Annotated in this window: 61 protein-coding genes (2 of these 61 only partly in view); 25 read left to right on the top strand and 36 right to left on the bottom strand. The window is 54.3% G+C overall.

Going from position 1 to position 55477, the window contains the following annotated elements; all coding sequences use genetic code 11:
- From urtB to WBJ47_RS06915, 3 genes are all read right to left on the bottom strand, one after another.
- On the bottom strand, positions 1-805 hold the start of the coding sequence (gene urtB, locus WBJ47_RS06925; protein WP_422242857.1) for an urea ABC transporter permease subunit UrtB. Its footprint begins 821 nt before the window's first position; 805 of the gene's 1626 nt are visible here — the first part of the coding sequence; it begins with the start codon at positions 803-805; its stop codon lies beyond the left edge, outside the window.
- Between the two features lie 25 nt (positions 806-830).
- Positions 831-2081 (bottom strand): urea ABC transporter substrate-binding protein, encoded by a 1251-nt coding sequence (gene urtA, locus WBJ47_RS06920; protein WP_422242856.1) that lies wholly within the window; start codon positions 2079-2081, stop codon positions 831-833.
- Between the two features lie 76 nt (positions 2082-2157).
- Positions 2158-2466 (bottom strand): hypothetical protein, encoded by a 309-nt coding sequence (locus WBJ47_RS06915; RefSeq protein ID WP_422242855.1) that lies wholly within the window; start codon positions 2464-2466, stop codon positions 2158-2160.
- A gap of 166 nt (positions 2467-2632) precedes the next feature.
- On the opposite strand from WBJ47_RS06915, the gene WBJ47_RS06910 reads away from it, so the two are divergent.
- On the top strand, positions 2633-3325 hold the full coding sequence (locus WBJ47_RS06910) for a YggS family pyridoxal phosphate-dependent enzyme (RefSeq protein WP_422242979.1): 693 nt from the start codon (positions 2633-2635) through the stop codon (positions 3323-3325).
- Between the two features lie 32 nt (positions 3326-3357).
- Here the strand turns inward: WBJ47_RS06910 and azu are convergent, their stop codons facing one another.
- Together azu and dprA are read right to left on the bottom strand one after the other, a co-directional pair.
- A complete protein-coding gene (azu, locus tag WBJ47_RS06905; protein ID WP_422242854.1) occupies positions 3358-3831 on the bottom strand; it encodes an azurin in 474 nt (157 codons plus the stop codon).
- Between the two features lie 15 nt (positions 3832-3846).
- On the bottom strand, positions 3847-5013 hold the full coding sequence (gene dprA / locus WBJ47_RS06900) for a DNA-processing protein DprA (protein ID WP_422242853.1): 1167 nt from the start codon (positions 5011-5013) through the stop codon (positions 3847-3849).
- A gap of 152 nt (positions 5014-5165) precedes the next feature.
- Here dprA and def point away from each other — a divergent pair, with 152 nt between their 5' ends.
- On the top strand, positions 5166-5678 hold the full coding sequence (gene def, locus WBJ47_RS06895; protein ID WP_422242852.1) for a peptide deformylase: 513 nt from the start codon (positions 5166-5168) through the stop codon (positions 5676-5678).
- Positions 5679-5685: 7 nt separating this feature from the next.
- Positions 5686-5952: a SemiSWEET transporter gene (locus tag WBJ47_RS06890; RefSeq protein WP_422242851.1), complete on the top strand. Its 267-nt coding sequence runs from the start codon at positions 5686-5688 to the stop codon at positions 5950-5952.
- Here the strand turns inward: WBJ47_RS06890 and fmt are convergent.
- Positions 5924-6889 (bottom strand): methionyl-tRNA formyltransferase, encoded by a 966-nt coding sequence (gene fmt, locus WBJ47_RS06885; RefSeq protein ID WP_422242850.1) that lies wholly within the window; start codon positions 6887-6889, stop codon positions 5924-5926. The two genes, WBJ47_RS06890 and fmt, sit on opposite strands and share 29 nt — an antisense overlap.
- Before the next feature lie 4 nt (positions 6890-6893).
- Positions 6894-8216: a 30S ribosomal protein S12 methylthiotransferase RimO gene (gene rimO, locus WBJ47_RS06880; RefSeq protein WP_422242849.1), complete on the bottom strand. Its 1323-nt coding sequence runs from the start codon at positions 8214-8216 to the stop codon at positions 6894-6896.
- Between the two features lie 136 nt (positions 8217-8352).
- Here rimO and rsmB point away from each other — a divergent pair, with 136 nt between their 5' ends.
- Genes rsmB through WBJ47_RS06860 form a run of 4 tightly spaced genes read left to right on the top strand, consistent with a single transcriptional unit; the run spans position 8353 to position 13308 of the window.
- Positions 8353-9681 carry a 16S rRNA (cytosine(967)-C(5))-methyltransferase RsmB gene (rsmB, locus tag WBJ47_RS06875; protein ID WP_422242848.1) on the top strand — a complete coding sequence of 443 codons (1329 nt, stop codon included), beginning with the start codon at positions 8353-8355 and terminating at the stop codon, positions 9679-9681.
- A 59-nt stretch (positions 9682-9740) separates the two neighbouring features.
- Positions 9741-10292 (top strand): DUF4390 domain-containing protein, encoded by a 552-nt coding sequence (locus WBJ47_RS06870; RefSeq protein WP_422242847.1) that lies wholly within the window; start codon positions 9741-9743, stop codon positions 10290-10292.
- Positions 10289-12601 carry an ATP-binding protein gene (locus tag WBJ47_RS06865; protein WP_422242846.1) on the top strand — a complete coding sequence of 771 codons (2313 nt, stop codon included), beginning with the start codon at positions 10289-10291 and terminating at the stop codon, positions 12599-12601. The genes WBJ47_RS06870 and WBJ47_RS06865 overlap by 4 nt, the downstream gene beginning before the upstream one ends.
- A 17-nt stretch (positions 12602-12618) precedes the next feature.
- Entirely contained in the window at positions 12619-13308 is a 690-nt protein-coding gene (locus tag WBJ47_RS06860; RefSeq protein ID WP_422242845.1) for a response regulator, read from the top strand.
- 27 nt (positions 13309-13335) lie between these two features.
- Here WBJ47_RS06860 and WBJ47_RS06855 read toward each other — a convergent pair whose 3' ends face one another.
- Positions 13336-14322, bottom strand: coding sequence for an XdhC family protein (locus WBJ47_RS06855; protein ID WP_422242844.1), 987 nt, complete (start codon positions 14320-14322; stop codon positions 13336-13338).
- A 97-nt stretch (positions 14323-14419) separates the two neighbouring features.
- On the opposite strand from WBJ47_RS06855, the gene WBJ47_RS06850 reads away from it, so the two are divergent.
- Complete coding sequence (locus WBJ47_RS06850; protein ID WP_422242843.1) at positions 14420-15238, top strand: sulfite exporter TauE/SafE family protein; 819 nt, start codon at positions 14420-14422, stop codon at positions 15236-15238.
- Here the strand turns inward: WBJ47_RS06850 and WBJ47_RS06845 are convergent.
- A complete protein-coding gene (locus tag WBJ47_RS06845) occupies positions 15230-16156 on the bottom strand; it encodes a methyltransferase domain-containing protein (RefSeq protein ID WP_422242842.1) in 927 nt (308 codons plus the stop codon). The two genes, WBJ47_RS06850 and WBJ47_RS06845, sit on opposite strands and share 9 nt — an antisense overlap.
- Before the next feature lie 333 nt (positions 16157-16489).
- Between WBJ47_RS06845 and WBJ47_RS06840 the strand changes: the two genes are divergently transcribed.
- Entirely contained in the window at positions 16490-16942 is a 453-nt protein-coding gene (locus WBJ47_RS06840; protein WP_422242841.1) for a ComF family protein, read from the top strand.
- 5 nt (positions 16943-16947) lie between these two features.
- Entirely contained in the window at positions 16948-17418 is a 471-nt protein-coding gene (locus WBJ47_RS06835) for a tRNA (cytidine(34)-2'-O)-methyltransferase (RefSeq protein ID WP_422242840.1), read from the top strand.
- Between the two features lie 27 nt (positions 17419-17445).
- On the opposite strand, the gene WBJ47_RS06830 is transcribed toward WBJ47_RS06835, so the two are convergent.
- The 5 genes from WBJ47_RS06830 to WBJ47_RS06810 all read right to left on the bottom strand — a co-directional run bounded on the left by WBJ47_RS06830 (position 17446) and on the right by WBJ47_RS06810 (position 20893).
- Positions 17446-18423 carry a Bug family tripartite tricarboxylate transporter substrate binding protein gene (locus tag WBJ47_RS06830; protein ID WP_422242978.1) on the bottom strand — a complete coding sequence of 326 codons (978 nt, stop codon included), beginning with the start codon at positions 18421-18423 and terminating at the stop codon, positions 17446-17448.
- Between the two features lie 69 nt (positions 18424-18492).
- Positions 18493-19572 carry an NAD(P)H-dependent glycerol-3-phosphate dehydrogenase gene (locus WBJ47_RS06825; RefSeq protein WP_422242839.1) on the bottom strand — a complete coding sequence of 360 codons (1080 nt, stop codon included), beginning with the start codon at positions 19570-19572 and terminating at the stop codon, positions 18493-18495.
- A 41-nt stretch (positions 19573-19613) separates the two neighbouring features.
- Positions 19614-20123, bottom strand: coding sequence for a protein-export chaperone SecB (gene secB, locus WBJ47_RS06820; protein ID WP_422242838.1), 510 nt, complete (start codon positions 20121-20123; stop codon positions 19614-19616).
- 81 nt (positions 20124-20204) lie between these two features.
- Positions 20205-20462, bottom strand: coding sequence for a glutaredoxin 3 (gene grxC / locus WBJ47_RS06815; RefSeq protein WP_422242837.1), 258 nt, complete (start codon positions 20460-20462; stop codon positions 20205-20207).
- A 20-nt stretch (positions 20463-20482) separates the two neighbouring features.
- Entirely contained in the window at positions 20483-20893 is a 411-nt protein-coding gene (locus tag WBJ47_RS06810) for a rhodanese-like domain-containing protein (RefSeq protein ID WP_422242836.1), read from the bottom strand.
- Positions 20894-21000: 107 nt separating this feature from the next.
- Between WBJ47_RS06810 and gpmA the strand changes: the two genes are divergently transcribed.
- From gpmA to WBJ47_RS06790, 4 genes are all read left to right on the top strand, one after another.
- Positions 21001-21753 (top strand): 2,3-diphosphoglycerate-dependent phosphoglycerate mutase, encoded by a 753-nt coding sequence (gpmA, locus tag WBJ47_RS06805; RefSeq protein ID WP_422242835.1) that lies wholly within the window; start codon positions 21001-21003, stop codon positions 21751-21753.
- 4 nt (positions 21754-21757) lie between these two features.
- A complete protein-coding gene (locus WBJ47_RS06800) occupies positions 21758-23167 on the top strand; it encodes a peptidoglycan DD-metalloendopeptidase family protein (protein WP_424585378.1) in 1410 nt (469 codons plus the stop codon).
- A 93-nt stretch (positions 23168-23260) separates the two neighbouring features.
- Positions 23261-24673 (top strand): S41 family peptidase, encoded by a 1413-nt coding sequence (locus WBJ47_RS06795; protein ID WP_422244635.1) that lies wholly within the window; start codon positions 23261-23263, stop codon positions 24671-24673.
- Positions 24670-25422 carry a HesA/MoeB/ThiF family protein gene (locus WBJ47_RS06790; RefSeq protein WP_422244637.1) on the top strand — a complete coding sequence of 251 codons (753 nt, stop codon included), beginning with the start codon at positions 24670-24672 and terminating at the stop codon, positions 25420-25422. Before WBJ47_RS06795 ends, WBJ47_RS06790 begins: the two co-directional genes overlap by 4 nt.
- On the opposite strand, the gene slmA is transcribed toward WBJ47_RS06790, so the two are convergent.
- The 7 genes from slmA to WBJ47_RS06755 all read right to left on the bottom strand — a co-directional run bounded on the left by slmA (position 25419) and on the right by WBJ47_RS06755 (position 30182).
- Entirely contained in the window at positions 25419-26003 is a 585-nt protein-coding gene (gene slmA, locus WBJ47_RS06785; RefSeq protein ID WP_422244639.1) for a nucleoid occlusion factor SlmA, read from the bottom strand. The genes WBJ47_RS06790 and slmA overlap by 4 nt on opposite strands.
- 55 nt (positions 26004-26058) lie before the next feature.
- Positions 26059-26775, bottom strand: coding sequence for a pyrimidine 5'-nucleotidase (locus WBJ47_RS06780; RefSeq protein WP_422244640.1), 717 nt, complete (start codon positions 26773-26775; stop codon positions 26059-26061).
- A gap of 50 nt (positions 26776-26825) precedes the next feature.
- Complete coding sequence (gene argB, locus WBJ47_RS06775; protein ID WP_422244641.1) at positions 26826-27725, bottom strand: acetylglutamate kinase; 900 nt, start codon at positions 27723-27725, stop codon at positions 26826-26828.
- Positions 27726-27794: 69 nt separating this feature from the next.
- Entirely contained in the window at positions 27795-28286 is a 492-nt protein-coding gene (locus WBJ47_RS06770) for a peroxiredoxin family protein (RefSeq protein ID WP_422244642.1), read from the bottom strand.
- A complete protein-coding gene (locus WBJ47_RS06765) occupies positions 28283-29035 on the bottom strand; it encodes a BON domain-containing protein (RefSeq protein ID WP_422244643.1) in 753 nt (250 codons plus the stop codon). The genes WBJ47_RS06770 and WBJ47_RS06765 overlap by 4 nt, the downstream gene beginning before the upstream one ends.
- The gene (locus WBJ47_RS06760) at positions 29032-29625 is read right to left on the bottom strand and encodes a phosphoheptose isomerase (protein ID WP_422244645.1); all 594 of its coding nucleotides are present in this window, start codon (positions 29623-29625) and stop codon (positions 29032-29034) included. Before WBJ47_RS06760 ends, WBJ47_RS06765 begins: the two co-directional genes overlap by 4 nt.
- 32 nt (positions 29626-29657) lie before the next feature.
- Positions 29658-30182, bottom strand: coding sequence for a YraN family protein (locus WBJ47_RS06755; RefSeq protein WP_422244647.1), 525 nt, complete (start codon positions 30180-30182; stop codon positions 29658-29660).
- 75 nt (positions 30183-30257) lie between these two features.
- Here WBJ47_RS06755 and rsmI point away from each other — a divergent pair, with 75 nt between their 5' ends.
- A complete protein-coding gene (gene rsmI, locus WBJ47_RS06750; protein ID WP_422244705.1) occupies positions 30258-31202 on the top strand; it encodes a 16S rRNA (cytidine(1402)-2'-O)-methyltransferase in 945 nt (314 codons plus the stop codon).
- Positions 31203-31209: 7 nt separating this feature from the next.
- Here rsmI and WBJ47_RS06745 read toward each other — a convergent pair whose 3' ends face one another.
- The 10 genes from WBJ47_RS06745 to WBJ47_RS06700 all read right to left on the bottom strand — a co-directional run bounded on the left by WBJ47_RS06745 (position 31210) and on the right by WBJ47_RS06700 (position 38886).
- Positions 31210-32169 carry a septal ring lytic transglycosylase RlpA family protein gene (locus tag WBJ47_RS06745; RefSeq protein ID WP_422244648.1) on the bottom strand — a complete coding sequence of 320 codons (960 nt, stop codon included), beginning with the start codon at positions 32167-32169 and terminating at the stop codon, positions 31210-31212.
- Positions 32166-33041, bottom strand: a complete 876-nt coding sequence (gene rapZ / locus WBJ47_RS06740) for an RNase adapter RapZ (protein WP_422244649.1) — start codon at positions 33039-33041, stop codon at positions 32166-32168. Before rapZ ends, WBJ47_RS06745 begins: the two co-directional genes overlap by 4 nt.
- A 1-nt stretch (position 33042) precedes the next feature.
- Entirely contained in the window at positions 33043-33969 is a 927-nt protein-coding gene (gene hprK / locus WBJ47_RS06735; RefSeq protein ID WP_422244651.1) for an HPr(Ser) kinase/phosphatase, read from the bottom strand.
- A 42-nt stretch (positions 33970-34011) separates the two neighbouring features.
- Positions 34012-34467: a PTS sugar transporter subunit IIA gene (locus WBJ47_RS06730; RefSeq protein ID WP_422244653.1), complete on the bottom strand. Its 456-nt coding sequence runs from the start codon at positions 34465-34467 to the stop codon at positions 34012-34014.
- Positions 34468-34589: 122 nt separating this feature from the next.
- The gene (gene hpf / locus WBJ47_RS06725; protein WP_422244655.1) at positions 34590-34916 is read right to left on the bottom strand and encodes a ribosome hibernation-promoting factor, HPF/YfiA family; all 327 of its coding nucleotides are present in this window, start codon (positions 34914-34916) and stop codon (positions 34590-34592) included.
- A gap of 214 nt (positions 34917-35130) precedes the next feature.
- Positions 35131-35922, bottom strand: a complete 792-nt coding sequence (gene lptB / locus WBJ47_RS06720; protein WP_422244656.1) for an LPS export ABC transporter ATP-binding protein — start codon at positions 35920-35922, stop codon at positions 35131-35133.
- A gap of 10 nt (positions 35923-35932) precedes the next feature.
- On the bottom strand, positions 35933-36595 hold the full coding sequence (gene lptA, locus WBJ47_RS06715; RefSeq protein WP_422244657.1) for a lipopolysaccharide transport periplasmic protein LptA: 663 nt from the start codon (positions 36593-36595) through the stop codon (positions 35933-35935).
- Entirely contained in the window at positions 36592-37209 is a 618-nt protein-coding gene (gene lptC, locus WBJ47_RS06710; protein ID WP_422244658.1) for an LPS export ABC transporter periplasmic protein LptC, read from the bottom strand. Before lptC ends, lptA begins: the two co-directional genes overlap by 4 nt.
- Positions 37210-37219: 10 nt before the next feature.
- Positions 37220-37819 carry a KdsC family phosphatase gene (locus WBJ47_RS06705; protein WP_422244660.1) on the bottom strand — a complete coding sequence of 200 codons (600 nt, stop codon included), beginning with the start codon at positions 37817-37819 and terminating at the stop codon, positions 37220-37222.
- 11 nt (positions 37820-37830) lie between these two features.
- Positions 37831-38886, bottom strand: a complete 1056-nt coding sequence (locus tag WBJ47_RS06700) for a KpsF/GutQ family sugar-phosphate isomerase (protein WP_422244662.1) — start codon at positions 38884-38886, stop codon at positions 37831-37833.
- Positions 38887-39012: 126 nt separating this feature from the next.
- Here WBJ47_RS06700 and purT point away from each other — a divergent pair, with 126 nt between their 5' ends.
- Both purT and WBJ47_RS06690 read left to right on the top strand, forming a co-directional pair.
- A complete protein-coding gene (gene purT / locus WBJ47_RS06695; RefSeq protein ID WP_422244707.1) occupies positions 39013-40257 on the top strand; it encodes a formate-dependent phosphoribosylglycinamide formyltransferase in 1245 nt (414 codons plus the stop codon).
- Between the two features lie 46 nt (positions 40258-40303).
- On the top strand, positions 40304-40870 hold the full coding sequence (locus tag WBJ47_RS06690) for an adenine phosphoribosyltransferase (protein WP_422244663.1): 567 nt from the start codon (positions 40304-40306) through the stop codon (positions 40868-40870).
- Between the two features lie 25 nt (positions 40871-40895).
- Here the strand turns inward: WBJ47_RS06690 and ilvA are convergent, their stop codons facing one another.
- Positions 40896-42404, bottom strand: coding sequence for a threonine ammonia-lyase, biosynthetic (gene ilvA, locus WBJ47_RS06685; RefSeq protein ID WP_422244665.1), 1509 nt, complete (start codon positions 42402-42404; stop codon positions 40896-40898).
- A 97-nt stretch (positions 42405-42501) separates the two neighbouring features.
- Here ilvA and WBJ47_RS06680 point away from each other — a divergent pair, with 97 nt between their 5' ends.
- Both WBJ47_RS06680 and WBJ47_RS06675 read left to right on the top strand, forming a co-directional pair.
- Positions 42502-43017 (top strand): YqaA family protein, encoded by a 516-nt coding sequence (locus WBJ47_RS06680; RefSeq protein WP_422244708.1) that lies wholly within the window; start codon positions 42502-42504, stop codon positions 43015-43017.
- A 96-nt stretch (positions 43018-43113) separates the two neighbouring features.
- Positions 43114-47052: a DUF3683 domain-containing protein gene (locus WBJ47_RS06675; protein ID WP_422244666.1), complete on the top strand. Its 3939-nt coding sequence runs from the start codon at positions 43114-43116 to the stop codon at positions 47050-47052.
- A gap of 69 nt (positions 47053-47121) precedes the next feature.
- On the opposite strand, the gene WBJ47_RS06670 is transcribed toward WBJ47_RS06675, so the two are convergent.
- From WBJ47_RS06670 to pxpB, 3 genes are read right to left on the bottom strand one after another with little or no spacing between them, the layout of a single operon-like run.
- Positions 47122-47877: a LamB/YcsF family protein gene (locus WBJ47_RS06670; RefSeq protein WP_422244668.1), complete on the bottom strand. Its 756-nt coding sequence runs from the start codon at positions 47875-47877 to the stop codon at positions 47122-47124.
- Positions 47878-47888: 11 nt separating this feature from the next.
- Entirely contained in the window at positions 47889-48896 is a 1008-nt protein-coding gene (locus WBJ47_RS06665; RefSeq protein WP_422244669.1) for a biotin-dependent carboxyltransferase family protein, read from the bottom strand.
- Positions 48893-49612 (bottom strand): 5-oxoprolinase subunit PxpB, encoded by a 720-nt coding sequence (pxpB, locus tag WBJ47_RS06660; RefSeq protein WP_422244670.1) that lies wholly within the window; start codon positions 49610-49612, stop codon positions 48893-48895. Before pxpB ends, WBJ47_RS06665 begins: the two co-directional genes overlap by 4 nt.
- A gap of 125 nt (positions 49613-49737) precedes the next feature.
- Between pxpB and ubiE the strand changes: the two genes are divergently transcribed.
- From ubiE to rfaE2, 6 genes are all read left to right on the top strand, one after another.
- A complete protein-coding gene (ubiE, locus tag WBJ47_RS06655; RefSeq protein ID WP_422244671.1) occupies positions 49738-50478 on the top strand; it encodes a bifunctional demethylmenaquinone methyltransferase/2-methoxy-6-polyprenyl-1,4-benzoquinol methylase UbiE in 741 nt (246 codons plus the stop codon).
- 110 nt (positions 50479-50588) lie between these two features.
- Positions 50589-51563, top strand: a complete 975-nt coding sequence (locus WBJ47_RS06650; RefSeq protein WP_422244673.1) for a Tim44 domain-containing protein — start codon at positions 50589-50591, stop codon at positions 51561-51563.
- 111 nt (positions 51564-51674) lie between these two features.
- Entirely contained in the window at positions 51675-52337 is a 663-nt protein-coding gene (locus WBJ47_RS06645; RefSeq protein WP_422244675.1) for a ubiquinone biosynthesis accessory factor UbiJ, read from the top strand.
- Positions 52334-53887 (top strand): ubiquinone biosynthesis regulatory protein kinase UbiB, encoded by a 1554-nt coding sequence (ubiB, locus tag WBJ47_RS06640; RefSeq protein WP_422244677.1) that lies wholly within the window; start codon positions 52334-52336, stop codon positions 53885-53887. The genes WBJ47_RS06645 and ubiB overlap by 4 nt, the downstream gene beginning before the upstream one ends.
- An 80-nt stretch (positions 53888-53967) precedes the next feature.
- Positions 53968-54837: a ferritin-like domain-containing protein gene (locus WBJ47_RS06635; RefSeq protein ID WP_422244710.1), complete on the top strand. Its 870-nt coding sequence runs from the start codon at positions 53968-53970 to the stop codon at positions 54835-54837.
- Between the two features lie 12 nt (positions 54838-54849).
- Entirely contained in the window at positions 54850-55338 is a 489-nt protein-coding gene (gene rfaE2 / locus WBJ47_RS06630; RefSeq protein WP_422244711.1) for a D-glycero-beta-D-manno-heptose 1-phosphate adenylyltransferase, read from the top strand.
- Between the two features lie 21 nt (positions 55339-55359).
- On the opposite strand, the gene WBJ47_RS06625 is transcribed toward rfaE2, so the two are convergent.
- Positions 55360-55477: the final stretch of a protein-L-isoaspartate O-methyltransferase family protein gene (locus WBJ47_RS06625; RefSeq protein WP_422244679.1), read on the bottom strand. Its footprint extends 563 nt past the window's final position; the window shows 118 of its 681 coding nt (coding positions 564-681); its start codon lies beyond the right edge, outside the window; the stop codon is at positions 55360-55362.

Here is a 55477-nt window from a genome sequence, read left to right as displayed (position 1 = left end):
TGATCGCGAGTCCCAGTGCTGCCAGCAACAAAACACTCCCTAGGCTAACGCCAAAAAAAATGTTTCCGACCCAACTCACGAGCGTCTGGTGTTGCTCGATTTGAGCCAGTGCTTTTTTAGCGGCGGTTCGGACTGAATCGTCAGATTCATTAAATTGACCAGCACTATTTGCAGTCACGAGCCCAAGCAGCGCAGGTTTGAAGGCAGCATTTTTGCTGTCACCTAATGCCATGACGGCATTGCGGCGAACGGAGGGCTCAGGGCTCTTTAACGCGGCACTGGCTAGCGCGACTTCAAGGGCGCGTTTAATCGCAGGATCTTTTTCAAGATTGAGCGCACGCTCAATGACGGATGCGCGCGAAGGATCCGCTTCCTTTTGAAGCCTTTGCGCGGCTGCGAGTCGGATATTCGGATGCGGGGAAAATAATTCTGAACTGGCGAGCGCGGATTGCAAGGCGCGCCTTAAGCGATTGTTGAGCGTTAGAGGTTGTGCATCGCTTGGTGGCGCGATGATTTCTCCAGTTGCGGGGTTGAGCGCTTGCTCGCGATTGCGAGCAAGCAACACTGTTCCGTCAGAGGTAATCAGAACGTTGCCGTCCCCCAGAGCAGCCAACACTGCGGCTGCGCCAGGAGTCGAGAGAAGTCCCAGTGCTGTAATGGCTTTGGATCGGTCTTCGTTGCTGTCGCTTGCTAAGCCGTTTAGTACTTGCCGATCGACCACGTCTGCGGCAAAGCTCAATTGCAGCGGTAATACTAGCAAAACAGCCAGCAACCATCTTTTCCAAGAGGGATAAGTCAAAGACATAGTGGGACATTCTCATGTTGTTAAATTAAAGCCCTTGTTTTCCTTCATTACCTGCGATGTATGGACTCCAAGGTTGCGCGCGGATTGGTCCCTTGCTTTTCCAGACCACGCTGAACTGTCCATTTGCCTGAATTTCGCCGATGTAGACGGGCTTATGCAGGTGATGATTGGTTTTGTCCATTTCGATCGTGTAGCCATCTGGTGCGGCAAATTTTTGACCTGCCATGGCCGCGATCACCTTGTCTGTATCGAGGGATTTCGCTTGCTCGACGGCTTGCTTCCACATGTGAATACCGATGTAGGTGGCTTCCATGGGGTCATTGGTCACAGCCGTGGCATTGTTAGGCAGGTTCTTCGACTTTGCATAGGCTTTCCATTTCGCCACAAATTCTGCATTGACTGGATTTTTGAGGGACTCAAAATAATTCCAAGCCGCGAGGTGACCGACGAGTGGTTTGGTATCCACACCCCGCAGTTCCTCTTCGCCCACAGAGAAAGCAACCACTGGCACGTCTGTCGCCTTCAGGCCTGCATTGCCAAGTTCTTTATAAAACGGTACGTTTGAATCACCGTTGATTGTTGAGACAACGGCTGTTTTCCCACCGGCTGAAAACTTCTTGATATTGGCCACGATCGTTTGATAATCAGAGTGGCCGAAAGGCGTGTATATCTCCTCAATGTCGCTGTCTTTGACACCTTTTGATTTCAAAAAGGCGCGCAAAATTTTATTGGTGGTGCGGGGGTAGACATAGTCCGTACCAAGCAGAACAAAGCGCTTGGCACCGCCGCCGTCCTCACTCATTAAATATTCGACAGCAGGGATGGCTTGCTGGTTTGGTGCTGCACCTGTGTAAAACACATTTTTCTCGAGTTCTTCACCTTCGTATTGAACGGGGTAGAACAAGAGACTGTTGAGCTCTTTAAATACAGGCAGTACAGACTTGCGTGACACAGAGGTCCAGCAACCGAACACCACCGATACTTTATTTTGTGCAATCAGCTCTCGGGCTTTTTCAGCGAAGAGTGGCCAGTTTGACGCGGGGTCCACAATAACGGGCTCGAGCTTCTTGCCCATGACTCCGCCTTTTGCGTTGATTTCTTCGATCGTCATCAGCGCAACATCTTTAAGCGATGTCTCTGAAATCGCCATGGTTCCTGACAACGAATGCAAAATTCCGACCTTGATTGTGTCTTGCGCAAAAGCGGCTGGCATCCAGCCCGTCATGGCTAAGAGGCTTGCTGCGGTAAGCTGTTTCAGTGCGAGTCTGCGTTGCATCTTTAAACTCCTGGTTCTGTTCGTGCCGGGGTTGTCGGCGAGGTGGGAGAACTGCATATCGTCCAAAGGCTGGCAGCTATGCATATGCTTTTAAAGCAAGAGTCGTGCCAAGTTGGCATTTCATTACGGTTTTATGTATGAGTAATGGCGCTTTGGTGGCGATGACTGTAGATAAGCGCATCAGGACGAGCCGAATAAAACACCCCTCATGTGCAAAATCGGCTCCGTCTGTCTGAGACCCGCCAGGGTCGAGTTCGGAGCCGATGCACAGGAGGGGTGTTTTGTGAGGGAAGTGGGCAACGCCCACCCGTCCAACGCGCTTGTCTACAGTCATCGCCACCAAAGCTGTACAAGCCAGATGCGACGATGTAAGCCAATGAGGCATGAATGCCCCTATTTGGCGCATTGGCAATAAAATCGTGCACACTATTCAATGGCGTAACATAAGCGCACCAAGATCAGCACATCAAGATCCACTCCCCAGAAAGCCAAGCCGCATGAACACAGATCACTCCCAGCCGACAGGCTTGAACGACCCGGACACCATCGCGATGTCAGCGCGCATCGGACGCATCCAGCAACGCATGGCCGAAGCATGCGCACGGGTGGGGCGCGATCCAAGCGAGGTCACGCTGCTGCCTGTCAGTAAAACTTTCGACGATCAGGCGATCCGACGCGCGGTTAGCCTTGGATACAACAGGTTTGGAGAAAACCGTACGCAAGAGATTGGACAAAAAGCTCCACTCTTGGCAGATTGCGATATTCAGTGGGTCGTGATTGGTCAGCTTCAAACGAATAAAGCGAAAGAAGTCGCCCGCCTTGCCCATGAGTTGCAGTCTTTAGATCGAATGGAGCTGGCTGAAGCGCTAGACCGTCGACTTCAGCTTGAAGGTCGCTCCATTGATGTGTTGGTTCAGGTCAAAACCTCGCCAGAGGAAACCAAGGCTGGACTCGATCCTGACGAACTCATTCCATTTTTGCGACAACTCAGTGGTTTTCAGACCATGCGAGTGCGCGGCTTGATGACGATGGCGATTTTGTCTGAAGATCAAAGCGCGGTTCGCCGTTGTTTCGCGCAATTGCGGACCTTGCGAGATCAGGCTCGGCAAGAGGGCATTGTCGGAATAGAGCTGGACCGTTTGTCGATGGGCATGAGTGGCGACTTTGAGCTCGCCATCGAAGAAGGCTCAACAGAAATCCGCGTAGGCTCTGCGATTTTTGGCGCAAGAGATTACCCAGCCTAATGCCGAGTGCCCCATGCGTGGATGCTCACACATTACTTGAGAGTGATCACACCACGCATCACAGGAGAATGTCCGGCGAAAGTGCAGACAAAGCCGTAGCGCTCGCCCGGCACCAGTTTTTCCATGTCAAACGTGACGGACGTTGACTCTCCGCCACCCACTACACCCGTGTGCGCGAGGACTCGGGTATCTTTCGGATCGACATAATTGTGATCAGCTCCTGCGAGCATCCCTGTACGCGCGACGCCGTCTAAATCACTGAGCTTTGCTAATACCCAGTTGTGCCCCATGGCCAGTTTGGGTAGACGGCCTGTATGTTTAAGCGTCACCATGAATGTTTTACATGCAAGCGGAATCTCGATTTTTTCTGGCGTAAAACGAAGTGCATCATCACTTTCAATCGTGGCCGCACAGTTTTGCGCAGAGGCAAGACCGCCTGCCAGACAAAGCGCACTGGCGATTACAGCGTTTCGCCATATTTTCGACTGAAGAAAAAAAGTATGCATAGGATGGATCACTTTTTAGGACCGTCGGCGGGTTCGAACAATCCGACCATTGGGTCGGCGCTCAATGTCGCCATTTAACTCAAGAGAGAGCAGCTCACACTGCAAGATCGCAGGCAACAAATTTGTGCGCTGTTGCAGCGTGTCCTCTGAAACAGGATCGTAGCCGATTGCGTCCCAGACAGGTGAGCACGGTTCAGCTTTCGCTGCGGCGTCCCCAGTCAACACAGTTGTGGATGTTGCTTGTGTGGCATGTTCAGCGAAGTTCAAGGCGGGCACATGCGCTGCGCCGAGCTCGTCCAAGATGTCCTCGGCGCGCTCGACCAGCTTGGCGCCCTCTTGAATGAGGGCGTGTGGTCCGCGCGAAAGGGGCGAGACAATCGATCCCGGAATCGCAAACACCTCTCGATTCATTTCGACAGCCAGTTTGGCTGTGAGTAGCGAGCCACTTTTAAGTGCGGCTTCGACCACCAGTACACCATGTGAAAGTCCCGCCACAATCCGATTGCGACGCGGAAAGTGATGCGGACGTGCTGGGGTACCGAGAGGAAATTCCGTGAGAAGCAAGCCGCGCGCGTTAAGAATCCGGCGCGCGAGCTCGGCATGATGGCGCGGATAGACTATATCGGCTCCTGTGCCGAGTACCGCGATGGTGCCGCCGCTTGTCGGACCTGCTTGGAGGGCACCGCGGTGAGCGGCAGCATCAACTCCCTGCGCCAAGCCGCTGATGACGCACCAGCCACGGCGGGCAAGTGTGCAGGCAAAATCGCTCGCATGTTCAAGGCCGTCCGCGGTGGCATTGCGTGCGCCGACGATGGCGAGTGCAGGCTGTTGTAGTCGGTCGAGATCGCCCTTTGCGTATAGCACTGTGGGCGCATCGGCAGTGTGCCGCAGTTGTGCTGGGTATTGAGCCTGATCGGGGGTCAAAATAAACTGGTCTGGTTCGAGTGCCCACTGAAGTGCTAGGTGAATTTGACGCGTAACCGCTTCGCCTCTGGCTGCGAGCAAGCCTTCGCAGATCGCTTTTGGAACGTGCGCGGCGAGTTGTTGAGGCGAACATTGCTCAACCGCTTGTGGGCAAGAAAAGTGGCTCAGTAGACGTTGCGCTGAAATGGGGCCAAGTCCAGGGGTCATGCTCAAGCGTAGCCAAGCGGTGAGCATTTCGGTCGAAAGTGTGTGAGGCATGCACCGAGTCTGACATAGGCATCGCGCTGTAAAGGGATAAAAGAGTCTCAGAAATACCCCTTAAAACATGCGGAATCATGCGGATTGCATCGAATTATTGGCGTTATTAATTTAAAATCATCATAAGTTGTGTAAATACATGGTCTTTCACTATGGCTCTGCTGAACATTCTGAACTATCCCGATAAGCGCTTGCATACGGTAGCGAAACCTGTGCGCGTGGTGGATGAGCGCATCCGCAAACTTGTCGCTGATATGACTGAAACGATGTACGAGGCTCCTGGTGTTGGCTTGGCTGCTACCCAAGTCGACGTGCACGAACGCGTAGTGGTCATCGATGTCAGCGAAGATAAAAGTGATTTGCGTGTACTGATTAATCCCGAAGTCTTGAGCGCCAGCGAAGAAAAGAAAACCTACGAAGAAGGTTGTCTATCGGTGCCCGGTGTCTATGACGAAGTGGATCGTCCTGCCAAAATCCGCGTGCGTGCACTCAATCTGCAGGGTGAGCCTTATGAATTCGAGGCCGACGGACTCTTGGCTGTATGTGTCCAGCATGAGTTGGATCACTTGAACGGCAAGGTCTTTGTGCAGCATCTGTCGCTGTTGAAGCAGACACGCTTGAAAGCCAAGCTGCGTAAAGAGCAGCGCGAACTGGAGCGGGTATAACCCTCACATGCACACTGAGACTCTCGGTTACATTGCCGCATTTTTGACGACAGCCGCCTTTTTTCCGCAAACGATCAAAACCATTAAGTCTCGCGATACAGCGTCGATTTCTTTAGCCATGTACGTGATGTTCACAACGGGCATTGCATTATGGCTAGGCTACGCATTTTTGATCGAATCAATGCCAATGATCATTGCCAACATCATCACCTTTGTCTTGTCTTCGACAATTTTGGTGTTAAAGCTTAGCGAGAAGTCGCCGACCAACCGGTAATAAATATTGAAGCTGGCTGGCGTTTGCCGCCTGGTCGCTGCAATTCCAATAAGCGCAGTATCCCTTGTCCTGTGGCGATATCAATACCATCGGCACTGATATTCAATACCTGTGCGAAACCGTCATTGCCCTTAGAGGCCGATGTTGCGTGGTCGGTTAAGGCAATGGCATTCCAAACTTTGACTGGTTCAGCAATGCCAGGCAATCTAACCGTAGCGCCTGGCGCGGGATTAAACGCTCGGATGCGACGCGCCAGCAGTTCTGCGGGTGCTTGTAAATCTAAAGCAGCTTCGGCTTTGTCGAGCTTGGAGGCATATGTCACGCCTGCCTCTGGTTGGGCTGTGGCGGTGAGTGTGCCGGAGGGCAGTTCTCGTAACGCTTGCACAATCAGACGCGCCCCTTGCTCTGCAAGCTTGTCGTGAAGGCTGGACGCATTGTCATGCGCCACGATATCTAAGGGCTCGACTAGCAACATCGCGCCAGTGTCGAGACCCTCGTCCATTTGCATAATGGTGACGCCCGTTTGTAGGTCACCGGCCTCAATCGAACGCTGAATCGGAGCAGCGCCGCGCCAGCGCGGCAACAGGCTCGCATGGATATTGAGGCAGCCATATCGAGGCGTTTGTAATACCCAGGTCGGTAGAATCAAGCCGAAGGCGGCTACCACCAGCACGTCAAGTTGCGCCTGTTGTAGGGCCAGTTGCGCTGCTTGCGCATCCTCGGGATATTTGCCGTCCAGGCGCAGACTGCGTGGCTGCAAAACAGGAATGTCGTGTTCGAGCGCGAGTTGCTTGACTGCGCTTGGGGTCAGCTTGAGTCCACGTCCTGAGGGACGATCTGGCTGTGTGAGAACGAGCGGCACTGTAAACCCTGCGTTCAAAATGGCGTGCAAGGCCAGTTTGGAAAATTCAGGTGTTCCAGCAAAGCCGACACGCATCACATCAAGATCCAATCTTTTCTGCCCAGAGATCGTATTCGTCTGAGTCCGTCACGCGTGCGCGAATGAGATCGCCTGGCTTGAGAGGGGTATCGCTTTCAACGTACACGCAGCCGTCAATTTCAGGGGCGTCCGCGCTAGAGCGTCCAACGGCGCCGTCTTCGTCGACTTCGTCAATCAACACATCGATTTCGCGGCCAACGCGTTTGGCCAGACGCTCGGTCGAAATGGCTTGTTGATGCGCCATAAAGCGATCCCAACGCTCTTGTTTAACCTCGTCCGGGACTGCGCCCTCAAGCGCATTGGCCGGAGCGCCTTCAACAGGGGAGTACTGGAAGCAGCCCACGCGATCGAGTTGTGCTTCTGACATCCAGTCCAGCAAGTATTGGAAGTCGCTTTCGGTTTCGCCTGGAAAACCCACAATAAAGGTTGAGCGCAAGGTGATGTCAGGACACTGCTCTCGCCATTTGTGAATACGCGCCATGGTTTTGTCTTCAAAGGCGGGACGTTTCATCGCCTTGAGAATACGTGGGCTGGCATGTTGGAAGGGGATGTCCAAATAAGGCAGGATCTTGCCTTCGGCCATCAGCGGGATGACCTCGTCGACGTGCGGATACGGATATACGTAGTGCAGGCGAACCCAGATGTCGAGCTCAGACAAGGCGGAGCACAGCTCGGTCATGCGTGTTTTGACAGGGCGTCCGTTCCAGAAGCCACTGCGATATTTGACGTCGACACCGTAGGCGCTCGTGTCTTGCGAGATGACGAGCAGCTCTTTGACGCCGGCTTTGGCCAGACGCTGCGCCTCATCCAGCACATCACCGACAGGGCGGCTGACTAAGTCGCCACGCATGGAAGGAATAATGCAGAAGCTGCAGCGGTGGTTACAGCCCTCCGAGATTTTTAAGTATGCGTAATGGCGAGGCGTGAGTTTGATGCCTTGTGGGGGCACCAGATCCAGAAAGGGATCATGTGAAGCATTGGGCGGCGCAGCTTCGTGGACGGCGCGCACAACCTGTTCGTATTGTTGGGGGCCAGTCACTGCCAGTACGCTTGGGTGTACGGCTCGGATGACAGACTCTTCGACGCCCATGCAGCCCGTCACAATGACGCGACCATTTTCCGCGATGGCTTCACCGATTGCGTCGAGCGATTCGGCTTTGGCGCTGTCAATAAAACCACAGGTGTTGACCACGACCACATCGGCGTTGTTGTAGTCGGGAACGATTTGATAGCCCTCCGTCCGCAACTGCGTGAGGATACGTTCTGAGTCCACAAGTGCTTTGGGACAACCGAGACTGACAAAACCGACTTTGGGCGAAGACATAATGAGTGACCTAGCGAGTCGTAACCCGCGTTGAACAGGCGGTGATTTTACCTTGCGTGGCGGCGAAAACCGGCTTTATGACAGATGTTGTGATGCGCCCATCAAACAGACCCTCTAAAGACCCTACAATTGAGGGATGAATCCAGTCACTCCTGCCTTATCTCATTCTTTGCTGGCTGCAGCCAGTTCCGTTGCCGCCGTAGAGTCCGGTCAGTCTCTGACCGAGGCGCTCGCCGACGTTCACCCAGATTTACGGCCTGCCGCACAAGCACTTGCTTTTTATGCCATGCGTCACTGGGGCATGGCCAAAGCCTTACGGCGCACACTCGTTGAGCGCGAGCCGCCTAGCGCGACCATGTATGCCTTGATCGGTTTGAGCTTGCTGCTTTTGGACGCTTCCATTCGTGCCCAAGAAGAGACGCCTGCCGAAGGCACGCCAATTTATGGCGCGCACACGCTGGTTGATCAGGCGGTTCAGGCGACGCAATGGCACCGCTCGACCGCTTCGTTTAAAGGCCTGGTTAATGCGGTATTGAGACGATTTCAGCGCGAGCGTGCCGACATTTTGGCGAAAGTCGCTAATGATCTGGAGGCCAAGTGGAATCACCCTAAATGGTGGATAGAGAGCTTACAAAAAACGTATCCTCAGGACTGGCAGGCGCTGTTAGTGGCGGCCAACACGCATCCGCCGTTGACGCTGCGTGTCAACGTGCGTGCGACAACTCGTGAGGCTGTGCTCCAAGCCTTTTCGGAACAAGGCATTCAAGCGACAGCTTTTGGCGAAGCCGGACTGGTCTTGCAGGTGCCTAGGCCGATTACGTCCTTGCCAGGCTATGCACAGGGCTGGTGGTCTGTGCAGGATGCGGGGGCTCAGCTCGCAGCCCCTATGCTGGACGTCAAAGACGGTATGCAAGTGTTGGATGCATGTGCAGCACCAGGGGGTAAGACCGCCCATTTGCTGGAGTTGGCAAAGGTTGACTTAACGGCGCTTGACGTTGATGCGGTGCGTCTTGAGCGTGTGCATCAAAATCTCAAACGCTTGGGCTTAATGCGGCGCGGGATTCGTCTGGTCGCCGAGAGTGCGATCAAAACCCATGTGTGGTGGGATGGCAAACCGTTCGATGCTGTTTTGGCTGATTTGCCCTGTACGGCGTCTGGAATTGTGAGCCGACACCCTGATATCCGATGGTTACGTCGAGCCCAAGACGTTCAACAGACTGCGAAGCTCGCCAGAGAAATTTTGGATTCGCTCTGGAGTGTGGTCGCGCCTGGTGGCAAACTATTGATGGTGACTTGCTCGATTTTTCCCGAAGAAGGTGAAAAACAAGCGCAAGCGTTTGCTGCGCGTCATGCGCAAGCCGAGAGATTGAGTGCGCCGGGACAGCTCTTGCCGCATTTGCCTGATGCGGAGCATCCTGCTGGCTATGATGGTTTCTTTTATGCGTTGTTTACTCGAAAAGCTTAGGCATTGAACAGATGACTGCTGAAATGAGGTGTTTGACTGTTCTAAGGTGGGCGTGCGCGATGCTGACCTTGGTAGGTTGCACGCTTTTTTTGCCAGTGGCTGCAGGGGCGGAGGCGCAGATCAAACGCATCGAGCCTCTGATTGGCGAGGGACACCTCACCATGGATTTAGATGTCAATCTCAAACTCAGCCCTATCGTGATTGATGCGGCTGAACGCGGCGTGCCGCTTTATTTCACCTTGGATGTGAAAATTACTTCGCCGCGCTGGTGGTGGTGGGATCGACCGATTGTCGAGACATCATTGACTCGACGCATGTCTTACAACACGCTGACTCAGCAGTGGCGCGTTGCGACGGGTGATTTGTTTTTGCCAGTCTCCTCACTTCAGGAGGCAGTGGCGGTGTTGGAAAAAGTCCGAGGTTGGCCAGTGGCCCCTCTCGATCGCTTCGATCCGAACACCCAATACAATGGTTTGGTGCGCATTCGACTGGATACCTCGCACTTGGCGAGACCGTTGCAGCTTGATGCCCGCAATCGCGGAGCGTGGTCTTTAACGAGTCCTTGGACACCTTTTGACTTTTCTGTACGAAAGGGGGGGGGCGCTCAATGAATCCTCTCATGCGACTGGTCTCGGGTATCGGGATTGCGAGCGCAGTCGTGTTATTCATTTTGTTAGCGTGGTCGACGGGTAATGCGTCCCTCTTGGCTCAATATCAGACATTGCTGCTCTGGCTCAATGGTGGGTTGGCACTCAGCTTGTTTGTCTGGGTCGTATGGTTGACATTCCGACTCGCAAGACAGTTTGCTGTGGGGCAGTTCGGTTCGCGATTAACCGCCCGTTTTGCATTGGCATTTACGTTGATTGGCGTATTGCCTGGCGCACTGATCTACACCGTGTCCTTGCAGTTTATGTCCCGTTCCATCGAGTCTTGGTTCAACGTGAGGGTGGATACGGCACTTGAGTCAGGCTTGGCTCTGGGCCGCGCAGCGCTTGACTCTCAGCTGGCGCAACTAGATGCCCGCGCCCGTTCGATGACGCCCGACCTCAGCAACACTTCAGATCCTGAGATTGCCGCCGTTTTAACGCGACTGCGAGAGACAAGTGGCTCAATGGATGCGATGGTTTTTACAACAAGTGGTCGGTTGATTGCTTTTTCAACCGACAATCTTGGAACGCTATTGCCCCCTTTGCCCCCGGCTGCGGTGTTGAATCAGTTGCGCACGGCGCGAGGTTATTCGGCGGCAGACTCGGATGACCCGACGGCGAATCTGGGCGATGCGGGACTGCAGTTGCGCGTGATTGTCCCCGTGGGGTCGCCCGACCGAACCGAAACAACTTTGGGAGTGACCTCAGAGTCGCGGTGGTTGCAACTGACGCAACCGGTTTCTGACAAGATTGCTCAAAATGCCCGAGAGGTCCAGAAGGGCTATCTTGACTATCAAGAGTTGGCCCTCTCGCGTCAGAGTTTGCGCAATTTGTTCGCAGTCACCCTGACCTTGGCATTATTACTTGCAGTGTTCGCTTCGATCGCACTGGCGCTATATCTCTCTAAAAAATTGGTGCGGCCCTTGTTGACGTTAGCGGCAGGGACGCAAGCGGTGAGTATTGGTGACTTTCGACCTCTCCCCGAGCCTCCGACAAAAGATGAGGTGGGCCAGCTCACACGGTCGTTTAACGACATGACGCGTCAGCTCGAAGAAGCACGGCGGATGGTGGAGACCAACCGTGCTCAGTTAGAGCGCTCCAACGTGTATCTTGAAAGCGTACTGTCAAACTTGTCAGCGGGTGTGCTCGTATTTGACCAACAGTTTCGTTTGACGACTTTTAATCAAGGCGCACAGGCAATTCTAAGTGTGGATCTGCGCGCAGCCCCTGGTCGTCCCCTTGAAACAATTGATGGGATGATTGATTTTTCTGGAATGATCCGCCAGGCTTTTTCACAACATGCCGCTGTGGGCTCTGAACGGACGCATTGGCAGGAGCAGTTTGAACTTAAGCTTCCAGATTTAAGTGATGTGAATAAGTTCTACACCTTGACGCTGTTAGCGCGTGGCACCCAATTGCTGATTGATGGTCGAGACAACGGCTATATGGTGGTGTTTGACGACATCACCGAGGTGATGTCCGCCAACCGAAGCGTGGCCTGGGGTGAGGTCGCGCGACGCTTGGCACATGAAATTAAAAATCCACTGACGCCCATTCAGCTGTCGGCGGAGCGTTTGGCTATGAAGCTGGCTCACAAACTCGAGCCTCAGGATGCTGCACTTCTCGAAAGAGCGACCAACACCATTGTGAATCAAGTCAGCTCGCTTAAACATATGGTGGATGACTTTAAAGAATATGCGCGCAAACCTGCGGTCCTGATGGTCCCGGTTGACTTTAACGCCTTGGTGGATGAAGTCCTTGGCCTTTATGGTTGGGACCCAATAGATGGTATGGTAAGAGATGAGCGTCATGCTTGGCATCTTGAGGTCTCCCTTGATCCAGCTTTGCCGCTTGTATTGGGCGATCCGACTCAGTTGCGTCAGGTGGTCCATAATCTCTTGGCGAATGCGCGAGATGCGCTGGTTGAAAAACCGGAGGGTGGGGTGATTGAGGTGACAACGCAGCTCATTCAGGCCGGCAGTCGGGAAAATACGGAAAGTCCAGACAGGCCGGCCTTGAGATTTACGGTGTCGGACAGTGGTCCTGGCTTTGGTTCGCAGGTGCTGCAGCGCGCTTTTGAGCCTTACGTGACAACCAAAGCTCAGGGCACGGGTCTTGGGTTAGCGATTGTTCGTAAGATTATTGATGAGCACCAGGGGCGGATTGATTTGTCTAATCGCCGTGAAGGTGGTGCAAAAGTTTCGATTTTGTTGACGCAGCTGGCACAACCGCTAGACGGTTTGCACTCAGACAACGATAATGCTGATACGTAAGGGGTGGTGAAAGATTTATGGCCAGGATTTTGGTTGTCGACGATGAAGTGGGAATTCGCGAGTTACTCTCCGAGATTCTCTATGACGAGGGGCACACAATCGAGCTCGCAGAAAATGCAGCTCAAGCGCGTGCTGCGCGTTTGCGCGGACGTCCCGACCTTGTCTTGCTCGATATCTGGATGCCTGATACAGATGGTGTAACGCTTCTCAAAGAATGGGGATCGCAGGGCTTGTTGGATATGCCCGTGATCATGATGAGTGGTCACGCCACGATCGACACCGCTGTTGAGGCGACACGGATTGGCGCAATCGACTTTCTTGAAAAGCCCATCACTTTGCAGCGGTTGTTGAAAACAATTTCTGCCGGTTTGGCCCGAGGGCGATTGCCTGTGGCCAAGTCTGCGAACGGAACGTTTGTTCCTGTCGCGGTGCCGAGCAGTGCTGCGCCTGTTTTGCCTGATGTCGCTCCCATGGCAGAGGCTGCTGCCACTGCAGAGCCTATCGATCAAAGTTTGCTCGGCGATATCACTTTGGATCAGCCTTTGCGCGAAGCGCGCGATGCGTTTGAACGTGTGTACTTTGAATACCACCTGGCGCGCGAAAATAACAGCATGACGCGTGTGTCGGAAAAAACCGGGCTCGAGCGCACACACCTTTATCGCAAGCTCAAGCAGCTTGGCATTGAGTCTCGCAAGCGTAGCAGCTGAATCGGTGCTTTGGTTTCGACCGTTTCTTTAACTTGCTGATGCGGGTGGTTGACTCAGCCCGCCGATGCGTTCGTCCTCGAGTGCCCGCCTCACTTGTACAAGTTGAGCGCCGACTGCGACGGCGATTTCAGCGGGTGTGCGACTTCCGATGGTCAGGCCAACTGGGCCGTGCAGTCGGTCAATTTCTTGCTCCGAAAGATCAAAGCTCAGCAAACGTTCGCGCCTTTTGGTCTGATTGCGAACCGAGCCTAATGCTCCAACATAAAATGCTTTGGATTTCAACGCTTCGAGCAAAGCCATATCGTCGAGCTTTGGGTCGTGCGTAATCGCAACGATCGCTGTGCGAGAATCTGTTTGAATTTCAAGCACTGCATCATCGGGCATCCCGGACTGAAGGGTGACGCCCGGCATGTCCCAGTCCGCAGTGAATTCTTCGCGAGGATCGCAAATAATGACTTGGAACTCCAACATGGTGGCGATTTGAGCGAGCGCCTTGGCCGTCTGGTTGGCGCCAATAATGAGCAAACGCCAGTGCGGACCATAAACAAAGTGGCAACCGTCCTCTTTGACTTCAGTTAATTGACCAGGCCGTGCATCTGTGAGCGTCGAGCGCCCAGACGACATGTCTAACCAGCGACCAATCAGTTTCTGGGATTCGGTGGCGATCACAACGGGTTCGAGCCAGTCGCCCTGGCTGAGGGGTTCAATCACCAAGCGCAAGGTACCACCGCAAGGCAGCCCAAAGCGGGCAGCTTCCTCTTGAGACACGCCATAGCGAGCCCACTCGGGCTGGAGAGGCAGTCGGCCTTCTTGGGCGCGGGCAATCAAATCGTCCTCAATGCACCCGCCTGAAACCGAGCCGACCACCCGGCCGTCTTTGCGCACGGCTAACATGGCACCCGCCTGGCGTGGCGCGGAGCCCCATGTTTTGACGACAGTGGCAAGATGAACAATATGACCGGCCAACACCCATTCGCGGGCTTGTTTCAACACTTCGGTATCAAGAGAGTCCATGCTGCAGTCTTTTTAGAAATTCGGTGGGGGCGGGCACAGGAGTGATCCAGTTAGTATACTGAGCGACTTTCCTAGCGTCGAGATCGAGTATTACCTCATGGATCCACTATTTATCCTAGCTCTTGCCATTTTAGGCTGCGTGACCGGTTTTGCAGCCGGTTTGTTAGGAATCGGCGGCGGCATGCTGCTTGTCCCATTTTTGACATTGCTGTTGACATGGCAGGGTCTGCCCCTTGAGTTGATCGTGCATGCCGCGATTGCAACCTCGATGGCCTGTATTTTATTTACCTCTGTTTCCAGCGTGCGGGCGCACAATAAAAAAGGTGCCGTCCGCTGGGATCTCGTGGCGGCTTTGACGCCTGGCATTGTGATCGGCGGACTGATTGCAAGCGGTGCGATTTTTTCTTTTCTCAAAACCAGTTGGCTCGCGCTGTTTTTTGCGCTGTTCGTGGGCTATTCGGCCTACCAGATGCTGCGAGACAAAAAACCAAAGGCCTCGCGCCAGATGCCTGGCAAGGTTGGTACGGTGGGTGCAGGCGGGACGATTGGCTTTCTCTCCGGCCTTGTGGGCGCAGGAGGAGGGTTTATTTCGGTGCCTTTCATGCTCTGGTGTAATGTCCCCTTGCATCAAGCCGTCGGCACTTCCGCTGCCCTAGGGTTCCCGATTGCTTTGGCGAACACGATTGGTTACGTCTGGTCTGGCTGGCACAAAGAAGGCCTGCCCTTTGAAATGGTCGGTTACATCTATTGGCCAGCTTTGATTATTCTGGCCATTGCGAGTGTGACTATGGCGCCAGTTGGCGCGCGAGCCGCGCACAATCTGCCTGTTAAAACATTGAAGCGGATTTTCGCGTTCTTGCTGTTTGGTTTGGCTGCCTACATGGCATACAAAGCCTACGTTTCATTTCTAGGTTGATTTTCTCTGAATCGCGCTCACGCTGATGCGCGTTTCTCCTGCTTGGCCGCGCCGTGTGGCGCTGCGCCAGGCATGGCCGTAAGCCACTTCGATGGTGAGGTGTAGTCGGCCATCAGGCTGGCGTTGCTGTTCGAGCGCCTGCAGCAAGCGCTGTTGCCATTGTCGAGAGGTCAGACTTGCTCGACGTCCCAAAGAAGGGTTGCCCCCGAGACTTTTCACATCTTGTAAAAGTTTTTCTGGCGTTGCGTACGTCAGCGTCAGCACCTCTTGGTCCATCACGGGATCCGCAAAGCCCTTTTCAATCAGCAGGTCACCAAAGTCGTGCATATCGACAAAGCCTGGTGTGGCGGTGGTCAGATTTGCCGAAGTAATGGCCTGACGAAGTTCTTGCATCGTCCCAGGACCAAAGCAAGAAAAAAACACCAAACCATTGGGGCGAATGATGCGCCCCCATTCTTGTAAAACTTCATGTGGCGCAGGGTGCCAATGAAGGGCGAGATTGGACCAAACGAGGTCAAGAGACTCTGGCGCTAGACTGGTATGCGCCAAATCACAGGCGAGCCAAGAGACCGGTGCTGGCCGACCCCTTAAGCGATTGATCCATGCGCGCAAGCCGTGTGGATAAATTTTATGCGCGCGTTGTTGCGCGAGTTTGAGCAGGCCCGGATTGTGATCTTGACCAATCAAGTGTGCCTCCGGGTAGCGTGCGTGCAGCAAAGGAATTTGCGCACCTGCTCCACAACCCGCATCCAGCATGTGTTGAGGCGCTAAGCGAACGAGTCTGAGACGTTCGTCCATCCTGCGCGCGACCTCGCCATACAAAAACTGTGCCTCGCTGAGATCGCCCCGGCGATTGAACTGACGCAGTACATGGTCTGGGTGAATGGGCAAGCGATCGGGGGCGGATGTTGTTGTCATGGTGATAAAAAAGGCGTGCGCCGGTAGGGGAGAATGCGCGCTGGAGGTATGAAAATGTACTCTATTCGAGAAAGAATTCGACGATTACTCCATGCGCCTTGCCCCTTATGCGGTTTGAAGGCGCGCGGTGGCGATCTTTGTTTGGCCTGCGAAAATGCAGTGAGGTTCGACTTTGACCCGCGACTGCATTGTCCACGCTGTTTGTATCAGGGCGCGCCCATGATGCGTGAGTCTCTGTTGACGGTGCAATTTTGTTCCGCGTGTCTCCTGCGCCCCAGAACCTATGCTCGAGCGATAGCGGGCATTTACTTTGCGGCGCCGGGAGATCAACTGATGCGCGGGTTCAAAGCCAAGGGGCGCTTAACCGAAGCGGGGTTATTTGCCAGACTGTTATGGCGCAATATGCAGTTAGCGTCCCCGCGGCTACCCACGCTCGACGCCTTGGTGCCGATTCCGTCGAGTCGAGAGGCTATCTTGCAGCGCGGGTTTAATCCCGCCGGTGAAATTGCCCGAGAGCTGGCGAGTTTAAGTGGTGTGTCATTGCGGGGGGCATGGTGTCGCCGCACGCGTGAGACCTCTAGCCAGAAAACATTGGACTGGCGGGCGCGTCAGCAGAGTGTGCGCGGATTGTATGAAGCACAGGTGCCTCAGGCGTGTGGTTGGGTGGGCTTGGTGGACGACGTGCTGACCACGGGCAGTACGCTTGAGGAAGCTTCAGAGGCACTCCTGCGCGCCGGTGCGAAAGGAGTCGTGGCTTTGGTCGCGGCTCGGACTCTGGCAAAATAGCGTCCATGTTTGATGTCATCCTCGTTCAGCCCGAAATTCCGCCCAATACGGGTAATGTGATCCGCCTGTGCGCCAATACAGGGGCGCGCTTGCACCTTGTGCGCCCACTTGGTTTTGAAATCGATGACACGCGCCTCAAACGTGCGGGCCTGGATTATCACGAATGGCAACCGGTCAAAGTGCACGACAGCCTCGCGCTGGCAATTGCGGCGACCGGAGCGCCCGCCAGCCGGGTTTTCGCGATGACAACCAAGGCAACACAGCTGGTGAGCGAGGTGAGCTTACAAGAGGGTGATGTGTTTGTGTTTGGTCGCGAAACAGCAGGCCTCTCAGAAGAGCAGATGGCTCTGTTCGAACCTGCTCAGCGCGTTCGCCTGCCTATGCTGGCGGGGCAGCGTAGCCTCAATTTGTCGAATGCTGTCGCAGTGGTGGTGTTTGAGGCCTGGCGTCAACAAGCTTATCGTGGCGCGGTCTGACTCAAACGCTCTCGAACTGACGCGTGTTTAATCAAGAGAAAGCTTGAGGTTTTCGATCACCGCATCCCAGCGGCCTTGTTCTTCTTGAATCAATTGTTTGAGCGCGGCTGGGCTCGAGCCGACAGCCGAAAAATATTGAAGCGCAAATTTATCTCGGATGTCATCGCTGTTTAGGAGCGCAACCAATTCGGCATTGAGACGCTCCAAAATCGCGGCCGGAGTACCCGCAGGTGCAAGCACGGCATTCCATGAAATTGCTTCAAACTCCGTAAACCCCTGGTCTGCGAGTGGGGCAATGCCGGGTAAAGAATCGATCGGTTTTTTACTGGTGATGCCCAGAGCTTTGACCTTGCCGCTTTTGACTTGAGCCATTGCGATTGCAGGCACCATGAATGCCGCTTGTATATCTTGTGCAATCACAGCCGTGGTGACTTGTGGAAAGCCGTTATAAGGGATGTGCGTGAGCTCAAGCTTTGCTTGTTTTTTAAAAAGCTCCATGGCTAAGTGGGATGCGCTACCGGGGCCCACTGAGCCATAGTTCCAACGCCCCGCTTGCTGTCCGGCCTGTTTGACAAAATCCGCGACAGTATTGCCGCTAAAGCCTGCATGGACGATCAGCACATTTGGACTGGTGGCGACCAAGGTAATCGGTGCAAGATCTTTGACGGGGTCATAGCCAAGTGTTTTTTTATAAAGCGTCGGTGCCGTCACGAGCGGACCGTTGATGGTGTAGAGCAGCGTGTAACCATCTGCTGGGGCACGTGCCACAAAGCGTGTGCCGATGTTGCCACCTGCGCCCGGTTTGTTTTCGACCACAATGCTTTGGCCGAGTTTGCTGGCAAGAGGGGTGGCCAACGTTCGTGCCAGCAGATCAGGCGATGAGCCGGCAGGAAAAGGAACGATTAAGTGAATCGGTCTCGCAGACGGCCAAGCTTGTTGCGCACTGGCGGAGTGGGTGAGCGTGATAGAAAGGATGGCAAGAAGAGCGTTGAAGAACTGCATCATGCAACGCGTGCGGCGATCGTTGAAGGCAGAGGAAATATGGAGCGCGAAAAGCATGGGAAACCTATTCGGTCATTCTGTTGTGGCGACACGTGAAAGTAGACGTGAGACAGCTTCGAAAGGTGCAACACCCTCGAAAAGAACTTCGCACACGGCATGGGTGATGGGAAGTTCTACGCCAAGTTGAGTGGCGCGCGTGAGAACTGCCTTTGCGCAGCGTGCACCTTCTGCCGTCAGGCCGGACGCTAATACTTCGTTTAGGGATTGACCACGACCGATTGCGATACCAACTTGGCGGTTACGCGAGAGGTCGCCCGTTGCCGTCAGGACAAGATCACCGAGACCAGTGAGGCCAGAAAAAGTCGCACTTTGCGCGCCGAGCGCTTCACCAAAGCGGGTCATTTCAGCCAAGCCGCGTGTGATAAGTGCCGCGCGCGCATTGGTGCCGAGCCCGAGGCCTTCGCCGATGCCGCACGCGATTGCCATGACATTTTTAAGTGCTCCCCCTACCTCTACGCCGATCACATCCTGATTGGCATAGACGCGCATTGAGCCACCATGGAGCGCCGCGATGGTGGCGCGTCGCAATGCGGCATCCTGACTGGCGATCGTCAGCGCAACGGGGAGTCCCTGTGCAACCTCGCGCGCAAAAGACGGGCCCGAGAGCACACCAGTCGGTATGTTTGGCATGTCACGCAGGGCTTCTGCGGCAACTTCGCTGGGGAGCTTGCCGCTTTCAGCCTCTAGGCCTTTGCACGTCCAGACAATGCCGGCGAGTGTTGGTGGAGTTAAAGGGCGTTGAGCGGAGAGTTGTCGGGACAGTTTTTCGCTAAGTTCGGTACATAGGGCACGCAGACCCGCGAGCGGCACACCGAGAATCAGTAAGCCCGGTGCCTCTGGTCCGCTTGACTGTACATGTGCGAGTGCTTCGTCCAGACTGGCGGTGAACAAGAGGCCATCAGGTAGTGCAATATCCGCGAGGTATTGCGTATTTTCTTTTGTGTGGTTGAGTTGCTCAGCGAGTGCGGGGTTGCGAGTCCAGAGCATGGTTGGACCATGCCGACTCGCTGCACATGCGAGTGCGGTGCCCCATGCGCCTGCCCCCAGCACCGCGACAGGGCGCGGTGGGTGATCAGTTTTTTGCGTGGGCATCGCTTAACCGAGCCGCCAGAGAGCCAAGCCTGAGAGCCGCTTTATTGGCGGGTCACGCCAGGAGGCAAAATCAGACCTGAGTCTTCGGGGGCGGCCGCGGCTTCTTGGGCGGCTTGCGCCACGCGCTGCTCGTAGAGTGCTTGAAAATTGACTTCTGCCAAGTGCAAGGGTGGCAGCGAAGTACGGGTGATCGCATCTGCGATGTTGGAGCGCAGGTATGGGTAGAGCATAGTGGGGCATACGATGCCCATCAAGGGATCGATTTGTTCAGCTGGAATGTTGACCATTTCGAAAATCGCGGCCTGAGTGGCTTCGACCAGATACAACACTTTTTCTTTGATACGAGTCGTCACGGTGACGGTCACAGTCGATTCAAACACTGTCTCAGCTAAAGCCTGGCCGCCAATGTTGATCGACACTTCGACTTCAGGGGCTTCTTGTTCGAGAAAGATGCTGGGCGCGTTTGGCATCTCAAGGGAAAGGTCCTTGAGGTAGACGCGTTGCATGTTGAATGAAGGTGCGTTGTCCGCTTGGGTATTTTGTTCGGCCATGAAATTTTCCAGTAAAGGCTTGAAAGGGATTCGGTCGTGATGTGACAAAATCGCGATAAAACAGCAAAAAAGAGAGTGAGCTTAACCGTTCAGCAGTGGCAAGAGTTTGCCTTCTTTATCCAGTGCGGATAAATCGTCAAAACCGCCTACATGGGTTTCCCCAATATAAATCTGAGGAACGGTGCGCCGACCGGTTCTCTCCATCATCAGCGCGCGTTGTGCCGTGTCTTCGTCAATCCGAATCTTTTCAATGGCGGTGACACCGCGTTGCGTCAACAACATTTCCGCACGGGTACAAAAAGGGCAATAGCCGGTGGTGTACATCACGACTTTATTCATGTGCAGTGCTCCGAAAGATATTATTTGGTGGTGAGTGGCATGCCGGCCGTTGACCAAGCGCGCATGCCTCCGCCCAATACACTCACCTCGGTAAAGCCAAGGGCGCGCAGGCGAACGGCCGCGCTGCCAGCGGCTCGACCGAAATCACACACCACGATTAAGGGTTTGTTTTTTGGCAAGTTAGCTGCTTTTTTCTCGATTTCTGCCGCGGGAATGCTGCGGGCATGCAGGATATGACCTGCATGAAAGGCCTCAGTTGGGCGAATGTCGATGGCGATCGCATGCTGATGATTGAGCATTTGCACGGCCTGGGTGCAGGTGATGCTCGCGCCCGCACGCTTGCTCTGAATCATCGGCCAAGCGAGGGCTAGACCGGAGACCAGCGCCACGCCAATTAACAACAGGTTATTTTGACTAAAAAAGAAATCCACGGTGTATCCAAAAAGACAGTTACACCCCTAAATTTGGGGTGGGTTATGAGATATGACTCAGACAATTATAAAATGATGCTTTATCCACACTTTAACCTGTGTCTGCCATGTATAAACTTGTATTGATGCGTCACGGCGAAAGCCAATGGAATCTCGAAAACCGTTTTACGGGCTGGACCGACGTCGATCTGACTGATCTTGGTCGAGAGCAGGCACGTAAAGCAGGCCAATTGCTCAAGGAGCAGGGCTACGAATTCGACATCGCCTTTACCTCGGTGCTCAAACGCGCCATCCGTACGCTTTGGATTGCCTTGGATGCCATGGATGCGATGTATTTGCCCATCCATAACAACTGGCGCCTGAACGAACGCCATTATGGCGCACTTCAGGGGCTAAACAAGGCTGAAACGGCCGCGCAATATGGAGATGAACAGGTGTTGATCTGGCGCCGCGCCTATGCGATCGCCCCTAATCCTCTTGGTTTAGATGACCCTCGGCATCCAAAGTTTGACCCGCGTTATGCCCGCCTGACGGCCGAACAGTTGCCAGCCACAGAATGTTTGCAGGATACTGTTGTGCGCGTGTTGCCTTTTTGGGAAGAGACGATTGCACCTTCAATCCGAGCTGGCCGACGGGTACTGGTTTCTGCGCACGGCAACAGCTTACGCGCCTTGATCAAGCACCTTGATAATGTCTCTGAAGAAGACATCGTTCATCTCAATATCCCGACGGGGCAGCCTTTGGTGTACGAGCTCGACAAGGACTTGCGTCCGATTCGACACTATTACTTGGGTGATCCGGCTGAAATTGAGGCTGCAATGGCCGCTGTTGCGGCACAGGGTAAGGCTAAAAAGGACTAGCCGCATGCGTCTGTGGGTTCGTGCTTGGTGCGCATCAATGGTCTGGTTGATCTGGTCGGGTGCACCCTTGGCTGCGCCCGGTACCGCTGACTTGGCTAGCCAACGCAGTGCTGCAGAACAGCAGAGGACGGACCTCCGCGCCCGAATTCAGACGCTACAAAAGGAGTTGGACGCGAGGGAGGCCGTGCGCAAAGAAGCTGCGGATGCGCTCAAGGCCTCCGAAGTGGCCATTTCGCAGACTACGCGGCGGTTGAATGAGCTTGCGACCCAGCTTAAAACAGCGCGCGCTGAGCTTGAGAACTTAAAAAAGCAGATTGTGCGCCAGCAGGCTACGCTCACACAGCGTCGAGATGAGCTGTCAGATCAGTTGCGTAGGCAATACGCGAGTGGGTTATCGCCGTGGACTGCGCTACTGTCTGGCGACGACCCGCAAGAATTGAGCCGAAATTTGGCTTATCTCGACTATGTGTCACAGGCGCGCGCCAAGGCGGTTGCCGATCTCAAGATTGAAATCGACCGCTTGGCCCAGCTGGAGGCGCGTCAAGATGCGCGTCAAAAAGAGGTCGCTCAGCTTGTTGAGGAAACTACGCAGCAGCGTAACCTCTTAGAAGGTCAAAAAAAGGAGCGCGCCACGGTCCTTGCTCGCATTGAGGGACAAATTCAGGCGCAACGTTCTGAGGCGGTTCGCTTAGGTCAGGACGATCAGCGATTGGGTGGCTTAATCGATAGCCTCGGCGGACAAATTCAGGCGGCTAAAAAGGCCGAAGAGGCACGTCGCGCCCTTGAGGCCAAGCGTGCTGAGGAAGCCAAGCGGGCCGAACAGGCGAGATTGGCAGAGCAGGCTAAGCGTGCGGAAGAAGTCAAACGCGCGGAGCTGGCGCGTCGTTCGGATGAGCAGCAGCGAAGCGCTCAAGCGCTCGCGGCCCAAGAGGAGCAGCAAATTGAGCGCGCACGCCGTGCCGCCCAAGAGCAGGAGCGAGCGCAAACTACTCGAGCCGCAGAAGTCGCCTCTGCACCTCAGTCTGGCGAGGGGCTTAAAAAAGGCTTGCGCTGGCCGCTCAGGGGCAGTGTGATGGCGCGCTTTGGCACGGATCGACCCGAGGGGGGGATGTGGCGTGGCGTCCTCATCAAGGCCAATGACGGTGCGCCTGTTCAGGCTGTGGGAGGCGGTACAGTTGTCTATGCCAATTGGCTGAGAGGTTTTGGTAATTTGCTGATCGTGGACCACGGTGAGCAATATTTGAGCGTTTATGCCTATAACCAGAGCTTGCTCAAACAGGTTGGTGATTCGGTTCGTCCAGGAGATACCATTGCGCTGGCAGGGAGTACGGGTGGCCAGGTGGATTCGGCCCTATACTTCGAAATCAGGCATCGTGGCGCAGCTGTTGATCCTTTGATGTTTTTGTCTCGCTGATTATTTGCGGACTTGGGATTGCTATTCCCTCCGCAGACCATTACGCTTTCTGTATTTATTTAAGTTTGATCGGCATTCAACTTGGGAATGTGCATGAGCACTCGCAAAATTCGTAGTTTAGGTTTAGTGTCCGTCGGCGTTATCGCAGGCGTGTTGTTGAGCGTTGGGCTAAGCGCAGTCGCGCAACGTGGCTCGCCTCTACCCCTTGATGAGCTCAGACAGTTCTCCAGCGTTTTTTCTGCGATTAAAAATAACTACGTTGAGCCTGTACCCGACAAAAAGCTGATCAGCGGTGCGATTTCTGGCATGTTGTCAGATTTGGATCCTCACTCTGCCTATTTGGATGCTGAGGCATTCAAAGAAATGCAGAGTGCGACGCAAGGTGAGTTTGGCGGCCTGGGGATTGAAGTCGGTACTGAAGATGGCATGGTGAAGGTCATTTCTCCAATCGAAGATACGCCTGCAGCCCGTGCAGGCATTCGTGCGGGTGACGTCATCACAAAAATTAACGATACTTCCACAAAAGGCCTGTCGCTAAACGATGCGGTCAAAATGATGCGCGGTCCGGTCAAGACGCCCATTACCTTGACGATTGCGCGTCAGGGTCAGGCCCAGCCGATCGTCGTCAAAATTGTCCGCGACACGATTCGTGTGCGCAGTGTGCGTAGCAAGATGCTGCAGGACAATATCGGTTATGTACGGATTGCCCAGTTTCAGGAAAAAACCGGTGTCGACTTAGTCCGTCACTTAAAAGAAATTGGTGAGAAAGGTGCGCCTCGCGGTTTGATTCTGGATTTGCGTAATGATCCCGGTGGCTTGCTGACAAGTGCGATTGGTGTATCTGCGGCCTTCCTTAAGCCCGATACGCTCGTGGTGTCGACGGACGGACGCGCCCCTGATTCAAAACAAAAGTACTTGTCCAACCCTGCAGACTATGCGCGTGGCGAAGGTGATTACCTGGCGGGCCTGCCTGCATGGGTTAAAACAGTGCCGATGGTTGTTTTAGTGAACGTGGGCTCAGCTTCCGCCTCGGAAATTGTCGCAGGTGCCTTGCAGGACCATAAGCGCGCCACGATCATGGGTAATCGCACTTTCGGTAAAGGCTCCGTGCAAGTTATTTTGCCTATTTCCGACACGACTGCCATCAAGCTGACGACGTCGCGCTATTTCACGCCCAAGGGTCGCTCAATCCAGGCAACAGGCATCATGCCTGATGTGGTGGTCGCCGATACGGCAGAGGGCGACTTATTCCGTATGTCACGAGAGGCGGATCTTAAGCGTCACCTGAGTAACAATCGTAATGGTCAGCCTGATGCCGATTCAAAGGCAAAAGAAGAGGAGCCGCCTCTGGCCAATACCGATAAGATTTTCCAGTTTGGTACGCCAGAAGATTTCCAACTGAATCAGGCCTTGAACTTCCTCGAAGGCAAGCCCATCCAAAAGGCTGTGCCGCGACCCAAGACCGCAAGCACCGAGCCTGCTGGGGGTGCTGTAAAAGGCAAATGAAAGATACCCAGCTCTTGCGCTACGCCAGACACATCCTGCTGGATGAGTTTGGAATAGAAAGCCAGGAAAAACTTCTGGCTGCGCGCGTGTTGGTGCTTGGTGCAGGAGGCCTTGGCTCTCCAGCTGCCTTGTACCTCGCTTCTGCAGGTGTCGGACAGATCGTTTTGGCGGATCACGACACCATCGAGCTGAGCAATTTGCAGCGTCAAATTCTCCATACGGATGCGCGGGTTGGCTCGCTTAAAGCGGAGTCCGGTCGTCAAACAATGTTGGCACTCAATCCAGATATTGTGGTCGAGGTGCGCACGACGAGGATGGAAGCTGAAGATTTGCGGACTGAGATTGCAACAGTGGATGTCGTGCTGGACTGCACAGATAATTTTGCCACTCGGCATGCGGTCAATAAAGCTTGTGTGGAACATCGCAAACCGCTTGTTTCAGGTGCGGCTATTCGTTTTGATGGGCAAATCAGTGTCTTTGATCCTCGAGATCCGGAGGCGCCTTGCTATCACTGTTTGTTTCCAGAGGCGGATGATGTCGAGGCGTTGAGCTGTGCGACAACGGGGGTGTTTGCGCCGCTTGTTGGCATCATTGGCAGCATGCAGGCCGCTGAGGCCATCAAGGTGATTGCAGGTGTCGGAAAAACACTCAAGGGGCGGTTGCTGATGCTCGATGCCTTTGATATGCAGTGGCACAGTGTGCGCGTCAAGCGTGATCCAGCTTGCCCTGTTTGCGCGAGTCGAAATTAGGCGCGTGGATCGAGCAAGAGCCTGAGCTGCGCATGCATGTGCGTCGAGGGTGTTGCTTGCCAGCCGCTTTGCGCAAACCGTAACCAGCTTCCCAACACAATGTGCGTCAACGCTGCTGCAAGTGGCGTGATTTCTATAGTGGGGTTCAGCGCGTTCGTGGTGATGGCTTGTCGAAGGGCTTGTTTAAACACAGCCTCAATGCGGTCGGTGATTTGCGTGATACGACCCTGAAGTCTTTCGTCCTCTGTGACTAAGGCATCCCCCGATAACACCCGCGTCATTCCCTTGTTTCGCTCTGCAAAGGTCAGCAGCATCACGGCAATTTTGCGCGCCTGTTCGACGCCGTTAGGCTCGCTGGCGATAATCTGATTAATCAGAGTAAAGATGGTTGTTTCGATGAATTCGAACAAGCCCTCGAACATCTGAGCTTTACTGGCAAAGTGTCTGTAAAGCGCAGCCTCGGAGAGTTGCATCTTCGCAGCCAATGCCGCGGTTGTAATGCGTGCCGCACGTGGCTGCTCAAGCATCTCTGCGAGAGTTTGTAGAATCTGGTGTTTGCGTTCGCCCGTTTTGACCGACATACACTTTTGTCCAGAATGAGCTGTTAAGTTGAAGGCTACGTAAAAGATTTTTGGGTCATACGCCCTGCAGTGTGCGTTTTTGAAGCAGCAGATCGCCCACGCAGTTTACCCGCAAGTCTACGTAGTTGGGACGTCCCCGCCTACCTTTTGCAAATGGTGTGCCAGGGTGAAAAATATGGACGGTTCGTAACCCCGCGTGTCTGGCGCCGCGTAAGTTGGCCGTGGTGTCTTCAACGAGAACAGCACGTCTTGGGTGAATGCCTTCGTGGGCCAAGATGTGTCGCATCAGTGAGACCGAGGGTTTAGGGCGAAAGTGTCCGTGCAGTTGCATATGCTCGATCCCCCAAAAGCCGTCAAAGCAGCGCAAGATATTTAAATGTTTCATCACTGCGCGTGCGTAATGCATAGGCGCATTGGTCACGAGAATTTTGCGCCCTGGTAAACGACGCAGTTTCTGCGCCAAGCCGCGCTCAGCTCTGACTAAAGGCGCCACATCAAAGTCGTGGCTGCGATGGAGAAACTGATGTGGATCGACCCCGTGATGGCGAACAAGGCCAATCATGGTTGCACCGTAACGTTTCCAGTATGTTGTTCGAAGGTGATTGGCGGTCGCTTCATCGACCTCCAGACTTTCCATCACCGCGGCCGTCATTCCAAGATTAATCTCGCGAAAAATCTTGTGTGACGTGTCGTGAAGGGTATTGTCCAGATCAAAGAGCCAAACGCGCTCTTTGGCCTGTGTAATGTTGGCGGTTCGTGCCGGCGTATGCACGCGGGCGCGCCGCGTGCGAATCGGCGCGTGGGGTGAGAACCGTTTTTGAATCACTCTGAAGTGATCATTGTGCCAACACCGCGATCCGTGAGGATCTCGAGTAGCAAGCAATGCGGCACGCGACCATCCACGACGTGAACAGATTTCACGCCATTACGTGCGGCATCCAGCGCAGAGGAAATTTTGGGAAGCATGCCGCCTGAGATGGTGCCGTCAGCGAACAAAGCGTCGATCGTTTTGGCAGATAAGCTGCGCATCAGTTGACCATCTTTGTTGAGCACACCAGGAGTGTTGGTCATCATCAGCAGTTTTTCAGCACCTAAGACTTCCGCCATTTTTCCTGCGACAACGTCGGCATTGATGTTGTAGGCCAAGCCGTCCTCACCGTAGCCAATAGGAGATATCACAGGGATAAACTGGTCGTCTTGCAAGGCTTTGACCACAGCGGGTTCGACATGCTCGATGTCGCCGACATAGCCAATATCCAGAGGGTTGGCTGGATCATCCTTGTTGGGCATCATTTTTTTGCGTGCCTGAATGAGGCAACCATCTTTGCCTGTGAGTCCTACTGCTTTGCCGCCCGCTTCGTTGATCATCAAGACGATGTCCTGTTGAACTTGTCCGCCAAGCACCCACTCGACAACCTCCATGGTCTCTGCGTCCGTGACGCGCATACCTTGGACGAAGGTTCCTTTTTTACCGATGCGACGGAGTGCTTCGTCAATCTGCGGGCCGCCACCATGCACCACGATCGGATTGAGTCCGATCAGTTTGAGCAACACAACATCATGCGCAAAGCTGCGCTGAAGAACTTCTTCGGTCATCGCATTGCCACCGTATTTGATGACAATTGTTTTGCCATGAAAGTGCTTGATGTACGGAAGGCTCTCAGAGAGTACTTTTGCGACGATTTCTGGAGGCATGGAGGCAGAAGGGGGCTGACTAGTCATTTGGCTGAGGCAACAAGTGTAAATAGATGGTGAAAGAGAGGGGTGTTGATCATTTTTAAAGAGGCGAGATTAGCCCGCCAAGGCTTTTTCAATAGACTTGCGAAATTCGGTTTTGTCATAGAGACCCAAATACCGCTTGATGATATTGCCATTTTTATCAATCAAGAAAGCAGTGGGTGTTAGTTTGACGTCACCGAAAGCTTTTGCGACCTTGCCCTGTGTATCCAGCGCAACAGTAAAGGGAAGTTTGCGCGTTTCAACAAAGTTGATCACATAGTTGGCCGGATCGTACTGCATGGCAACCGCAATGATGTCAAAACCCTTCGCGTTATACTCATCGTAATTGGCAATGTTGTCAGGCATCTGAGCGACACAGCTCACACAGCTTGTCGCCCAGAACTTCACCAATACAACCTTGCCGCGCAGCTCAGAAAGTTTGATCTGCTGGCCTGTCAGGGTCGTAAAAGTGACTTCTGGTGCAGGCGTGGCGCGGGCGCTGATCCACCACGCCGTCAGCCCCCCTATTGCGGCCAATAAAACAAGAGCGACTAGTTTTTTCATTGGATAGGAATTGCCTGCACACCACCAGCAGGTGGAGTATCCCCACTCATTCCGCCTGTGCTGCTTGATGGGGTTTCGCCAAGCGGAGTCGTGGAAGTGTTGCTAGCGCTGCTGCCGCCACGCGCCGCATCGTCCAGTCGTTTGGCATCCGCAGGTGTAATGATCTGGAATAGTTTTTCAACGCGTTTGACACCGCTGACTTGTGAGGCGGCTTTGGCGGCCAAATCACCTTCTTGTTGTGTCACAAGACCCATGAGATACACCACGCTTCGGTCTGTCGTGACGACAATCGTACGTGAAGGAATGCCTTTGGTGGTGGCCAAGCTTGTCATGACCTTGGACGTGATCCAGATGTCGTTGCTGACAACGCCAAAGGAGGCCAATTGTTTAACAACGTCGATTTGGTTGGACACCGATTTGACGTTCTCAACTTTGCGCGCGATTTCGGTTGCTTTGTTTTTAAATTCGCTACTGATCGTATCGCCTGTTAGCAACACGACGCCATCGTAAACGGTGACACTTGCTCTGACGGCATCGCCAAAGTCGGCACGGAATTGACCACCAATTTTGAGCTCAATCGACTTGTCCTCGACTTGTTCGCCAACTGTGCGGCGATCAACGACGACGACACCTGTGGTGGCTGCGGCACCGCCAATCAGAAGTGGGACGCACGCGGTCAATGTGGATCCAGCACCAAGAAGTGCAGCGCAAAGGATCAAGGGACGAAGGAATTGTCGATTTAGACTCATGCGGGGTCTCCAAGTAATAGGGTGTCGATACCATCACACAAAATGTGTAGCAGCAAGATATGAACTTCCTGGATGCGCATCGTGCGGTCGTGCGGAACACACAGGTGAATATCGTGGTCGAGCAACTGGTCCTTGATCTGTCCGCCGCCTTTGCCTGTCAGGGCAATTACGCGCATTTCGCGTTCGTGCGCGGCTTGAATCGCGAGCTGGACGTTTGCCGAGTTTCCGCTGGTGGAAATTGCAACCAGTACGTCTCCGGGCTGCCCCAGCGCGCTGACTTGGCGCGCGAAGATCTGATCAAAACCGTAGTCGTTGCCAACCGCTGTCATGATGGACGTGTCGGTGTTGAGTGCGACGCCCGCCAAGGGAAGTCGATCGCGTTCAAAGCGACCCACAAGCTCCGCGATAAAGTGCTGGGCATCTGCGGCAGAGCCGCCATTGCCGCAGGCTAGAATTTTTGCATTGTTGGTGACACAGCCAAAACAAAGGTCAATCGCAAGTGAAATAGGCTTGGCGAGTGTTTCCATGCTGCGACGGGTCGCGGCGATGTTGTCCTCAAAATGGGCGGCAAGGTGGTTGGCAAGATCCATGGCAATCAACAAGTTCGAGAAGCTTAATTATCTCACTTATCTTGGCTCAGGCGCACGGCGTCACGGTGCCATGTCAAGGTGTTCTGCTCGAAAGTGGCAAGGTCGATACGGCAAAGTGGCATTTTGCCAGCAAAGGCGGTTTTGACCATTTTGGGTAACCACCAGTCAATCGCTTTCATGAGCCGAGCTTGCTTGGCCCGGGTGATGCTAGCTGCGGCCCCGCCAAAGCGCTTACTGGCGCGATAGCGCACCTCAACAAACACAAGTGTTTGTCCGTCACGCACGACAAGGTCGAGTTCGCCAACGGGGCAGCGGAGCTGTTTGCCAAGCAGGCTGCAGCCTGCTTGGCTGAGTGCCTCCCAGGCAAGTGCCTCGTAGCGGTCTCCGATCTGTTGACTCGGGCTGCGATCGGGATATGAGGGCACCGCGGCGAGGGCATTTTTTTTGCTTTTAAGGGCAAGACGGCGTTTTTTGCGTTGTCTGGCGAGAATTGCGCGCTTTTGGGCCGCTTGCGCAATCGTAAAGGCTGTTGGGTCAGTGAGGGCGGGAGGGATCATGAGGGAATCGGACGCGTGACGGAGTGTGAGTTGACGGTCTACACTGACACAATGAATGATGTCAGCCAATCCGGAATGTCCGAAAAAATCCTCCCAGACTCGTCTCCCGAAGCATGGGGCCGTGTCAGCGAACGCATGGAAGGTCAGCAGTGGCCCACCCATGCGCTGTATGTTGTGGCGACGCCCATCGGCAATTTAGGCGATTTGAGCTTGCGCGCTTGGCACGCCCTGAATAGGGCAGACGTCATTGCGGCGGAAGACACGCGGGCAAGCAGAAACTTGCTAGAAGCCTGGGGGATCGGCACACCACTGATGGCAGCGCATCGCCACAATGAAATGAGTGCGGCCGCAGATATTGTCAGTCGTATTCAGTCTGGGCAGCGAGTCGCACTCGTGTCAGACGCAGGTTCACCTGCTGTGAGTGACCCAGGCGGATTAGTGGTGCAAGCCGTTAGAAATGCGGGAATGCGAGTGATTCCTTTGCCTGGCGCGAGCGCATTGATCACGGCGCTGATGGCGACGGGTGTCACGACGGATGCGTCTCCCGGTTTTGTTTTTGCGGGCTTTGCGCCAACTAAATCTACTGCGAGGCAGCGTTGGTTCCGGCAGTGGACGCAGTTGCCCGCCGCGACAGTTTTTTATGAGGCTCCTCACCGAATTGTTGCCAGTGCAAGTGATGCGCTTGCGGTGCTCGGACCCTCACGTGCAGTGACGTTTGCGCGCGAACTGACCAAACGATTTGAGGAGCTTGCCACCATGCCGCTTGCTGACGCGGCGGCATGGTTGGTTGCAGACCCGCACAGAGAACAGGGCGAATATGTGGTGATTATTCATCCTCAGGCGCTCATGCAGACCGAGGAGCTTGACGTAGAGGAGAGTGCCTCTGTAGACGCATGGCTGGATGCTCTGCTTGAAACGATGTCCGTGCGTGATGTGGCACGTATCGCGGCAAAAGCGACCGGACAGCCGCGAGATGCTTTATATGCTCGCGCCTTGGCGCGCAAGGCGCAGCGCGAATAGCGCCGGCCTATTGCGCAGAAAGTGTTGTGGACAGCCCCGTGTTGTCTCTTAAGCGTTCGCTTGCTTGGGATGCGGCCTCTCTGTTGGCAAATGGGCCAATGCGGACGCGATACAAGTTGCTTGAGCTTTGTTCGATTTTGATTGAGGCGCCGAGATCGGGTGGGACTTTTCCGTTGAGATCTGTCGCCATGGATTGCGCGCGTGCAGGATCGCTAAAGGCGCCTGCTTGTAAATAAAACCCTCTAGGACTGATTGTGTCGACCTGCATGTTTGAGGAGGCCATTGCAACAGGAGTCTGCGCGCGCGTGGGGGTCTGGGAGGGTGTGACAGGCGCGGGCGTTTGAGTCTGCTGTGCGACCATCGGTGCAGATGTGGTGGGTGCAGGAGATGCCGCTGTAGGTGCCTGGGCGCGCCAACCACGAATTTCCTCGGGCATGATGCGCTCGACAATGACCTCTGCGCTGCCAGGTGCGACTACGCCGAGCTTGTAGGCGGCAACGTAGGATAAATCAATCACCCTGCTGGCGAGAAAAGGACCGCGGTCGTTGACCCGCAACACAACGGTTTTTCCAGTGGACACGCGCGTGACGCGAACATAGCTTGGGATCGGTAAGGTCGGATGTGCAGCGGTCATGCCGTACATGTCGTAGCGTTCACCATTCGAGGTCGGTTTGCCATGAAATTTACGACCATACCAAGAAGCGCGGCCCTGCACACGGTAGGGCCGGCCGCTTGTGTCAGGCGTGAAGCTTTTGCCAAGCGCCGTGTAGGGACGATTTGGACCCCGCGCGAGTGGTTCAATTTTTGGCACAGCATCTGGGACACGATCAAGATCCGCGGGTGGGTTGTCACCCGGTCCGTCATCTTTATAGTAGCCACCACCCTTGCGTGAGCCGCAGGCTGCGATAAGTCCGCAAAGCAAACAAATGCTCAGGATACGCAAGAGGTGGGACAGGCGAGTCGTCATCCAGAAATCTCGGGTTGATGGCGATGGCGAACAAGAAGGTGTTGCTGAGCAGCAAAACGTATCGCGAGCGATTCGACAACGTAGACAGAGCGGTGCTTGCCGCCCGTACAGCCAATCGCGATCGTGAGATAGCTTCGCGTATCTTCGGTGTAACGCGGTAGCCATTTACGGATAAAGCCCTCAATGTCCCCAATCATATTTTCGACATCAGCAAAACTCTTGAGCCAGTTTGCGACAGGCTGATCTTTGCCGGTTAAGGGGCGCAAGGCAGGATCGTAGTGGGGGTTAGGCAGGCATCGCACATCAAACACTAAATCAGCATCACGCGGCACGCCTTCTTTGAAGGCAAATGATTCAAAGGTCAGAAGCAGCGGAGTGCGATCGGCACGAATGAGATCTCTTATCCAGGCGCGTAGCTGCCCAGGCATCAGTCCGGACGTATCAATGACGTGACCTAGGTCGCGAAGATCGCTGAGTTGATCGCGCTCCATTTGGATACACTCTTCGAGCGAGGCACTTAAGCCGTTTTCTGTGAGTCTTTCCGCCAAAGGATGACGCCTGCGTGACTCAGAGTAACGATGCACCAGCGTTTCGTTGTCTGCATCTAAAAATATCAAGCGAAACTCGGTATGCGCCGCCTTTAAAGCGCCAATAACGGCGGGCATTTCTGCCAACTCGCCTGGAGACCGTATATCGATGGCAACGGCAACGCGCTTTGCCGCATCGTCACGCATGGAAGTAATGAATTCTTGGAGAAACTTGAGCGGCAAATTGTCGACGCAAACATAGCCTGCGTCTTCGAGCATACGCAGCGCAACGGATTTGCCTGAGCCTGAGATTCCCGTCAGCAAGACGACTTTGAGTTGTGGCATGTCAATCCTGACCTTGCGCGATCGCAGCGGATTGACGTTCCATAAATTCGGCGAGGGTATCAATACCCCGCAGCTTAAGTATTGTGTTGCGGACAGCTGCTTCAACGAGTACGGCCAAGTTACGACCAGCAGCGACTTGTAGCATCACTTTACGAATTGGACAGCCCAACATGTCTTGTGTCATGTCTTGCAGCGGAAGACGTTCAAACTTGTCTTGAGCGGTGGCGCGGACCAGATGCACGATGAGCTTGAGTTTCATCTTGCGCCGCACCGAGGTTTCGCCAAAAATTGTTCGGATATTCAGAAGTCCCAAGCCGCGCACCTCGAGCATATTGCGCAAGAGCTCTGGGCAGTGTCCATCAATTGCGTGGGGTGCCGTACGCGATAACTCGACGGCATCATCCGCGACCAAACCATGACCGCGAGAGATCAACTCCAGTGCGAGCTCGCTTTTACCTAGCCCAGACTCTCCCGTAATCAGTACGCCGAGCCCCAGTACATCCATAAACACGCCGTGCACCGTCGTGGTGGGTGCGAGCCGTCGGCTGAGGTAGATGCGTAGCAGGTCAATCAGTTCTGCGGCAGGAACGGCGGTGGATAACAGCGGGACATGGCTATTTTCGCAATTGTGAATGAGGTCTTCTGTGGCGGCAAGGTTGTCGGCGAGGAGGATCGCTGGAACGCCGCCTGCGAGCAACTCTTCGAGATGGTGTACCCGTCGGCGACTATCAAAGCGAGTGTAGTAGTCCATTTCTTCGCGACCAAATACCTGGATGCGAGAAGGGTGAATCAGGTTGAGGTGGCCGATCAGGTCAGCCGCGGCCATGCCGTTGTCAGGAATCAGGCGGTCTGCGGCGGACTGGCCGGCGACCCATTTGAAACAAATGTCATCGACGTTGTCATTTACAAGGTCCTGCACCGTCAGCATAGCGGCTCCAGAGTGGTGGGAAGATACCGGTCAGACAGGCGTTCAGGCTTGGCCAGTCGTCAAAAGTTGTTGTACAACACTTGGGTCGATTTCTGTCAGAAGGCGCTTTCTAAGCGCTGCATCGGAGAGGCGTTGAGCAACTTCTGCCAGTATATCGAGATGTTGTTGCGTTTCAGCTTCGGGCGCAATGAGAAAAAGTAATTGGCTGACAGGCTCGCGATCAGGCGCATCGAAGGCAATCGGCCGGACAAGCCTAAAGAAGGCCGCCGCCGGATGCTTGATCCCCTTGACTCGGCCATGCGGGACGGCGATGCCGCCTCCCAGACCTGTTGAGCCTAAGCGTTCGCGATTAAACAAACTTTCAAAAACGGCCGCACGCTCAATCCCGTCGTTATTTTCAAATAACAGGCTCGCCTGCTCGAAGGCGCGCTTTTTGCTGGTGACAGCGAGATCGAGCACGATATTGCGTATTGGCAAAATGCGTGACAAAAGTTTCATGCGGACAATTATATGCTGCAGTGCAGCCTAGCAAGGAGAGCTTTTTACAGAGTAGGGATACAAAAATGCCCACCACAAGGGCAGGCATTTTGGGGAACCTTGAGGGTTGTCAGGCCTTAGGTTTACGCAGTTTCAAACACCTGTCGCTTGACGGCGAGATGATGGTGATTTTGAGTGCGTGTTTTGTGTTGAAGGACCTTACGGTCAACCTTGTCAATGAGGAGGTCGATGGCTGCGTAAAGATTGTCTTCTGAAGCTTCGCAGTGGATGTCTTTGCCGCGAATGTGAAGCGTGAGTTCCGCTCGGTGTTTCAGTGGCTCGAGCGACAGGATGACCTGCGTGTCGATCACATGATCAAAGTGCCGCACAACGCGCGTCATCTTTGTTTGGATGTATTCCCGGATAGCTGGGGTGACGTCAAGATGGTGACCAGTAATGTTCAGGTTCATTGCGTACTCTCCATAAAAGGGATCTATCTATGTTCATAGACATACAGCAGTTTTATCGTCGGCAACTCCTTTTTGTTATTTCATTCATTTCAGTTTAGTGACTTGGGTGCAGAAATCAAGGGGATTAATCCCTATTTATTGCGTTTAGACAAGTCTTTCGACGTTGCGGTGCAGCAGACATGCTCGGGCAATGCTAAATAGTCTCCTATTTGGCTTACATTTTGAAGTGTTCACCCAAATACACGCGACGCACAGAGGCGTCATTGATGATGTCATCGGGCTGTCCTGTTGTCAGGACCTTACCTTCACTGATGATATAAGCGCGGTCACAAATACCTAGCGTTTCACGGACGTTGTGGTCTGTAATCAGCACGCCAATGCCCCGACTTTTGAGAAACCGCACAATCCGCTGAATCTCGATCACGGCAATCGGGTCGACGCCAGCAAAGGGTTCATCCAATAAAATAAAGCGCGGGCGAGTGGCCAGTGCGCGTGAGATCTCAACGCGCCTCCTCTCTCCACCTGACAGTGAAAGAGCGCTGTTACGGCGGATATGCGTAATTTGGAGTTCTTCAAGCAAAGCATCGAGTTGTTCCTCGATTTTCTTTGAGGAAAACTTTTTGCCGTCATGATTGATTTGTAGTTCGAGCACGGCACGAATGTTTTCTTCGACAGTGAGGCGACGAAATACTGACGCATCTTGAGGCAGATAGGACAGTCCTAACCGGGCGCGTTTGTGAATCGGCATGCTGCTGATGACGGTGTCGTCAATTTCGATCCGCCCCGCATCCGCTGCGACCAGTCCCACAATCATGTAAAAACTCGTGGTTTTACCTGCGCCGTTCGGACCAAGAAGGCCGACGACCTCGCCACTTTTGACGGAAATCGAGACGTCTTGCACCACCATACGACCACCGTAGGATTTGCGCAGACCCGTCGCAGTAAGTTGCCCGGGAGTGGCGAGCGCTGGCGTATCTGGGCTGGACGAGGCGTGCGAGGTTTGCATAAGGTAACTTTTAACGACTTGGAGAAACAACAGGGGGCGTGGCGGGCGTCAAGGCGGGCGCTGGATTGTTGGCTTGAGCGGCTCTGCAGGCTGCGATGGCGGCGTCGGTTCGAGCCTTTGGTTGCGCGACTGAGCGTACGCGACCATCTGGATTAAATGAGTCGGGACCAGAGAAGGCCTGATACACATCCGTTTTTTGGTTGTAGCGCACCTGCTGGCCGCTGACCGTATCGAAATGTTTGCCGCAAATGTAGCGTGTCACCACAGCTTGGCCAATTAAGTCGAAGGTCTCGTTTTTGCCGTCGTAGTTCGCTTTCAGTCCAACGCCTTCGAGCACCTCAAAGTTTTCGGGGCGTACTTGACGGATAAACACACGCTTGCCTGCCTCGGCGGTGGCTACGCCGTACTGGTGTCCCTCACTATCCTCGCGCATGGAGAGCGCGTCTGAGCTCAGCGTCAACAGGCCGCGTGTCATGACGACTTTGCCGGTAAAGGTGCTTTCACGTTTGGTGTCGTCGTAGCGCAGCGTGTCGGACAGAATGGTCGTGCTGGGTTCTTCGACAGGGGTGAGCGGCTGAGCTGTTGGCGTTTGTGCGTGAGCCGTGCAGCTCAGACCAAGCACGCTCAACGCGATGAGCCTGCGGATAGAAAGAAAATGACTGTTAAAAATCATGGATTCGCTCGTTGTGCAGGAGGTTCTGAACCCTCGCGCTGGTCTTTGGGGGCAATGTCGACATCGGTCGATTTGAACACGTCCAGTTGCTGTGTGGCATTGTTAAAACGCATCCCTACGCCAGTCATCTTTGACCTGCCGCTGGTCGCCACGGCAGGAAGGTCTGTATAGGCTAAATCTTTGTCCACGAGTAGGGTGATTTCTTCGCTTTGAAAGTTGAGTGGCTGGCGCTCAGCGTCACCCAGTCTGAGCAATACAGCGTCGCCACGCATCACGATTTTGTCGCCTTCATCATAAATAAAGGCGACTTTTGAGGTGGCAACCGTCAGTGGGTTTTCTTCTCTTAGGGTGTAGGCGCGGGGCGCTTGGAGTTCGTAGGATTTGTCATCGGGAAAGTGCTCCATCAGGTCACCTTCGAGACGGTGGATGACGATCCCTTTGGGGTCGGTACGTACTAAAACGACTTTTTTTGCCCAAGTATCACGTTCATGTGTCTGACGGCTAGGTGGATCAATCTGGACTGCGCGTTGTGAGTAGTCAGCTGCCCACCAAGTCCCCATCACCAGAAGTGTGAGGATAAAAATCGAGACAACAATAGACGCGCGTTCTTTCATGGGGCTCGATTTATTGGATGACGCCCGGACCGAGGCGGCCAGGCTGGAAAAAATGACCTAAGCGACCTTGAGACGCCAGAATCAAGTCACAGCATTCCCGGGCAGCACCTTTGCCACCTGATTTTGTGGCGACCCAATGCGCAGCCTGTGTTATGTAAGCAGGTGCATCAGGCACGCTCGCTGCAAACCCTGCGCGCTGCATAGCCGGTAAATCAATCAGATCGTCGCCCATAAAACCTGATTCCTCAAACGTCAGGTGATAACGCGCCACCAGTTCTGTCAGGACTGCGCCCTTGTCGCGCACATTTTGCAACACATCGCCCAAGCCCAGCTCTGCAGCACGACGGTCAACAATCGGACCCTCCCGGCCGGTCACGAGTGCAACCTTGATTCCACTCGTTGCAAGCATTTTGAGGCCATGGCCGTCTAGCGCATTAAAGCGCTTGAACATCTCGCCTTGTTCGCCGTACCAAAGGCTGCCATCTGTCAGCACACCATCGACATCGAAGATCATCAGCTTGAGGCGCGCGAGGCGCTCACGCAGAGCGGCAGGGGTGCGGGCGAGCACGAGTGATTCGGCAGGATGGGGGGGGAGGTTGGGTCGATTCATCTGGAGTTGTCTCAGACCACCTTGGCGGCCATCAGGTCATGCATGTGCAGAGCGCCGAGGAGCTTGCCCTTTGCGTCAGCCACTAACATCTGGTTGAGTCGGTATTGATCCATTAAAGCCGCCGCGTCGACGGCTAAGGCTTCAGCGGAGATGTGTCGGGGATTGCGGCTCATGCCCTCGATGACACTCAGGCTACGAATGTCACCTTTGCGTTCAATCAGGCGTCGCAAGTCACCGTCGGTAAATATTCCGATGGCAGAGCCAGACGAATCTAGCACTGCGGTCATCCCCATGCCTTTGCGCGAGATTTCCTCTAGGGCCTGAAAAACGGAGGCTTCTGCTAACACTGTGGGCACAGCATCGCCGCTGCGCATGACATCTGAGACGCGCAACAGCAGGCGTCTGCCTAATGCACCACCGGGGTGGGAGCGGGCGAAGTCTTCATGGTTAAAGCCGCGTGCTTCGAGGCATGCAACGGCGAGCGCGTCGCCCAGTGCGAGTGCGGTCGTGGTGCTGGAGGTGGGTGCGAGATTGAGGGGGCACGCTTCTTGAGAAACAGTAATGTTGAGATGAATCTCGGCCAAGCGGGCGAGCTCGGATTGCTCGTTACCAGTCAGGGCAATGACTTTTACCCCGAGTCGGTGCGCAGCAGGCAGGATAGTGAGCATTTCCTGGCCTGTGCCTGAATATGAAAGGGCGATGAGCAAGTCTTGTCCGCCGAGCATGCCAATATCACCATGAATGGCCTCGGCGGCATGCAGAAAAAAAGACGGAGTCCCGGTCGAGGCAAACGTGGCTGCAATTTTGCGCGCGATGTGTCCCGTTTTGCCAAGCCCACACACGACGACCCTGCCAGTGCAAGCCAGGATGAGTTCGACAGCGTGCGCAAATTGACCGTTCAAACGGTCCCGAAGCTCAAGAATCGCGTGCGCTTCAAGCGTAAGGGTGCGCTGAGCTGAGGCGAGCGCAGCTTCAGCTGTCAGGGCTGTATGAGGTCCGGCGCCAGGCGCGGTGGGCGCGGCGGACACTACGGGCGTCTGGGTTTTTAAAGGCGGTATAGAAGGCATGCCTTAAGTTTAAACGTTTCGGACGCGCCATGCGGCTTTTCGCTGCGGTTGCGTCGGGTAGCGCGCTGTGGCACTCTGACGCCTCTTTTCTTTGTTCCCTCTTTTGGATTCTCCATGACAACGCCCATGAATGTCTCCTCGACATCCCCTGTAGCAGCCCTCGCGCCCTATGCCGCGGTTTTTGGTACTCCTTTGTCAGGCGCCGCGCTTAGAGTGATGTTGCTGGGCGCCGGGGAGTTAGGCAAAGAGGTCATTTTGGCTCTCCAGCGCTTAGGGGTTGAGGTGATTGCGGTGGATCGGTACGCCGATGCCCCTGGTCAGCAGGTTGCGCACAGGGCGTATGTGGTGGCGATGACGGACAAGGCGGCTTTGCGTGCTGTGATTGAAAAGGAGCAGCCTCACCTGATCGTGCCCGAAATCGAGGCGATCGCAACGGACTTGTTGGTGGAGTTGGAGGCGACAGGAGCGGTTCGCGTCACCCCAACCGCACGCGCGGCGCAGCTCACCATGAATCGTGAAGGCATTCGTCGGCTTGCGGCTGAGACGCTTGGCCTGCCAACCTCCCCTTATCAGTTTGCGGACTCATTAGACTCACTGGCCAAGGCCACGACCGTCGTAGGTTTTCCCTGTTTGGTCAAGCCCGTCATGTCTTCTTCTGGAAAAGGACAGTCGGTACTCAGAGGCCCGGAGGATATTGAAACTGCCTGGAATATCGCCAAAGAAGGCGCCCGTGTTGAGGGCAGCAGGATCATTGTCGAAGGGTTTATTGATTTTGAGTACGAAATTACCTTGTTGACGGTCCGCGCGCGCAGCGCTGATGGCAAAGTGGAAACGCATTTTTGCGAGCCGATTGGACACTTGCAGGTTGGTGGCGATTATGTTGAAAGCTGGCAGCCACAGCCGATGTCGGCGCGGGCACTGGAGCGTGCGCAGCAAATCGCCCGTGACGTGACTGACAACCTTGGCGGACAAGGATTGTTTGGGGTGGAGTTATTTGTTTCGGGGGATCAGGTCTGGTTTTCAGAGGTCAGCCCACGTCCGCACGACACAGGCTTGGTGACCTTGGTTTCTCAGATGCAAAGCGAATTTGAGCTTCACGCACGAGCCTTGCTGGGCTTGCCAGTGGACACAACACTGCGTGCTCCGGCGGCCAGCAGCGTGATTTATGGCGGTTTGGATGCAAAGGCAGTGCGGTACGAAGGGGTCGCAGAGGCGTTAAGGGAGCCAGGGACAGATTTGCGCTTGTTCGGCAAGCCCGAGTCCTTTATTAAGCGCCGGATGGGGGTAGGTTTGGCAACCGATGTTTCGGTCGATGCAGCCCGAGCAAAGGCATTGAGAGTTTCTGGGGCTGTTCGGGTGAAAGCCGCTTAAACTAATTAATCTTGTAACCGGATCACCCCATGCGGAGCGACATCCAATGATTATGCCCATCATTCCCCCCTATCAGGATGCGATGGAAGTCGTGCGAGGGCTGATCAGGACTGTTCCGGATTGGCCTAAGCCTGGCGTCATGTTTCGCGACATCACGCCGCTGCTGCAAGACCCAAGAGCATTTCGGGCATTAATCGATATTTTTGTCTATCGCCACATGCGCCAGCGTATTGACTTGGTGGTGGGGATTGATGCACGGGGATTCATTTTTGGCAGTGCACTAGCGTATGCCTTGGGTGTTGGCTTTGCACCGGTTCGCAAAGAAGGCAAGCTACCTCACAAAACAGTGGCGCAAGCTTACAGTCTTGAGTATGGCGACGCCACGGTAGAGGTCCATCAAGATGCGGTCAAACCCGGGCAGCGAGTGCTGTTGGTAGATGACTTGGTCGCGACGGGGGGCACCATGCTGGCCGCTATTAAGCTGCTGCAATTACTTGGGGGCAATGTCGTCGAGGCGGCGGCCATCATTGATCTGCCAGATCTTGGCGGGTCTGCGAAAATCGCCGCAACCGACACACCGTTTTTTAGTGTGTGTCAATTTAGCGGCGATTAAGTGACGCTCTGGAAACGCTGCGGCCTTATAAGAACAATTTGTAAGCCGGGTTTTCTGATTCGTTCCAATAAGGATACCCAACCTCTTCAAGAAAGGCTTTAAACGCCTTTTTGCTACCTGTTGGAACCTGGATACCAATCAGAATCTGACCATAGTCAGCGCCTTGATTGCGATAATGAAACAAACTGATGTTCCATTCGGGTTTCATCGAATTTAGAAAACGCATCAGCGCCCCAGGGCGCTCGGGAAACTCAAAACGGTAGAGAAGCTCCTGACCCGCAAGGTTGGAGCGCCCACCCACCATGTGGCGCAAATGCGTTTTCGCCATTTCATCATGGGTGAGATCAAGCGTGTCAAAACCGTGTTTGCGGAAATTGTTGGCGATTTTGTCGGGCTCTGCCAAGCTTGAAACTTGAATACCCACAAAAACGTAAGCAGAGGTGGAGTCAGAAATACGATAGTTGAATTCGGTGACATTACGGTTGCCGACGAGCTCACAAAAAGCCCTGAAACTTCCTCTTTGCTCTGGCAGTGTGACGGCAAAGATAGCCTCGCGTGCCTCGCCGACTTCGGCCCGTTCTGCGACAAAGCGCAGTCGGTCGAAATTCATGTTGGCGCCGCAAGCAATCGCGACGAGCGTTTTGCCTTTAAGTTTGTGTTCGGTGGCGTATTGTTTGGCGCCGGCGAGTGCCAATGCCCCTGCGGGTTCCAAGACGCTGCGTGTGTCTTGAAACACATCTTTAATGGCAGCACAGATGGCATCTGTGTCAACCAGTACATAGTCATCCACGAGTTCCCGAGTGAGACGAAAGGTCTCGACACCTACTTGTTTGACGGCGGTGCCATCGGAGAAAAGTCCCACGTCGGTCAGGGTGATGCGTCGCCCTGCTTTTACGCTGCGCACCATGGCGTCGGAGTCAATCGTTTGTACGCCAATGATCTTGATTTCGGGGCGGATTTGCTTGACGTAGGCAGCAATGCCACTGATGAGTCCACCACCGCCAATGGCGACAAAAATGGCCTCGATGGGCTCGGCATGCTGGCGTAGAATTTCCATGCCGATGGTGCCTTGACCAGCAATGACGTCCGGGTCGTCAAAGGGGTGCACAAAGGTCAGTTGCTGCTTTTTTTCCAAGATGAGGGCGTGACCATACGCATCTGTAAAGCTGTCGCCGTACAGCACCACTTCGGCACCGAGCGCACGGACGGCATCAATCTTGACGCCCGGGGTGGTAGTGGGCATGACAATGACCGCCTTGCAGCCTAAGCGCTTGGCGGATAACGCAACGCCTTGAGCGTGGTTGCCCGCCGAGGCTGCGATCACGCCGCGCGCAAGCGCACTCTTGGGCAAGTGAGCCATCTTGTTGTACGCACCGCGGAGCTTAAAGCTGAAGACGGACTGGGTGTCCTCACGCTTGAGCAACACCGTGTTGCCGATTCGCTGAGAAAGCTGTTGGGCACATTCGAGCGGTGTTTCGACTGCAACGTCGTACACTTTGGAGGTAAGAATACGTCTGAGATAATCCGTGGCCATGGTCTTCCTGATTGGACATGCATACTGATCAGACATTATCCCATGCGGATCTTTTTCAGATCTAAAGCGGTTTTAGGTCGTGTTTGTTTTGTTTAGCTTGGAGCTTGCCCTGGAAGCGCTTACTCAAGAAATCTTGGCATGGCTGGCTTCGCCTGGCGTTGGGTTGCCCGCTGTTTTTACGATGAGCCTGCTGGCAGCAACGATATTGCCCGTGGGTTCTGAGCCAGTTTTGCTTGCCTATCTATCTGCGGTACCAGAGATGTTTTGGGTCGCCATCTGGGTGGCTTCTGCGGGAAATACTCTGGGCGGGCTGCTCAGTTATGGCATGGGGGCGGGCGCGCACGGTTTGTTCGGTCGCTGGCGTCGGCGGCAACAGGAGAGTGACTCAAAAGCATTGACCCCAGAGCGAGTGCGCGCGGAAAGGTGGGTCCATCGATTGGGTGCGCCTGTTTTATTGTTAGCCTGGCTGCCGGTCATCGGTGACCCGTTGTGCGCGGTAGCGGGCTGGTTGCGCCTGTCCTTCTGGCAATGCGCCATTTATATGGCCATCGGTAAGTTTGGCCGCTATCTAGTCATTGCCTGGACCTTCAAATGGGCGATTGCCCCTACTTGAGGTGCAGCGCGACCCCTCTGTTTAAAGGTTATTGGGTTTGCCCTGTTCTGATGACTTAAAATGACACTTTAAGGGCCACTAAACGAATCCGGACCTATGAACGCCCCTTTTCCAAGCCATTTGTTGCACGCCGAGCCATCACAAGACGCGCACGCGCGTTTGCGCGAAATTCCCTATAACTACACCTCCTTTTCTGATCGAGAAGTGGTGTGTCGACTGTTGGGCGATGATGCTTGGGCCTTATTGTCTGATTTGCGTGGTGAGCGCAAGACAGGGCGTTCCGCCCGCATGCTCTATGAGGTGCTGGGCGATATTTGGGTGGTGCGGCGCAATCCCTATTTGCAGGATGATTTGCTCGACAACCCAAAGCGGCGCAAGTTGCTCATTGAGGCGCTCACACACCGACTCACTGAGATTGACCGCCGTCGGATGACGGATGATGCGGGTCGCGATGAAAAAGTAGCGATGTTGCTTGAGCGCGCGCGCAGTGCTGTCAAAGCGTTCGAGGAGGAGTTCGAACGAACCGCACGCTTACGACGCCAAGTACAAAAGGTGTTGGGCAAGATCACCGCCAAGGACAACATCAAGTTTGATGGGCTGTCGCGTGTGTCGCACGTAACGGATGCTACGGATTGGCGTGTTGAGTATCCCTTTGTCGTGTTGACGCCGGATGATGAACAAGAGATCGCGGCTTTAGTGCGTGGCTGTATTGAGCTGGGGCTCACAATCGTGCCGCGCGGTGGTGGCACGGGTTACACGGGAGGCGCTATTCCGCTGACCTGGCGCTCTGCAGTCATCAACACAGAAAAGCTTGATACGCTCGGCAGCGTAGAGATGAGTGCGTTACCAGGGGTGTCCACCCAAGTCGCCACAGTGCGAGCGGGCGCAGGTGTCGTGACCAAGCGTGTGTCCGAAGCCGCCGAGGCAGCAGGCTTTGTTTTCGCGGTCGATCCAACGTCTGCGGATGCTTCCTGTGTCGGTGGCAATGTCGCGATGAACGCTGGTGGAAAAAAAGCCGTCTTGTGGGGCACTGCGCTCGACAACTTGGCTTGGTGGAGGATGGTCGACCCCGATGGCAACTGGTTAGATGTCACGCGCCTAGAGCACAACCTCGGAAAAATTCACGAGGCTGGTCAGGTTCGCTTTGAGTTGAAGTGGTCTGATGGGACTGAGCTTGCTGGCGCTCGTGTCTTGCGAACGGAGATCCTTGAGATCGACGGGACTCGGTTTCGCAAAGTAGGTCTGGGCAAAGATGTTACTGACAAGTTTCTGTCTGGCTTGCCTGGCGTACAAAAAGAAGGCTGTGATGGCTTGATCACTGCAGCGCGTTGGGTGCTGCATCGTATGCCGAGTCACACGCGTACCGTTTGTCTGGAGTTTTTTGGACAAGCGCGCGATGCGATTCCTTCAATCGTTGAAATTAAAAGCTATCTGGATACTCAGGGTCGTGCGCGTGGTGCGTTGCTGGCAGGACTCGAGCACTTAGACGAACGCTATTTGCGTGCAGTGGGCTACGCCACAAAGAGCAAACGCGGTGTGTTGCCAAAAATGGTGCTGATCGGCGACATTGTTGGGGATGATGAGGCGGCGGTTGCTCACGCAACCAGTGAAGTTGTTCGTCTGGCCAATACGCGCCATGGCGAGGGCTTCATCGCAGTCAGTGCGGACGCTCGCAAAAAATTCTGGCTTGATCGTGCACGGACCGCTGCGATCGCTCGCCACACCAACGCCTTCAAAATTAATGAAGACGTTGTGATTCCGCTTGAACGGATGGGCGAGTACACCGATCACATTGAACGGATCAATATCGAATTGTCCACGCGCAACAAACTTAAGTTGCTCGATGCCTTGCAGTCTGCGCTCGAAGGAGAGTTGCCGATTGCGAAGCTGGATCGTGGCAGTGAAGAGGGCGCCTTGCTCGAAGATTCGCTAGACGAGCGTCGTAGCCAGGCGGTTGACAGCTTGATGCGAGTGCGAGCCCGCTGGCAGTGGGTGCTTGAACATCTGGATCTTCCGCTGCGCGACGCCTTGGCTGATTTGTCCTCGCATGGACTCAGCTCGCTGGAGCGCGTATTGGTTGAGCGCTTAGGTGTGCAGCCTGACGCGCGTTTGTTTGATGTTGTGCAAGATCGTACGTTGCGCATTTCGTGGAAAGACGAGGTGCGCTGTGATCTGGCAGGTTTATTTGGTGGCACAGATTTCGCGCCCGTGATGACTGAGATGCAGGCCATTCATGATCGCGTGCTTAAAAGTCGTTTGTTCGTTGCGTTGCACATGCATGCAGGCGATGGCAACGTGCATACCAATATCCCTGTGAACTCTGACGATTACGAAATGTTGCGAGAGGCGAATGAAGCGGTCGTGCGCATCATGCAAATCGCTCGCGATTTGAACGGCGTGATCTCTGGTGAGCATGGCATTGGCTTGACGAAGTATGAGTTTCTGACTGAGGCTGAGTTATTGCCCTTCCAGGACTACAAGCGTCGCATTGATCCAAACGACCACTTCAATGCCGGAAAATTGATGCCTGGTGCAGACTTGCGTAATGCTTGGACGCCAAGTTTTGGCTTGATGGGACACGAGTCCCTGATCATGCAGCGTAGTGAGATCGGTGCGATCAGCAACTCGATTAAGGACTGTTTGCGTTGCGGTAAGTGCAAGCCAGTGTGTGCGACGCATGTGCCGCGTGCCAATCTTTTGTATTCCCCACGCAATAAGATTCTTGCAACATCGTTATTAATCGAGGCGTTTTTATACGAAGAGCAAACGCGGCGCGGCATCAGTTTGAAGCACTGGGAAGAGTTTGAAGATGTGGCCGATCACTGCACGGTCTGCCACAAGTGCTACAACCCTTGTCCTGTAGATATTGATTTCGGTGATGTTTCCATGAATATGCGCGGGCTGTTGCGCAGCATGGGACGCAAGTCTTTCAATGCAGGCACTTCGACGGCGATGTTCTTTTTGAACGCCAAAGATCCCGCAACGATTAATGCGACCCGCGTCGCGCTGGTGGGTGTGGGTTACAAGATTCAACGCATGGCGAGCGACTTGTTGTCCAGATTCGCCCGCAAGCAAACGGCCAAGCCTCCTGCAACAGTGGGTAAGGCACCCTTGCGCGAGCAGGTTGTGCACTTTATCAACAAGAAAATGCCGGGTGGTCTACCCAAGCAGGCGGCGCGTAAGTTGCTGGATATCGAAGATGCGGACTACGTGCCAATTATTCGCCCGCCTCAAGTGCCGGCAGATACTGAAGCAGTATTCTATTTTCCAGGCTGTGGCTCAGAGCGGTTGTTCTCTCAAGTGGGTTTGGCGACGCAGGCGATGTTGTGGCATGCGGGTGTGCAAACAGTCCTGCCCCCAGGCTATTTGTGTTGTGGTTACCCGCAACGTGCCAACGGCATGGACGACAAGGCCGAGCAAATCATCACGGATAATCGCGTGCTATTTCACCGCGTTGCGAACACATTGAACTATCTTGACATCAAGACCGTGGTGGTGAGTTGCGGAACGTGTTACGACCAGTTGGCAGGCTACGAGTTTGAAAAGATTTTCCCAGGCTGTCGTTTGATTGATATTCACGAATACCTGCTTGAAAAAGACATCAAGCTCGAAGGGGTTCAAGGCACGCGTTACATGTATCACGACCCCTGTCACACACCGATGAAGCTGCAGGATCCGATGAAGACTGTGCGTTCCTTGGTGGGTGATACGGCGATCAAGACAGATCGTTGCTGTGGTGAATCAGGTACTTTAGCTGTGACACGTCCTGATATCTCGACGCAAATCCGTTTCCGCAAGGAAGAAGAGCTTGTCAAGAATGATGCGACCTTACGTCAAGACGGTTTTGATGGAGAGATCAAGGTATTGACCTCGTGTCCCTCATGTTTGCAAGGCTTGTCGCGCTTCGAAGCAGATAGTGGCGCAAAGGCCGATTACATTGTGGTGGAAATGGCCAAGCATATTTTGGGCGACAACTGGCTCGAAGACTATGTCAAAAAAGCCAACGATGGCGGTATTGAACGCGTGCTTGTCTAAGCTCGCGCTCGATTGATGCCAACCGTGTTGTCAAAAAAGAGGTCGTCGCAAGACGGCCTCTTTTCACATTCACACGCCGACTTCGATCCCCTCGGCACGTAAGGCTTCGCGGATGGCTTTGGCAAAGGTCACTGCACCAGGTTGGTCGCCATGGATGCACAGCGTATCCGCGCGGACCTTGACGATCGTCCCGTCGTTGGCAGTCAAGGTGCTGGTCTTGACCATCTGTAGCACTTGCTTGATGGACTGCTGCACGTCCGTAATCATGGCGTTTGGCTGGTTGCGCGGGCTTAGGGTGCCGTCAGGCGCATAGTTACGATCGCCAAACACTTCGCTGGCCACGCGTAGGCCGATGGATTCGGCGATCGGAATCATCTGACTGCCGGCCAAGGCAAAAAAGACTAGGTCTTTATCGACATCATAAGTGGCTTGAGCCAGTGCGCGCGTGAGGCCTTCATTTTTAACCGCCATGTTGTAGAGCTGACCATGGGCCTTAACGTGGCGCAAGCGTGCGCCTTGCGAGGCGGCTACACCGGCGAGCGCACCGATCTGTACCACCATCATGTCGTAGGCTTCTTGGTCTGTGATCGCCATATTGCGGCGGCCAAAACCTTGTAAATCAGGCAGGCCTGGATGGGCGCCAAGGGCCACACCATGTTTGAGGGCTGCTGTGACCGTTTTGCGCATGGTCGCAGGGTCTCCGCCGTGAAAACCACAGGCAATATTGGCCGAAGAGACAAACGGGAGGATTTCCTCATCGTTGCCCATTTTCCAGGCGCCAAAGCTTTCGCCCATATCGCAATTCAAATCAATACGTAGTGCCATGATTGAGGTCCTTAGTGATTAAGCAATAAAGTGCGCACGGGCGCGAGCGCCTGTGCAAGGTCGATAAATGCACGTGTCCGGGCAGTGTCAAGCGCTTGCGCCGCCTCAAGTGAAACGAGCTCAAACTGCATGATATCGCCAGGCCCCATCTGTGCAAGCAAAGGTAGATCGACAGTCGCAACATAGGCGATTTTTGGATAACCGCCCGTTGTTTGCCGATCGGCCATCAGCACAATCGGCTGACCACCTGCAGGGACTTGTATGGTGCCAAACGTTGTTGCCTCAGAGATCATCTGTCTGGGTTTAGTCATCAGAATGTCTGGACCTTGCAGGCGATATCCCATGCGTTCGGAGTCAGGACTGATTCGATAAGGCTGAGTCAGCAGCGCCTCGCGGCTGGCGGGTGTGAACTCCTCCCATTGCTGACTTTTAATCAAGCGGATTCGTGCACGCGTCGAGCCAGAAATCACGCCTGGCAGATAGAGTTTGACTGACCATAGTGCAAGCGCAAGCGCCTCAAGGCCGTTGCCATCTTTACCGATTTCATCGAGGGGACGCTGCAAGGGAATTTCATCTCCACGCTTGAGCGCGCGTCCATGCCAGCCGCCAAAGTGGCTGCGCAGGTAAGTGCTTTGGCTGCCCAGCACGTCGGGAATAGCAAAGCCGCCATGCACAGCTAGATAAGCGCGTGTGCCATATTTTCTGGCACCAAACTGAAGCTCGTCTTGCGCACGGATGATCAGGGGGCGATTCATCGCGACGGGTTTACCGTTCAATGTTGGGCTCAGATCTGCGCCACACACGGCGATGCAACAGGCTTGGGTAAATTGCAGCGCGGGTCCTGTGATAGTGATTTCCAGGCTCGCCAAGTCTGTCACATTGCCGACCAGTGTGTTGGCGAGTCGATGAGCGCGCTGATCCATTGCGCCGACAACTGAAACGCCCAGCGGCTGGTGGCCGGTGCGACCCTCGTCCTGAAAGCTCGAAAGCATGCCTGGCTTGAGAATTCGAATCGTCATGCGGACACCTGCGCGAGTTGAGCGGCAAGGTGGTCGTACTCTTGCTCAGAGATAGAGACGAAGCGAACCTGATCACCTGGAAGCAACAGTGAGGGCTGCGCACGGTTGAGATCAAAAAGTTTGAGTGGTGTGGCCCCTAAGATGTGCCAGCCGCCGGGTAAGAGTGTGGGATAAATGGTGGACTGACAGTTGGCAATGGCAACCGAGCCTGCGGGTACTGCCGTACGCGGCACATCTCGTCGAGGCAGCGCGAATAAAGGATCATGTACGCCAATATAGGGGTGCCCAGGTGAAAAACCGAGTCCAAACACCATGCTGCCAGGCCGCGTATGAATCTGGATGACTTCTTGTTCGGTCACGCCGATTTTCTTTGCGACCTCGGAGAGATCTGGACCATGTTTGCCGCCGTAGCACACGGGAATATCGACCTGTCGAGCAGAGTTTGTGGTTTGAATCAGGTCCTGAGCAAGGGTGTCCCGCACTTGTGCGCAGAGCGTGCCAAAGTCAGTGCCGCCAAGGTCTACGCCAGGGGTGTAGTAAAGCGCAACAGCGGTGTAGGAGGGCACAATATCAGTGACCCCTTGAAGCTGTGCCCGCCCAAGTGTGGCGGCGGCAGATAAGCAGAGTTGACCTGTTTCTAAGCGGATGGTGTCGCCAAAGTCAATGCTGAGGCAGCGGTCGCCTTGGGGGCGCAGTGTGTAAGTGTTTGGGGACATGCGGATTGATGTGTTCGGTTGCAGTGTGACGCCTCACGGCAAAGTGTATGCAGTTTATGCCTTTTATCGTTGTAGAGGCTGTTGAGAGATTAAACTCGAAGTTGCATGAATTTGAGCGAATGACTATGTCCCAAGAAAAGACGCATTTTGGTTTTCAAACTGTCGAAGAGTCCGAAAAAGCCGGCAAGGTCGCCCAGGTATTTCATTCCGTTGCGTCCCGATATGACGTGATGAATGATCTGATGTCGGCAGGACTGCATCGGGTCTGGAAGTCCTTCACCATTGGGCGTGCAGCTGTCAGGCCGGGCATGAAGGTGCTTGATATTGCTGGAGGAACCGGTGATCTTGCGCGCGCCTTTGCCCAGAAGGCAGGTCCTCAAGGCGAGGTTTGGCTCACGGACATCAATGATTCAATGTTGCGCGTCGGACGGGATCGCTTGCTCGATGACGGCGTGGTTCTGCCGTGCGCGGTATGCGATGCGGAGCATTTACCTTTTCCGGACAATTATTTTGACCGTGTGACGGTGGCGTTTGGTTTGCGCAACATGACGCACAAGGACCGCGCTTTATCAGAAATGACGCGCGTGTTGCGCCCGGGTGGTAAGTTGCTCGTGCTGGAGTTTTCTCGCATTGCTAAGCCCCTCGCCCCTGTGTACGACTGGTACTCGTTTAACGTGCTGCCCTGGCTGGGCAGCAAGGTCGCGGGAGATGCTGATAGTTACCGCTATTTAGCAGAGTCGATTCGCATGCATCCGGATCAAGAAACTCTTAAGGGCATGTTGGAGCAGGCAGGGTTGTCGCGGGTGCAATATTTCAATTTGTCGGCAGGGCTGACCGCGTTGCACGAAGGCATCAAAATGGGTTGAACATACCCATACTTTAAATTTGTTCAGCTTTTAGTCAGATTCAGTTAAAATTCAGTTTGTATTGAACTTTTGTTTTTTACTTGCAGGCGTCGAACGCCTAGGAGCACACAATGTCCCGTCCCTTGATTCGTTTTTTTGCTGCAGCTTTAGTGGCAATGAGTGGATTTGCCCTCACCGCCGTGACCTTCGACGCCGAAGCCGCTCGCGTTGGCAAAGGTGGCAACAGTGGTCGACAGTCCAGCAACGTGACTAGTCAGAAAGCTGCCCAACCCGCAGCGGCTACCAGCGCCACTCAGAAAACCGCCGCCGCACCTGCTGCTGCAGGCGCAGCATCGGGTGCATCAAAATGGCTGGGTCCTTTGGCGGGTATTGCCGCCGGTCTCGGTATCGCGGCATTGTTGTCGCACCTTGGTTTAGGTGGAGCTTTCGCCGACATGCTGGTGATGGCCTTGATTGCCGGTGTGGTGATCTTTGGCGTGATGTTCATTTTGCGCAGAATGCGTGGTCCTCAGCCAGCAGCTCAGGGCGCCGGTGCAGGGAACGCTCCATACGGCGGCAATGTGTCCAGCCCTTCAAACGGGATGATGCGCGAAAGCCACGAACCTGCTGCGCAAGCGCCGGTCGCTTTGCCTGCCTCTGCAACAGGCGCGATGTCGGCCGCTGGATTTGGTTCAGATGCACCAGCACCTGACCAAAACTGGTTTATCCCAGTTGACTTTGACACGCAGCGTTTCCTGAGCGAAGCCAAAAATCAGTTTATTTCGATTCAAAAAGTTTGGGACAGCGGTAATGTCGCTGAAATGCGTACTTTCCTGACAGACGATTTGATGAAAGAGTTGCAGGCTCAGTTGAGCGGTCGCATCGAAGAAAACCATACCGAGGTTGTCTTGCTCAACGCTGAGCTGCTTGGTATCGAAAAGGTGAGCGATGGTCATTTGGCAAGCGTGCGTTTCTCCGGCATGTTGAGAGAGCAAGCAGGCGCTGAAGCCTTCCGTTTTGAGGAAGTCTGGAACCTGTTTAAGCCTGAGCAAGGTGGTTGGTTGCTGGCTGGTATTCAGCAAGTCCCAGTGAGCCAAGCAAGCTGATCGCTTAGTTTATTGAGGTGAATCAGATAAAACGCCCGCAAATGCGGGCGTTTTACTTTGGATGTGACGCGACAACCGCTAAAATGGTGGATTGAATTTAGTCTGATCAAGGTGAACCGTATTTCCGCCACTCTTTTTGGTTTTTCGCCCATGCATCCAGTCCAGGTAATGGCTGTGGCGCTCAATACCCTGACTCGACAACAGGTTTGGGCCGCGCAACGTTTGGCGCAGCATGCGGGGAAAACTGTGCGGATTTGCGTGGGTGGCTTTCAACTCAATTGGAGCATCGGGTCGGACGGTCAGTTGACGCACGCCTCCGAAGACTCAATACCTGATGTGACGCTTGAGATTCAGCTCGAAAAACTGAGTCCCCTGGCATGGCTCAACGCCCAAAGCCGCCCAGACATCGCCGAATATGTGCATGTTTCTGGTCAAGCGGCACTCGCACAAGTGATGTCCGAGCTCGCGCGTGATTTGCGCTCCGATCCAGAGGACGCGTTGTCCCGGTGGGTCGGCGATGTGCCCGCCCGTCGTATCGTGCGTGGCGCTCAGCAAGCGTTTGGCGCTGCTCAAACGCTTGGCAAAAGTCTGACCCAAAATCTTGCTGAATATTTGTCTGAGGAAACCGATGCGTTGGTGGGTCGTCCTGCCATGACGTCACAGTTTCAGCACCAATCGCAGCTGTTGCGCACACTTGATCACCTCGAGCGGATGCAATCAACATTAAAGATGCGCACCCAAAAGCTTGAGCGTGCCAGAGGGTTTTCCAAATGATGTCCGTGCCACGTTTAATGCGAATTGTGGTTGTCGCGCTGCGCTATCGTCTGGATGAGCTGGTGTTGTCTGGCATTAGTCATCCCGTGGCTGCTCGGCTATTATGGTTAGTGAGGCTGGGGTCTCGGCCCACGATGCCGAGAGGGTTGAGATTACGACTGGCGCTTGAGTCTCTCGGGCCGATTTTCGTCAAGTTTGGCCAAGTGCTCTCTACCCGGCGAGATTTAATACCTCCCGACATTGCGGACGAGCTGACACTTTTGCAGGACCGTGTCGCACCATTTCCTTCGGAACAAGCTGCAGCCATGATTGAGGCAGCACTTGGCGCCCCGACTTCCAAGCTTTTTGCGCAGTTTGATAAAGATCCTGTCGCCTCTGCTTCGATTGCTCAAGTGCACTTTGCTGTCTTGCATGACGGGCGACATGTTGCCGTCAAGGTGCTCAGGCCTGGCATGCTTGAGGTCATTGATAAAGATCTCTCTTTGATGCGCGTGCTCGCTGGTTTGATCGAGCGACTCGCCCCTGATGGACGCCGCCTCAAGCCTCGTGAAGTGGTCGGAGAGTTTGACAAGCATTTGCACGATGAGCTGGATCTGCTGAGAGAGGCGTCTAACTGTAGTCAGTTACGTAGAAATTTCTCTGACGAGGGTCCGCGCCCCAATTTATTATGGGTTCCCGAGGTCATGTGGGATTATTGCGCCACCAATGTTTTTACGATGGAGCGCATGTATGGCGTGCCAGTGAGTCAAATTGAGCGACTACGTTCGCTCGGAGTGGATATTCCAAAACTGGCCCAAACGGGCGTTGAAATCTTTTTTACCCAAGTGTTTGATGATGGTTTTTTTCATGCGGATATGCACCCTGGCAACATCTATGTCTCTGATCGACCAGAAACACTTGGACGCTACATCGCACTTGATTTTGGTATCGTAGGGTCCTTGTCTGAGTTTGATAAAAACTACTTAGCGCAAAATTTTCTTGCTTTTTTCCAACGCGATTATCGACGGGTTGCGCGTCTGCACATCGAATCAGGCTGGGTCCCGCCGACGACACGTGAAGAAGAGCTGGAGGGGGCGGTGCGAGCAGTGTGTGAGCCTTATTTTGACAGGCCACTGGCTGAAATCTCCTTGGGTCAGGTACTGTTGCGACTCTTTCAGACGTCACGGCGCTTTAATGTCGAAATTCAGCCGCAATTAGTTCTCTTGCAAAAGACCCTTTTGAATGTGGAAGGACTTGGTCGGCAGCTGGATCCGCAGTTAGACTTATGGAAAACGGCCAAACCATATTTAGAGCGTTGGATGCATGAGCGGATCGGGTTCACGGGCATCAAAAAGAAAGTCCTCAAGGAAGCTTCGCAGTGGTCCCAATGGCTTCCTGAGTTTCCACGATTGTTGTACGCGCAACTCTCTCGTCCGGACGTGTCGTCCGAGTTGCTCTCTGAGTTAAAGCGTTCGCGTCAAGCGCGAGAGCAAAGCAACCGTTTGTTGGTTGCATTAACGGGTGTGGCAGCCCTGGCATTGGGTGTGGCGCTTTGGGCGCTCATTCGGTGAGTTTGTTAGTTAAACCTTCAGCGATCGATCACTTTAATTGTGTATAAACGGTCTGAGCTGAATCTTTAAGGCAGTGAATGATGCTTTACACAGAGCTTTTTAAGTCCATGGAGTCAGTGCGCTGGAATATGGCGACAGATATCCCTTGGCACGATTTCGATCGCAGCAAGCTCACTGATGAGCAGGCGCAAACCATCAAAATGAATGCCATTACTGAGTGGGCAGCGTTGCCCGCAACGGAAATGTTTCTGCGCGACAATCGCGATGACAGCGACTTCTCGGCTTTTATGTCGGTTTGGTTTTTCGAAGAACAAAAGCACTCTCTCGTCTTGATCGAGTACTTGCGTCGCTTTGCACCTGATTTGGTTCCAACCGAAGAAGAGTTGCACCGTGTTCGATTTGAGTTTGATCCCGCTCCACCACTTGAAACGCTCATGTTGCATTTCTGTGGTGAAGTGCGTCTCAACCACTGGTATCGGCGTGCGGCAGACTGGCATACCGAACCTGTCATCAAGGCAATCTATAACGTGATTGCTCAGGATGAGGCACGACATGCGGGAGCCTATTTACGTTACATGAAGCGCGCGTTGACGCAGCGCGGCGGCGAGATTGCCACGCAGGCCCGCATTGCCTTTTCAAAGATTGGTGTACTAATGGCCTCGGCGCATCGTACTCCGCAGGCGCTGCATCCAACGAATTTGCATGTCAACAAAGACATGTTCCCGAACGATACCGTACAGTCAAAGTTGCCCGAACCAGGTTGGCTTGAGCGTTGGCTCGACAATCAAATTCACTTTGATAAAGACTGGGAAGGTAAGGTCAGCACGCGTATTTTGCATAATATGTCCCTGTTGATGGACAGCTCCTTTAAGACGGTTCAGGATTTGAATCGTTATCGCAAAGAGCTTCTGCGTGCCGTGCCGGTGGTCGCTCAAAATCCAGCGGCTTAAGCAGTGAGTGTTGTGATGCGTGCACGTTTTGAAGATAAGATCCTGTCGCCTGAGGTGTGTGCACAACGCATCGCCTCCGGGGACTGGGCGGGTCCTGTGGTGTTTACCAATGGGGTCTTCGATATCTTGCATCGTGGCCATGTCACCTATCTGGATCAGGCTGCACAGCTTGGCGCAACGCTGGTGGTGGCGATCAATACCGATGCCTCTGCGCGCAGACTGGGTAAGGGACCAGATCGCCCCCTCAATAATGAGAACGATCGCGCCGCATTACTTGCCTCGCTTGCTTGCGTATCTGCAGTGACTTTTTTTGACGAAGACACCCCCGTTGCGCTGATCGGCTTGTTGAGGCCTGACATCATTGTCAAAGGGGGAGATTACGATATGCAGGTATTGCCAGAGACTCGGCTAGTCGAGTCTTGGGGCGGTAAAGCGGTCGCAATACCTTTTGAGTTTGCGCGGTCAACGACCGCGCTAGTGACAAAAATCCGCCAAACTTAATCCGCCAAACTTAGCGCGGACTTAAAATTTGAACTTGGATGGGCAAAACCCACTGAGGGGTTTGATCACAGTTTCAAATAATGGTGTAGTTTCAAAGCTCGCCGCTGTGGTGCGTGTGACACGATAAGCTGTCATCGCA

The sequence above is a fragment of the Zwartia sp. genome, assembly GCF_049655405.1.
GTDB lineage: Bacteria > Pseudomonadota > Gammaproteobacteria > Burkholderiales > Burkholderiaceae_B > Zwartia.
This window is presented reverse-complemented; position numbering and strand designations above follow the sequence as displayed.

Coding starts and splice junctions, on each gene's coding strand:
- urtA (WP_422242856.1), bottom strand. CDS start 2,081: ATGCAACGCAGACTCGCACTGAAACAGCTTACCGCAGCAAGCCTCTTA.
- WBJ47_RS06915 (WP_422242855.1), bottom strand. CDS start 2,466: ATGCCTCATTGGCTTACATCGTCGCATCTGGCTTGTACAGCTTTGGTG.
- WBJ47_RS06910 (WP_422242979.1), top strand. CDS start 2,633: ATGTCAGCGCGCATCGGACGCATCCAGCAACGCATGGCCGAAGCATGC.
- azu (WP_422242854.1), bottom strand. CDS start 3,831: ATGCATACTTTTTTTCTTCAGTCGAAAATATGGCGAAACGCTGTAATC.
- dprA (WP_422242853.1), bottom strand. CDS start 5,013: ATGCCTCACACACTTTCGACCGAAATGCTCACCGCTTGGCTACGCTTG.
- def (WP_422242852.1), top strand. CDS start 5,166: ATGGCTCTGCTGAACATTCTGAACTATCCCGATAAGCGCTTGCATACG.
- WBJ47_RS06890 (WP_422242851.1), top strand. CDS start 5,686: ATGCACACTGAGACTCTCGGTTACATTGCCGCATTTTTGACGACAGCC.
- fmt (WP_422242850.1), bottom strand. CDS start 6,889: ATGCGTGTCGGCTTTGCTGGAACACCTGAATTTTCCAAACTGGCCTTG.
- rimO (WP_422242849.1), bottom strand. CDS start 8,216: ATGTCTTCGCCCAAAGTCGGTTTTGTCAGTCTCGGTTGTCCCAAAGCA.
- rsmB (WP_422242848.1), top strand. CDS start 8,353: ATGAATCCAGTCACTCCTGCCTTATCTCATTCTTTGCTGGCTGCAGCC.
- WBJ47_RS06870 (WP_422242847.1), top strand. CDS start 9,741: ATGCTGACCTTGGTAGGTTGCACGCTTTTTTTGCCAGTGGCTGCAGGG.
- WBJ47_RS06865 (WP_422242846.1), top strand. CDS start 10,289: ATGAATCCTCTCATGCGACTGGTCTCGGGTATCGGGATTGCGAGCGCA.
- WBJ47_RS06860 (WP_422242845.1), top strand. CDS start 12,619: ATGGCCAGGATTTTGGTTGTCGACGATGAAGTGGGAATTCGCGAGTTA.
- WBJ47_RS06855 (WP_422242844.1), bottom strand. CDS start 14,322: ATGGACTCTCTTGATACCGAAGTGTTGAAACAAGCCCGCGAATGGGTG.
- WBJ47_RS06850 (WP_422242843.1), top strand. CDS start 14,420: ATGGATCCACTATTTATCCTAGCTCTTGCCATTTTAGGCTGCGTGACC.
- WBJ47_RS06845 (WP_422242842.1), bottom strand. CDS start 16,156: ATGACAACAACATCCGCCCCCGATCGCTTGCCCATTCACCCAGACCAT.
- WBJ47_RS06840 (WP_422242841.1), top strand. CDS start 16,490: ATGCGCGGGTTCAAAGCCAAGGGGCGCTTAACCGAAGCGGGGTTATTT.
- WBJ47_RS06835 (WP_422242840.1), top strand. CDS start 16,948: ATGTTTGATGTCATCCTCGTTCAGCCCGAAATTCCGCCCAATACGGGT.
- WBJ47_RS06830 (WP_422242978.1), bottom strand. CDS start 18,423: ATGATGCAGTTCTTCAACGCTCTTCTTGCCATCCTTTCTATCACGCTC.
- WBJ47_RS06825 (WP_422242839.1), bottom strand. CDS start 19,572: ATGCCCACGCAAAAAACTGATCACCCACCGCGCCCTGTCGCGGTGCTG.
- secB (WP_422242838.1), bottom strand. CDS start 20,123: ATGGCCGAACAAAATACCCAAGCGGACAACGCACCTTCATTCAACATG.
- grxC (WP_422242837.1), bottom strand. CDS start 20,462: ATGAATAAAGTCGTGATGTACACCACCGGCTATTGCCCTTTTTGTACC.
- gpmA (WP_422242835.1), top strand. CDS start 21,001: ATGTATAAACTTGTATTGATGCGTCACGGCGAAAGCCAATGGAATCTC.
- WBJ47_RS06800 (WP_424585378.1), top strand. CDS start 21,758: ATGCGTCTGTGGGTTCGTGCTTGGTGCGCATCAATGGTCTGGTTGATC.
- WBJ47_RS06795 (WP_422244635.1), top strand. CDS start 23,261: ATGAGCACTCGCAAAATTCGTAGTTTAGGTTTAGTGTCCGTCGGCGTT.
- WBJ47_RS06790 (WP_422244637.1), top strand. CDS start 24,670: ATGAAAGATACCCAGCTCTTGCGCTACGCCAGACACATCCTGCTGGAT.
- slmA (WP_422244639.1), bottom strand. CDS start 26,003: ATGTCGGTCAAAACGGGCGAACGCAAACACCAGATTCTACAAACTCTC.
- argB (WP_422244641.1), bottom strand. CDS start 27,725: ATGACTAGTCAGCCCCCTTCTGCCTCCATGCCTCCAGAAATCGTCGCA.
- WBJ47_RS06770 (WP_422244642.1), bottom strand. CDS start 28,286: ATGAAAAAACTAGTCGCTCTTGTTTTATTGGCCGCAATAGGGGGGCTG.
- WBJ47_RS06765 (WP_422244643.1), bottom strand. CDS start 29,035: ATGAGTCTAAATCGACAATTCCTTCGTCCCTTGATCCTTTGCGCTGCA.
- WBJ47_RS06760 (WP_422244645.1), bottom strand. CDS start 29,625: ATGGATCTTGCCAACCACCTTGCCGCCCATTTTGAGGACAACATCGCC.
- WBJ47_RS06755 (WP_422244647.1), bottom strand. CDS start 30,182: ATGATCCCTCCCGCCCTCACTGACCCAACAGCCTTTACGATTGCGCAA.
- rsmI (WP_422244705.1), top strand. CDS start 30,258: ATGTCCGAAAAAATCCTCCCAGACTCGTCTCCCGAAGCATGGGGCCGT.
- WBJ47_RS06745 (WP_422244648.1), bottom strand. CDS start 32,169: ATGACGACTCGCCTGTCCCACCTCTTGCGTATCCTGAGCATTTGTTTG.
- rapZ (WP_422244649.1), bottom strand. CDS start 33,041: ATGCCACAACTCAAAGTCGTCTTGCTGACGGGAATCTCAGGCTCAGGC.
- hprK (WP_422244651.1), bottom strand. CDS start 33,969: ATGCTGACGGTGCAGGACCTTGTAAATGACAACGTCGATGACATTTGT.
- WBJ47_RS06730 (WP_422244653.1), bottom strand. CDS start 34,467: ATGAAACTTTTGTCACGCATTTTGCCAATACGCAATATCGTGCTCGAT.
- hpf (WP_422244655.1), bottom strand. CDS start 34,916: ATGAACCTGAACATTACTGGTCACCATCTTGACGTCACCCCAGCTATC.
- lptB (WP_422244656.1), bottom strand. CDS start 35,922: ATGCAAACCTCGCACGCCTCGTCCAGCCCAGATACGCCAGCGCTCGCC.
- lptA (WP_422244657.1), bottom strand. CDS start 36,595: ATGATTTTTAACAGTCATTTTCTTTCTATCCGCAGGCTCATCGCGTTG.
- lptC (WP_422244658.1), bottom strand. CDS start 37,209: ATGAAAGAACGCGCGTCTATTGTTGTCTCGATTTTTATCCTCACACTT.
- WBJ47_RS06705 (WP_422244660.1), bottom strand. CDS start 37,819: ATGAATCGACCCAACCTCCCCCCCCATCCTGCCGAATCACTCGTGCTC.
- WBJ47_RS06700 (WP_422244662.1), bottom strand. CDS start 38,886: ATGCCTTCTATACCGCCTTTAAAAACCCAGACGCCCGTAGTGTCCGCC.
- purT (WP_422244707.1), top strand. CDS start 39,013: ATGAATGTCTCCTCGACATCCCCTGTAGCAGCCCTCGCGCCCTATGCC.
- WBJ47_RS06690 (WP_422244663.1), top strand. CDS start 40,304: ATGATTATGCCCATCATTCCCCCCTATCAGGATGCGATGGAAGTCGTG.
- ilvA (WP_422244665.1), bottom strand. CDS start 42,404: ATGGCCACGGATTATCTCAGACGTATTCTTACCTCCAAAGTGTACGAC.
- WBJ47_RS06675 (WP_422244666.1), top strand. CDS start 43,114: ATGAACGCCCCTTTTCCAAGCCATTTGTTGCACGCCGAGCCATCACAA.
- WBJ47_RS06670 (WP_422244668.1), bottom strand. CDS start 47,877: ATGGCACTACGTATTGATTTGAATTGCGATATGGGCGAAAGCTTTGGC.
- WBJ47_RS06665 (WP_422244669.1), bottom strand. CDS start 48,896: ATGACGATTCGAATTCTCAAGCCAGGCATGCTTTCGAGCTTTCAGGAC.
- pxpB (WP_422244670.1), bottom strand. CDS start 49,612: ATGTCCCCAAACACTTACACACTGCGCCCCCAAGGCGACCGCTGCCTC.
- ubiE (WP_422244671.1), top strand. CDS start 49,738: ATGTCCCAAGAAAAGACGCATTTTGGTTTTCAAACTGTCGAAGAGTCC.
- WBJ47_RS06650 (WP_422244673.1), top strand. CDS start 50,589: ATGTCCCGTCCCTTGATTCGTTTTTTTGCTGCAGCTTTAGTGGCAATG.
- ubiB (WP_422244677.1), top strand. CDS start 52,334: ATGATGTCCGTGCCACGTTTAATGCGAATTGTGGTTGTCGCGCTGCGC.
- WBJ47_RS06635 (WP_422244710.1), top strand. CDS start 53,968: ATGCTTTACACAGAGCTTTTTAAGTCCATGGAGTCAGTGCGCTGGAAT.